The 55,747-nt window shown below is 65.0% G+C and carries 59 protein-coding genes (2 of these 59 running past the window's edge); 23 read left to right on the top strand and 36 right to left on the bottom strand.

Annotated features, from left to right (window positions below):
* The 17 genes from LE190_RS16385 to LE190_RS16305 form a co-directional block, all read left to right on the top strand.
* On the top strand, positions 1-243 hold the 3' end of the coding sequence (locus LE190_RS16385) for a DedA family protein/thiosulfate sulfurtransferase GlpE (RefSeq protein ID WP_225239707.1). The gene continues 702 nt to the left of window position 1, outside the view; 243 of the gene's 945 nt are visible here — the last part of the coding sequence; its start codon lies beyond the left edge, outside the window; it ends in the stop codon at positions 241-243.
* Positions 244-386: 143 nt separating this feature from the next.
* Positions 387-1,400: a glucokinase gene (locus LE190_RS16380; RefSeq protein WP_225239706.1), complete on the top strand. Its 1,014-nt coding sequence runs from the start codon at positions 387-389 to the stop codon at positions 1,398-1,400.
* Positions 1,401-1,785: 385 nt separating this feature from the next.
* Positions 1,786-2,544: an SMC-Scp complex subunit ScpB gene (scpB, locus tag LE190_RS16375; protein ID WP_225239705.1), complete on the top strand. Its 759-nt coding sequence runs from the start codon at positions 1,786-1,788 to the stop codon at positions 2,542-2,544.
* On the top strand, positions 2,531-4,471 hold the full coding sequence (gene rluB / locus LE190_RS16370; RefSeq protein ID WP_225239704.1) for a 23S rRNA pseudouridine(2605) synthase RluB: 1,941 nt from the start codon (positions 2,531-2,533) through the stop codon (positions 4,469-4,471). Before scpB ends, rluB begins: the two co-directional genes overlap by 14 nt.
* A 107-nt stretch (positions 4,472-4,578) precedes the next feature.
* Entirely contained in the window at positions 4,579-4,827 is a 249-nt protein-coding gene (locus tag LE190_RS16365) for a hypothetical protein (protein ID WP_224945056.1), read from the top strand.
* Positions 4,814-5,302, top strand: coding sequence for a ribosome maturation factor RimP (rimP, locus tag LE190_RS16360; protein ID WP_225239703.1), 489 nt, complete (start codon positions 4,814-4,816; stop codon positions 5,300-5,302). The genes LE190_RS16365 and rimP overlap by 14 nt, the downstream gene beginning before the upstream one ends.
* Complete coding sequence (gene nusA / locus LE190_RS16355) at positions 5,299-6,864, top strand: transcription termination factor NusA (RefSeq protein ID WP_225239702.1); 1,566 nt, start codon at positions 5,299-5,301, stop codon at positions 6,862-6,864. The genes rimP and nusA overlap by 4 nt, the downstream gene beginning before the upstream one ends.
* 46 nt (positions 6,865-6,910) lie before the next feature.
* Entirely contained in the window at positions 6,911-9,766 is a 2,856-nt protein-coding gene (gene infB, locus LE190_RS16350; RefSeq protein ID WP_225239701.1) for a translation initiation factor IF-2, read from the top strand.
* A 139-nt stretch (positions 9,767-9,905) separates the two neighbouring features.
* The gene (rbfA, locus tag LE190_RS16345) at positions 9,906-10,313 is read left to right on the top strand and encodes a 30S ribosome-binding factor RbfA (protein WP_225239700.1); all 408 of its coding nucleotides are present in this window, start codon (positions 9,906-9,908) and stop codon (positions 10,311-10,313) included.
* Positions 10,310-11,236 carry a tRNA pseudouridine(55) synthase TruB gene (gene truB / locus LE190_RS16340; RefSeq protein ID WP_225239699.1) on the top strand — a complete coding sequence of 309 codons (927 nt, stop codon included), beginning with the start codon at positions 10,310-10,312 and terminating at the stop codon, positions 11,234-11,236. The genes rbfA and truB overlap by 4 nt, the downstream gene beginning before the upstream one ends.
* Positions 11,237-11,391: 155 nt before the next feature.
* The gene (locus LE190_RS16335) at positions 11,392-12,417 is read left to right on the top strand and encodes a S41 family peptidase (RefSeq protein WP_225239698.1); all 1,026 of its coding nucleotides are present in this window, start codon (positions 11,392-11,394) and stop codon (positions 12,415-12,417) included.
* Between the two features lie 317 nt (positions 12,418-12,734).
* The gene (gene typA, locus LE190_RS16330) at positions 12,735-14,573 is read left to right on the top strand and encodes a translational GTPase TypA (protein WP_225239697.1); all 1,839 of its coding nucleotides are present in this window, start codon (positions 12,735-12,737) and stop codon (positions 14,571-14,573) included.
* A gap of 271 nt (positions 14,574-14,844) precedes the next feature.
* Positions 14,845-15,390: a porin family protein gene (locus LE190_RS16325; protein ID WP_224945044.1), complete on the top strand. Its 546-nt coding sequence runs from the start codon at positions 14,845-14,847 to the stop codon at positions 15,388-15,390.
* Between the two features lie 159 nt (positions 15,391-15,549).
* Positions 15,550-16,578, top strand: coding sequence for a tRNA dihydrouridine(20/20a) synthase DusA (gene dusA / locus LE190_RS16320; RefSeq protein WP_225239696.1), 1,029 nt, complete (start codon positions 15,550-15,552; stop codon positions 16,576-16,578).
* Positions 16,579-16,923: 345 nt separating this feature from the next.
* Entirely contained in the window at positions 16,924-18,714 is a 1,791-nt protein-coding gene (locus LE190_RS16315) for a methyl-accepting chemotaxis protein (protein ID WP_225239695.1), read from the top strand.
* Positions 18,715-18,792: 78 nt separating this feature from the next.
* Positions 18,793-19,137, top strand: a complete 345-nt coding sequence (locus LE190_RS16310) for an energy transducer TonB (RefSeq protein WP_225239694.1) — start codon at positions 18,793-18,795, stop codon at positions 19,135-19,137.
* A gap of 189 nt (positions 19,138-19,326) precedes the next feature.
* Positions 19,327-19,767, top strand: coding sequence for a thrombospondin type 3 repeat-containing protein (locus LE190_RS16305; protein ID WP_224945040.1), 441 nt, complete (start codon positions 19,327-19,329; stop codon positions 19,765-19,767).
* Between the two features lie 49 nt (positions 19,768-19,816).
* On the opposite strand, the gene LE190_RS16300 is transcribed toward LE190_RS16305, so the two are convergent.
* From LE190_RS16300 to LE190_RS16275, 6 genes are all read right to left on the bottom strand, one after another.
* A complete protein-coding gene (locus LE190_RS16300; protein ID WP_225239693.1) occupies positions 19,817-21,412 on the bottom strand; it encodes a sensor domain-containing diguanylate cyclase in 1,596 nt (531 codons plus the stop codon).
* Positions 21,413-21,566: 154 nt separating this feature from the next.
* Positions 21,567-22,271: an MBL fold metallo-hydrolase gene (locus tag LE190_RS16295; protein ID WP_307734716.1), complete on the bottom strand. Its 705-nt coding sequence runs from the start codon at positions 22,269-22,271 to the stop codon at positions 21,567-21,569.
* A 31-nt stretch (positions 22,272-22,302) separates the two neighbouring features.
* Entirely contained in the window at positions 22,303-23,106 is an 804-nt protein-coding gene (locus LE190_RS16290; protein WP_225239692.1) for a sulfite exporter TauE/SafE family protein, read from the bottom strand.
* A 3-nt stretch (positions 23,107-23,109) separates the two neighbouring features.
* Entirely contained in the window at positions 23,110-23,550 is a 441-nt protein-coding gene (locus LE190_RS16285; protein WP_225239691.1) for a YeeE/YedE family protein, read from the bottom strand.
* Positions 23,551-23,567: 17 nt separating this feature from the next.
* Positions 23,568-23,999, bottom strand: a complete 432-nt coding sequence (locus tag LE190_RS16280; protein ID WP_225239690.1) for a YeeE/YedE family protein — start codon at positions 23,997-23,999, stop codon at positions 23,568-23,570.
* A complete protein-coding gene (locus tag LE190_RS16275; RefSeq protein ID WP_225239689.1) occupies positions 23,996-24,328 on the bottom strand; it encodes an ArsR/SmtB family transcription factor in 333 nt (110 codons plus the stop codon). Before LE190_RS16275 ends, LE190_RS16280 begins: the two co-directional genes overlap by 4 nt.
* Positions 24,329-24,421: 93 nt before the next feature.
* On the opposite strand from LE190_RS16275, the gene LE190_RS16270 reads away from it, so the two are divergent.
* Entirely contained in the window at positions 24,422-24,763 is a 342-nt protein-coding gene (locus tag LE190_RS16270; RefSeq protein ID WP_225239688.1) for a protein tyrosine phosphatase family protein, read from the top strand.
* A 144-nt stretch (positions 24,764-24,907) separates the two neighbouring features.
* Positions 24,908-25,714, top strand: a complete 807-nt coding sequence (locus LE190_RS16265) for a TlpA disulfide reductase family protein (protein WP_225239687.1) — start codon at positions 24,908-24,910, stop codon at positions 25,712-25,714.
* Between the two features lie 299 nt (positions 25,715-26,013).
* Here LE190_RS16265 and LE190_RS16260 read toward each other — a convergent pair whose 3' ends face one another.
* On the bottom strand, positions 26,014-26,820 hold the full coding sequence (locus LE190_RS16260; RefSeq protein WP_225239784.1) for a TlpA family protein disulfide reductase: 807 nt from the start codon (positions 26,818-26,820) through the stop codon (positions 26,014-26,016).
* 382 nt (positions 26,821-27,202) lie between these two features.
* Between LE190_RS16260 and LE190_RS16255 the strand changes: the two genes are divergently transcribed.
* Positions 27,203-27,709: a hypothetical protein gene (locus tag LE190_RS16255; RefSeq protein WP_225239686.1), complete on the top strand. Its 507-nt coding sequence runs from the start codon at positions 27,203-27,205 to the stop codon at positions 27,707-27,709.
* Positions 27,706-27,867 (top strand): PEP-CTERM sorting domain-containing protein, encoded by a 162-nt coding sequence (locus LE190_RS22030; RefSeq protein WP_225239685.1) that lies wholly within the window; start codon positions 27,706-27,708, stop codon positions 27,865-27,867. Before LE190_RS16255 ends, LE190_RS22030 begins: the two co-directional genes overlap by 4 nt.
* A 265-nt stretch (positions 27,868-28,132) precedes the next feature.
* Here the strand turns inward: LE190_RS22030 and LE190_RS16245 are convergent, their stop codons facing one another.
* From LE190_RS16245 to LE190_RS16135, 23 genes are all read right to left on the bottom strand, one after another.
* Entirely contained in the window at positions 28,133-28,429 is a 297-nt protein-coding gene (locus LE190_RS16245; RefSeq protein ID WP_225239684.1) for a hypothetical protein, read from the bottom strand.
* 544 nt (positions 28,430-28,973) lie between these two features.
* Entirely contained in the window at positions 28,974-29,477 is a 504-nt protein-coding gene (locus tag LE190_RS16240) for a hypothetical protein (RefSeq protein ID WP_225239683.1), read from the bottom strand.
* Positions 29,474-29,950 (bottom strand): lysozyme, encoded by a 477-nt coding sequence (locus tag LE190_RS16235; RefSeq protein ID WP_225239682.1) that lies wholly within the window; start codon positions 29,948-29,950, stop codon positions 29,474-29,476. The genes LE190_RS16240 and LE190_RS16235 overlap by 4 nt, the downstream gene beginning before the upstream one ends.
* Complete coding sequence (locus tag LE190_RS16230; RefSeq protein WP_225239681.1) at positions 29,947-30,150, bottom strand: phage holin family protein; 204 nt, start codon at positions 30,148-30,150, stop codon at positions 29,947-29,949. The genes LE190_RS16235 and LE190_RS16230 overlap by 4 nt, the downstream gene beginning before the upstream one ends.
* A 66-nt stretch (positions 30,151-30,216) precedes the next feature.
* Positions 30,217-30,993, bottom strand: a complete 777-nt coding sequence (locus tag LE190_RS16225; RefSeq protein ID WP_225239680.1) for a hypothetical protein — start codon at positions 30,991-30,993, stop codon at positions 30,217-30,219.
* Between the two features lie 276 nt (positions 30,994-31,269).
* Positions 31,270-32,106, bottom strand: coding sequence for a hypothetical protein (locus tag LE190_RS16220; protein ID WP_225239679.1), 837 nt, complete (start codon positions 32,104-32,106; stop codon positions 31,270-31,272).
* Positions 32,107-34,251: a DUF4998 domain-containing protein gene (locus LE190_RS16215; protein ID WP_225239678.1), complete on the bottom strand. Its 2,145-nt coding sequence runs from the start codon at positions 34,249-34,251 to the stop codon at positions 32,107-32,109.
* Positions 34,248-35,717, bottom strand: a complete 1,470-nt coding sequence (locus LE190_RS16210) for a hypothetical protein (RefSeq protein WP_225239677.1) — start codon at positions 35,715-35,717, stop codon at positions 34,248-34,250. Before LE190_RS16210 ends, LE190_RS16215 begins: the two co-directional genes overlap by 4 nt.
* Positions 35,714-40,633: a phage tail length tape measure family protein gene (locus tag LE190_RS16205; RefSeq protein ID WP_225239676.1), complete on the bottom strand. Its 4,920-nt coding sequence runs from the start codon at positions 40,631-40,633 to the stop codon at positions 35,714-35,716. The genes LE190_RS16210 and LE190_RS16205 overlap by 4 nt, the downstream gene beginning before the upstream one ends.
* 62 nt (positions 40,634-40,695) lie before the next feature.
* Positions 40,696-40,983, bottom strand: coding sequence for a DUF1799 domain-containing protein (locus tag LE190_RS16200; protein ID WP_225239675.1), 288 nt, complete (start codon positions 40,981-40,983; stop codon positions 40,696-40,698).
* Positions 40,984-41,009: 26 nt separating this feature from the next.
* Positions 41,010-41,447 carry a phage tail assembly chaperone gene (locus LE190_RS16195; protein ID WP_225239674.1) on the bottom strand — a complete coding sequence of 146 codons (438 nt, stop codon included), beginning with the start codon at positions 41,445-41,447 and terminating at the stop codon, positions 41,010-41,012.
* Positions 41,448-41,537: 90 nt separating this feature from the next.
* Positions 41,538-42,185 (bottom strand): phage tail protein, encoded by a 648-nt coding sequence (locus LE190_RS16190; protein WP_225239673.1) that lies wholly within the window; start codon positions 42,183-42,185, stop codon positions 41,538-41,540.
* Between the two features lie 101 nt (positions 42,186-42,286).
* Positions 42,287-42,640 (bottom strand): DUF3168 domain-containing protein, encoded by a 354-nt coding sequence (locus tag LE190_RS16185; RefSeq protein WP_225239672.1) that lies wholly within the window; start codon positions 42,638-42,640, stop codon positions 42,287-42,289.
* Positions 42,630-43,151: an HK97-gp10 family putative phage morphogenesis protein gene (locus tag LE190_RS16180; protein ID WP_225239671.1), complete on the bottom strand. Its 522-nt coding sequence runs from the start codon at positions 43,149-43,151 to the stop codon at positions 42,630-42,632. The genes LE190_RS16185 and LE190_RS16180 overlap by 11 nt, the downstream gene beginning before the upstream one ends.
* Positions 43,148-43,453, bottom strand: a complete 306-nt coding sequence (locus LE190_RS16175; protein ID WP_225239670.1) for a phage head closure protein — start codon at positions 43,451-43,453, stop codon at positions 43,148-43,150. The genes LE190_RS16180 and LE190_RS16175 overlap by 4 nt, the downstream gene beginning before the upstream one ends.
* A complete protein-coding gene (locus LE190_RS16170) occupies positions 43,450-46,332 on the bottom strand; it encodes a sialate O-acetylesterase (RefSeq protein WP_225239669.1) in 2,883 nt (960 codons plus the stop codon). Before LE190_RS16170 ends, LE190_RS16175 begins: the two co-directional genes overlap by 4 nt.
* A gap of 33 nt (positions 46,333-46,365) precedes the next feature.
* The gene (locus LE190_RS16165; protein ID WP_225239668.1) at positions 46,366-46,863 is read right to left on the bottom strand and encodes a hypothetical protein; all 498 of its coding nucleotides are present in this window, start codon (positions 46,861-46,863) and stop codon (positions 46,366-46,368) included.
* An 18-nt stretch (positions 46,864-46,881) separates the two neighbouring features.
* Positions 46,882-47,085, bottom strand: coding sequence for a hypothetical protein (locus LE190_RS16160; protein WP_225239667.1), 204 nt, complete (start codon positions 47,083-47,085; stop codon positions 46,882-46,884).
* 57 nt (positions 47,086-47,142) lie between these two features.
* A complete protein-coding gene (locus LE190_RS16155) occupies positions 47,143-48,399 on the bottom strand; it encodes a phage major capsid protein (protein WP_225239666.1) in 1,257 nt (418 codons plus the stop codon).
* 4 nt (positions 48,400-48,403) lie between these two features.
* Positions 48,404-49,255: a head maturation protease, ClpP-related gene (locus tag LE190_RS16150; RefSeq protein ID WP_225239665.1), complete on the bottom strand. Its 852-nt coding sequence runs from the start codon at positions 49,253-49,255 to the stop codon at positions 48,404-48,406.
* Positions 49,233-50,486, bottom strand: coding sequence for a phage portal protein (locus LE190_RS16145; protein ID WP_225239664.1), 1,254 nt, complete (start codon positions 50,484-50,486; stop codon positions 49,233-49,235). The genes LE190_RS16150 and LE190_RS16145 overlap by 23 nt, the downstream gene beginning before the upstream one ends.
* Positions 50,487-50,494: 8 nt before the next feature.
* Positions 50,495-52,234: a terminase large subunit gene (locus LE190_RS16140; protein WP_225239663.1), complete on the bottom strand. Its 1,740-nt coding sequence runs from the start codon at positions 52,232-52,234 to the stop codon at positions 50,495-50,497.
* A complete protein-coding gene (locus LE190_RS16135; RefSeq protein WP_225239662.1) occupies positions 52,185-52,661 on the bottom strand; it encodes a phage terminase small subunit P27 family in 477 nt (158 codons plus the stop codon). The genes LE190_RS16140 and LE190_RS16135 overlap by 50 nt, the downstream gene beginning before the upstream one ends.
* Positions 52,662-52,838: 177 nt before the next feature.
* On the opposite strand from LE190_RS16135, the gene LE190_RS16130 reads away from it, so the two are divergent.
* A complete protein-coding gene (locus tag LE190_RS16130; protein WP_225239661.1) occupies positions 52,839-53,249 on the top strand; it encodes a hypothetical protein in 411 nt (136 codons plus the stop codon).
* A gap of 40 nt (positions 53,250-53,289) precedes the next feature.
* Here LE190_RS16130 and LE190_RS16125 read toward each other — a convergent pair whose 3' ends face one another.
* Complete coding sequence (locus tag LE190_RS16125) at positions 53,290-53,538, bottom strand: HNH endonuclease (protein WP_225239660.1); 249 nt, start codon at positions 53,536-53,538, stop codon at positions 53,290-53,292.
* A 183-nt stretch (positions 53,539-53,721) separates the two neighbouring features.
* Here LE190_RS16125 and LE190_RS16120 point away from each other — a divergent pair, with 183 nt between their 5' ends.
* Complete coding sequence (locus LE190_RS16120) at positions 53,722-54,048, top strand: hypothetical protein (protein WP_225239659.1); 327 nt, start codon at positions 53,722-53,724, stop codon at positions 54,046-54,048.
* 1 nt (position 54,049) lies between these two features.
* On the opposite strand, the gene LE190_RS16115 is transcribed toward LE190_RS16120, so the two are convergent.
* The 5 genes from LE190_RS16115 to LE190_RS16095 form a co-directional block, all read right to left on the bottom strand.
* Positions 54,050-54,358 (bottom strand): hypothetical protein, encoded by a 309-nt coding sequence (locus LE190_RS16115; RefSeq protein ID WP_225239658.1) that lies wholly within the window; start codon positions 54,356-54,358, stop codon positions 54,050-54,052.
* Positions 54,355-54,573, bottom strand: coding sequence for a hypothetical protein (locus LE190_RS16110; RefSeq protein ID WP_225239657.1), 219 nt, complete (start codon positions 54,571-54,573; stop codon positions 54,355-54,357). Before LE190_RS16110 ends, LE190_RS16115 begins: the two co-directional genes overlap by 4 nt.
* 81 nt (positions 54,574-54,654) lie before the next feature.
* On the bottom strand, positions 54,655-54,867 hold the full coding sequence (locus LE190_RS16105) for a hypothetical protein (protein ID WP_225239656.1): 213 nt from the start codon (positions 54,865-54,867) through the stop codon (positions 54,655-54,657).
* 306 nt (positions 54,868-55,173) lie between these two features.
* Positions 55,174-55,590: a hypothetical protein gene (locus LE190_RS16100; protein WP_225239655.1), complete on the bottom strand. Its 417-nt coding sequence runs from the start codon at positions 55,588-55,590 to the stop codon at positions 55,174-55,176.
* 46 nt (positions 55,591-55,636) lie between these two features.
* Positions 55,637-55,747 carry the end of a tyrosine-type recombinase/integrase gene (locus LE190_RS16095; protein WP_225239654.1) on the bottom strand. Its footprint extends 966 nt past the window's final position, so the window shows 111 of its 1,077 coding nt (coding positions 967-1,077); its start codon lies beyond the right edge, outside the window; it ends in the stop codon at positions 55,637-55,639.

Here is a 55,747-nt window from a genome sequence, read left to right as displayed (position 1 = left end):
GAAGCGGCGATTCCCGGTGCGCTGCTGTTCCATGCCTGCGAGCCGGGCCAGTTGATGGCGTCCATCGACCGCGACCGCCATGTCGTCATCTATTGCAGCTGCCCGAACGACGTGACGGCGGCCGAGCTGGCCAGGCGCTTTCTGGCCAAGGGCTTTCACCGCACCCGTCCGCTGCGCGGCGGCCTGGATGCCTGGAACGCGCAGCGCGATGTCGATCCGGAACTCACGCCGGTCAGCTGCTGAGGTAGTTCGACTACTTAATATCGTGTATGAAAGCGATACGGTGATAGCAGCACATATCTATAGATGTACCTAAACTACAGAATGTACTTGTAAGAGTACTACAAAGTTTAGTAAGCTTGGTCATCGCTCCTTAATTAGCTGCAATGACCGCCTTTTCTTCCAGCCCCGATCCTGTCTCCATTGCCCACGCCGGCGGCGCGCGCCTGCTTGCCGATATCGGCGGCACCAACGCCCGTTTTGCGCTGGAGAGCGGCCCTGGGTGCTTCGAAGCCATCGAGGTCCTGTCCTGCCAGCAGTACCCGACCCTGGCCGATGCCGTGCGCGCTTACCTGGCGCTGCCTTCGGTGGTCGGTGTGAGCAGTGGCATCCGCCACGCCGCGATCGCCATCGCCAATCCGGTGACCGGCGACCAGGTGCGGATGACCAATCACCACTGGGCCTTTTCGATCGAGGCGCTGCGCCAGGAGTGCGGTTTCGAGACCCTGCTGGTCGTCAACGATTTCTCGGCGCTGGCGCGTTCGCTGCCGCACCTGGGCGGCGACCGGCGCCAGGTCGGCGGTGGCGCGCCCGTGCCGGACGCTCCGCTCGGCCTGCTGGGCGCTGGCACCGGCCTGGGGGTATCGGGCCTGATTCCCTGTGGCGCCAGCTGGACCGCGCTGCGCAGCGAAGGCGGCCACGTCAGCTTCTCGCCGGTGGACGAGACCGAGGTCGCGATCCTGCAGTACGCCTGGCGCGAATTCGAGCATGTCTCGGCCGAGCGCCTGCTGTCCGGCGCCGGCGTGGAACTGATCTACCGCGCGCTCAGCGAACGGGCAGGGCGGCCCGACAGCCTGCCCGCGCCGGAAATCTCGCGCCGCGCGCTGGCCGGCGAGTGCGCCGTGTGCGACGCCGTGCTGGAAGCCTTCTGCGGCATGCTCGGCACCGCGGCCGGCAACCTCGCCATCACCCTGGGCGCCCAGGGCGGCGTCTACATCGGCGGCGGCATCGTGCCGCGCCTGGGCGAGCGTTTCGTGGCGTCGTCGTTCCGCCGCCGCTTCGAGCACAAGGGGCGCTTCAGCGCCTACCTGGCCCAGGTCCCGACTTACGTGATCACGGCCGAGTACCCGGCTTTCCTGGGTGTGTCGGCGATTCTGTCGGAAAAACTGGCCGCCGCTTGACCCGAAAGGGCAAAGTCTGCGCGGCAGGCGCCGTCAGCTTGTCCGTTTCCGTGTTTTATCGGTTACAATGGCCGTCAGTTGTCGGAAATGCCGCCGTCCGTTCGCCTGCCTGCGCCGCATCCCGGGAAGCCAGCCTTCCTGACGGGCAGTTCACCGGCGCCGCGTTTCGCCTGAAAGACCAACAGCTTGCACCCGCCTGGCACGCGGGCAGCCGTGATGGGCGCCAGTCCCGTCACCTTTGTCAGCCCGGCGCATTCCGGCCCGGGCCACGGATTCCAGAGTTTTGCGCGCAGCACCTTCGCACCGCGGCCGGTTTCGGCGCGTGCTGGCATCCGCCAACCGGTTAGAGATTGATGTGTGCATTCGAGTGTGACGACACCGCGATATGAATACTGACGAGGCCAAGCGCGTCCTCGAGACCGCCCTGCTGTGCGCGCGCGAGCCCTTGACGATCCACGGCATGAAGAAACTGTTCGCCGAAGTCGATGCCAACGGACGCCAGCTGAACGCCGGCGTCGGGAGCGACACGATCAAGATCTTGCTGGAAGAATTACGCCAGGACTGGCAGGGACGCGGCATCGAGATCGTCAGCCTCGCTTCAGGCTGGCGTTTCCAGAGCCGGCCCGAGATGAAGCCCTATCTCGAGCGCCTGGCGCCGGAGAAGCCGCCGAAGTATTCGCGGGCGACGCTGGAGACGCTGGCGATCATCGCCTACCGCCAGCCGGTGACGCGCGGCGATATCGAGGAGATCCGCGGCGTGGCCGTGAACTCGCAGACCATCAAGCTGCTCGAGGACCGCGGATGGATCGACGTGGTCGGTCACCGCGAGGTGGTGGGGCGGCCGGCGCTGCTGGGCACCACCAAGGCTTTCCTGGACGACCTCGGGCTGGCCTCGCTGTCGCAGCTGCCGCCACTGCAGGCGGCCGGCGACGGCCCGGACAGCCGCAGCCTGGAAGCGCTGGAAGCGGCATTGAACGAGAATTTTGACAGGGCGCCCGCGCTGGCGGACGCCGACGAGACAGATACGGAAACTGGCGCGACGCCGCCCGAGGTCCCGACTTTTGACCCCAATCTTGACCATGAGTCGGCGGCAGCCGCTGGGCCGGGTCAGCACAATAAAGATACGAACGATGAACCCAACTGAACCGAACGACAAGCCCGTCGACGCCGAAGGCGCTCCCGCCAAACCCAAGCGCAGCCGCAAGCCGGCAGCGTCCGCCGCCACTGCGGCCGAGCCGCAGGCCGTGAGCGTGCCGGAAGGCGCGCAGCCGGAAGCGGCCAAGCCGAAGCGCGCCCGCAAGGCTGCCGCGAAGGCTCCGGCCGATGCCGTTGCCACCGCCACCGCGGATAGCGCCGCGCCGGCCGCCGAATCCACGGACGCCGCTGCCGCCGCCAAGCCCCGCAAGAGCCGCGCCAAGGCCGCCGCCGAGCCCGCCACCGAGCCGGCCGCCGCCGTCGCCGAAGCGCCAGCCGCGGCCGCGGAAGGCGAGCAGCGCAAGCCGCGCGGTCCGCGCCAGATGCGCGAAAAACGCCAGGAGCGTGAGGCGCGCCAGCAGGAGCAGGCCGCCGCCGCGCCGGTGACGGCCGATGCGGCGCCGTCCGCTGTCCCGGCTGCGGACGCTTCCGGCGAAGCCGCCCCGGCGCAGCCCGAGGGCAGGCGCGAAGGACGCGGCCGCAACCAGCAGGGCAAGCGCGGCCAGCAGGGCGGGCAGCAGGCCCAGCCGGGACAGCAGAACGCCAGGGGCGGCAAGCCGGGCCAGTCGGGCAGGCAGGGCGGCAAGCACGACGGCAAGGATGGCAAACAGCGCGGCAAGGCCAACGATGCCGACGCCGTGTTCTCGTTCGTGACCTCGGACGCCTTCGACGCCAACGAGGGCGGCAGAGGCCAGGGCCAGAGCAAGCCCGCGCGCCGCGACCTGACCGCGGACGACGACGCGCCGAAGCTGCACAAGGTGCTGGCCGAGGCCGGCCTCGGCTCGCGCCGCGACATGGAAGAACTGATCATCGCCGGCCGCGTGTCGGTGAACGGCGAGCCCGCCCACATCGGCCAGCGCATCCTGCCGACCGACGCGGTGCGCATCAACGGCAAGCTGATCCAGCGCCGCGTCAACAACAGCAAGCCGCCACGCGTGCTGGTGTACCACAAGCCGGCCGGCGAGATCGTCAGCCACGACGATCCGGAAGGCCGTCCGTCCGTATTCGACCGTCTGCCGACCATGAAGACCGGCAAATGGCTGGCCGTGGGCCGCCTCGACTTCAATACCGAGGGCCTGCTGCTGTTTACGACCTCGGGCGACCTCGCCAACCGCCTGATGCACCCGCGTTACAACATCGACCGCGAATACGCGGTACGCACCCTGGGCGTGCTGGAAGAAGGCATGCGCCAGAAACTGCTGGCCGGTGTCGAACTCGACGACGGCCTGGCCTCGTTCTCGAAAGTCCAGGACGGCGGCGGCGAAGGCATCAACCGCTGGTACCGCGTGGTCATCGGCGAGGGCCGCAACCGCGAGGTGCGCCGCATGTTCGAGGCGGTCGGCCTGACCGTCTCGCGCCTGATCCGCACCCGCTACGGCGCCATGACCCTGCCGACCGGCCTCAAGCGTGGCCGCTGGGAGGAACTGCAGGAAAACGACGTGCGCGCCCTGATGGCCGCTTTCGGCGTCGAGAAGAAGGGCGGCGAGGCCAAGGGCAAGGCGGGCGGCAAGGGCCAGCGCGACGATGCGCGCCGCTCGGACGGCAACCGCATCGACCGCGCCGACGCCAACCGCAACGTGGACCCCTTCGGTCCGCCGGTGGTGCGTGCCGGTGTGCCGCGCCAGCAGGGCCTGGGCCAGCCGGGCTTCGGCGGCGGCGCGGGTCGCGGCCAGGGGCAGGGGCAGGGTGCCGGCAAGGGCAAGGGCCGCGGCGGCAACAATGCCAGCCCGTTCGGCGCCAAGACCAGCAACCGTCCCAAGCAGCCGGATCCGCTGCAGACCACCTTCGGTTTTGCCGGTACCGGCGGAGGGCGCCGTGGCGGCCAGGGCCCGCGCGGTTCCGAGCACGGTCTGCCGCGCCGCGGCCGGCGCGGCTGAGTGCCGGGGCGGACGGCATGCCGTTCGTCCGCTCAGTGACACCTGAATTACGGAGAAATTTCCGTCTCGCCGGGCACACGATGCTGCAATGCCGTAGAATGCAGCCCATGCCCGCTATGGTCATCCTGCCAACTGTTGCTTTTCTCGCCAGCGCCTGTCCCATTTTTGGCCTGGCGATTGCGAGCAGGGCGGGAACACTGTATAATTTGCAGCCTAATCAAAGTTCTTCCCAGTATTTTCTTGGTGCAAGTGCTTTCATCTGGTTGGGTTGTGAATACAAAAAGATGGGCAGATGCCCATTTTTTTTTTGTTATTTCGATTTACGAGTCGTGGAGAAGCGCCGTGCAGCAGTTTGAACTTATCGCCAAGACAGTCGGTGGCCTCGGCTACGAACTCGTGGATGTCGAACGGGGCGAACGCGGCATCCTGCGCGTGTACATCGACTTTCCCGCCGACGTCGTGGAAGAGAAGGGCCCGATCACGGTCGAGGACTGCGCCACGGTCAGTCATCAGTTGACGCACGTGTTCACCGTCGAAAATGTGGATTACGAACGGCTGGAAGTATCGTCGCCGGGCCTCGATCGCCCGGTGCGGACCCTGGCCGACTTTGCGCGTTTCGCCGGGCACGAATGCACGGTGAAACTGCGGGCCGCCATGCCGGGCAGCGCGAACCGGAAAACCTTCACCGGTATCCTGCGCGGCGTCGAGGGCGACAAGGTCGGTCTGGAATTTGATAATAAAGATGGCGCAGCGTTGTTGGAATTTACGCTGGCCGAATTGGACAAGGCACGCCTGGTGCCACAGGTGGATTTTAGGAGTCGCAAAGCATGAGTCGCGAAATTTTATTGCTGGTGGATGCGCTCGCGCGCGAAAAGAACGTCGATAAGGAAGTGGTTTTCGGAGCGCTCGAATTCGCGCTCGCGCAAGCCACGAAAAAACGCTACGAAGGCGAGGTCGACATTCGCGTGAGCATCGATCGCGACACCGGCGAATTCGAGACCTTCCGCCGCTGGCACGTCGTTCCCGACGACGCCGGCCTGCAGCTGCCCGACCAGGAAATCCTGCACTTCGAAGCCGTGGAACAGATCCCGGACATCGAAGTGGACGAATACATCGAAGACCCGATCGAGTCGGTGGAATTCGGCCGCCGCTTCGCCCAGGACACCAAGCAGGTCGTGCTGCAGCGCGTGCGCGATGCCGAGCGCGAGCAGATCCTGCAGGACTTCCTCGAGCGCGGCGATTCGCTGGTTACCGGCACCATCAAGCGCATGGAGCGCGGCGATGCGATCGTGGAATCGGGCAAGATCGAAGCGCGCCTGCCGCGCGACCAGATGATCCCGAAAGAGAACCTGCGTATCGGCGACCGCGTCCGCGCCTACATCCTGCGCGTGGACCGCAACATGCGCGGCCCGCAGGTGATCCTGTCGCGCACCGCGCCGGAATTCATCATGAAGCTGTTCGAGCTGGAAGTGCCGGAGATCGAGCAGGGCCTCCTGCAGATCAAGTCGGCCGCCCGTGACGCCGGCGTGCGCGCCAAGATCGCGGTGTTCACCGCCGACAAGCGCATCGACCCGATCGGCACCTGCGTCGGCATGCGCGGTTCGCGCGTGCAGGCCGTGACTGGCGAGCTGGGCGGCGAGCGCGTGGATATCGTGCTGTGGTCGGACGATCCGGCCCAGTTCGTCATCGGCGCGCTGGCGCCGGCCAATGTCTCGTCGATCATGGTCGACGAAGACAAGCACGCCATGGACGTGGTGGTCGACGAAGAAAACCTGGCAATCGCCATCGGCCGTTCGGGCCAGAACGTGCGCCTGGCCTCGGAACTGACCGGCTGGAAGATCAACATCATGACGGCCGAGGAATCGGCGAATAAGGTGGCCCAGGAAACCGCTGCGATCCGCACCCTGTTCATGGAAAAACTGGACGTCGACCAGGAAGTGGCCGACATCCTGGTCGACGAAGGTTTCTCGAGCCTTGAAGAAATCGCGTATGTCCCGATTTCCGAAATGCTGGAAATCGAGTCCTTCGACGAGGACACCGTCAACGAGCTGCGCACCCGCGCCCGTGACGCGCTGGTGACCGAAGCGATCGCTTCCGAAGAAGGCCTCGAAGGGATGGAAGAAGCCCTCGTGAACCTGGAAGGCATGGACCGCAGCACCGCCGGCAAGCTCGGCCTGGCCGGGATCAAGACGGTCGAAGCCTTTGCGGCACTCGCCTATGACGAATTCGGCGCCATCCTGGCGCTGTCGTCGGACCGTGCCCGCGACCTGATCAAGAATGAATTTAACGATGTGACCGACGAAGAGATGAAGCTGGTCGACAGCAAATACGATGACCGCGCCAAGGCGCTGCAGGCGAAAGCCTGGAGCCTGGCAGAAACGGCCAAGGCGTAATTTGCAAATCTTTATCATCTCAGCGACACATAGAAAAGAGGACTGAATGGCGAGTAACAACGTAGCCCAATTTGCCACCGAACTGAAGATGCCCGCAGACCTGCTGCTGACACAGCTGCGCTCGGCCGGCGTCGAAAAAAGTTCGACGTCAGATCCCTTGTCGAAAGATGATAAGGACAAGCTGCTGAATCACCTGCGCCGTACCCACGGCGCCGCCGACACCGGTGAAAAGAAGAAGATCACGGTGACCCGCAAGGAAACCACCGAGATCAAGCAGGCTGACGCCAGCGGAAAGTCGCGCACCATCCAGGTCGAAGTGCGCAAGAAGCGCACCTTCGTGCAGCGCGACGACCTGGTCACCACCCCGAAGGCGGAAGCCGCCCCGGTGATCGATGCCGCCGAGCAGGCGCGCCGCGAAGAAGAAGCGCGCCGCCAGTCCGAGCTGATCGCCCGCCAGGAAGCGGACCTGCGTGAAAAGCAGGAACGCCTGGCCAAGCTGGAAGCGGAAGAAGCCGCCAACGCCAAGGCGGCCGCGGAAGAAGCCAAGCGCGAAGCGGCCGAGAAGGCCAAGCGCGAAGCCGCGGAAGCCGCCGCAGCCGCCAAGGCCGCCTCGAGCGCCTCGGCACCGGCTGCGCCGGTGTCGGCGGCCGCCGAGGAAGCGGCCCAGGCCGCTGCCGCGGAAGCCAAGAAGCGCTCCGAGGAAGCTGCCAAGGAAGCCGCCGAACGCGCAGCCGCCACCGAGCGCGCGCGCAAGGCCGTGGCTGACGAAGTGGCCCAGATCAAGCTCATGATGAGCCAGCCGCGCCGCGTCATCAAGGCGCCGGAACCGGTCGCCAAGCCGGCCGCGCCGGCCGCGGCCGCGGGCACCCTGCGCAAGCCGGCGGCATCGGCTGACAAGAAGCCGGGCGAAGCCAAGCCGGGCGACAAGAAGCCGGGCGACAAGAAATCGATCAAGTCGGCGAACGTTTCCTCGACCTGGTCCGACGACGCCAAGAAGCGCGGCGCGCCGAGCGGCCCGAAAGGCCGTGGCGGCCCGGGCACCGGCGGCGGCCGCGACGGCTGGCGTGCGGGTGGCCGCAGCGGTGGCCGCCGTTCCTCGCACAACGAGGACCGCGAATCGAACTTCCAGGCGCCGACCGAAGCCATCGTGCGTGAAGTCCACGTGCCGGAAACCATCACCGTGGCCGAACTGGCGCACAAGATGTCGGTCAAGGCCTCGGAAGTCATCAAGCAGCTGATGAAGCTGGGCCAGATGTGCACCATCAACCAGGTGCTGGACCAGGAAACCGCGATGATCCTGGTGGAAGAGATGGGCCACAAGGCCTTCCCGGCCGCCGTGGACGATCCGGAAGCACTGCTGGCCGACCAGGGCGAACACGCCGAGTTCGAAGCCAAGCCGCGCGCACCGGTCGTGACCGTCATGGGCCACGTCGACCACGGCAAGACCTCGCTGCTGGACTACATCCGCCGCGCCAAGGTCGCTGCGGGCGAAGCCGGCGGCATTACCCAGCACATCGGTGCGTACCACGTGGACACCCCGCGCGGCATGGTCACCTTCCTGGATACCCCGGGCCACGAAGCCTTCACGGCGATGCGTGCCCGCGGTGCGAAAGCGACCGACATCGTCATCCTGGTGGTGGCGGCGGACGACGGCGTGATGCCGCAGACCAAGGAAGCGATCGCCCACGCGAAAGCCGCCGGCGTGCCGCTGGTGGTGGCGATCAACAAGATCGACAAGCCGGGCGCCAACACCGACCGCGTCACCCAGGAACTGGTGGCCGAAGGCGTGGTGCCGGAAGAATACGGTGGCGATTCGCCGTTCGTGCCGGTGTCGGCCAAGATCGGTACCGGTATCGACGACCTGCTGGAACAGGTGCTGCTGCAGGCCGAGGTGCTGGAACTGACCGCGCCGAGCGACGCTCCGGCCCGCGGCCTGGTGGTCGAAGCCCGTCTGGACAAGGGCCGCGGCCCGGTCGCGACGATCCTGGTGCAGTCGGGTACCCTGAAGCGCGGCGACGTCGTGCTGGCCGGTTCCTCGTTCGGCCGCGTCCGTGCGATGCTCGACGAGAACGGCAAGCCGGTGAGCGAAGCCGGTCCGTCGATCCCGGTCGAGATCCAGGGCCTGACCGAAGTGCCAAGTGCCGGTGAGGAAGCGATGGTGATGGCCGACGAGCGCAAGGCGCGCGAAATCGCCCTGTTCCGTCAAGGCAAGTTCCGCGACGTCAAACTGGCGAAGCAGCAGGCCGCCAAGCTGGAGAACATGTTCGACCAGATGGCCGAAGGCGAAGTCAAGAACCTGCCGCTCATCGTCAAGACCGATGTGCAGGGTTCGCAGGAAGCGCTGGTCGGTTCGCTGCAGAAGCTGTCAACCTCGGAAGTGCGGGTCCAGATCGTCCACGCGGCGGTCGGCGGCATCACCGAGTCGGACGTCAACCTGGCGACCGCCTCGAAAGCGGTCATCATCGGCTTCAATGCCCGTGCCGATGCGTCGGCGCGCAAGGTGGCCGAGGCGAATGGCGTCGACATCCGTTACTACAGCATCATTTACGATGCGATCGACGAGATCAAGACGGCACTGTCGGGCATGCTGGCGCCGGAGAAGCGCGAGACCGTCACTGGCCAGGTGGAAATCCGCCAGGTCATCATGGTGTCGAAGGTCGGCGCGATCGCGGGCTGCCTGGTCACCGATGGCGTGGTCAAGCGGTCTTCGTCGGTCCGCCTGCTGCGCAACAACATCGTTGTCTGGACCGGCGAGATCGACTCGCTCAAGCGCTTCAAGGACGATGCCAAGGAAGTGCGCGCCGGCCTCGAGTGCGGCCTGTCGCTGAAGAACATGAACGAAATCCAGGTCGGCGACGTCCTGGAGGTGTTCGAAGTCACCGAAGTGGCGCGTACGCTGTAATTTCGACATTGGGCGTAGCATGAGGGCCAGGACGCTTCGCGGCGAATGCCGCGGAGGGCCTGGCCCTTGTTTTTGGCCCTTGTCTTTGGCCCTTGTCTTTGGCCATTTCCCCCCTCACAAGAACAACATTCGCAACATCATGGCAAAACACAGCAAAAGCATTCCCCAGCGCGGCCTGCGCGTGGCCGACCAGATCCAGAAAGACCTGTCGGAACTGATCGCCTTCGAACTGAAGGATCCGCGGGTCGGCATGGTGACCATCAGCGAAGTCAAGCTGACGCCGGACTATGCCCACGCCAAGGTCTATTTCACCCTGCTCAAGGACAGCGCGGAGGAAGTGAAGCAGACCCTGGAAGGCTTGACCAAGGCTTCCGGCTACCTGCGCAACCTGCTCGGCAAGCGGCTCCACATCCACACCCTGCCGCAGCTGCATTTCGTGCACGACACCTCGACCACGCGCGGCCTGGCGATGTCGGCCCTGATCGACCAGGCGAACGCCGTCCGTGCGGCCGACTTCGGCCAGGACGAAGATTCGGACAGCGAGTGAATTCCCGCCCCATCAAGAAGCCGCGCGACCTTGTGGACGGCGTACTGCTGCTGGACAAGCCGGTCGGCCTGTCCTCCAACGACGCGCTGATCAAGGCCAAGCGCGTGCTCAACGCGAAGAAGGCCGGCCATACCGGCACCTTGGACCCGTTCGCCACCGGCCTGCTGCCGCTGTGCTTCGGCGAAGCGACCAAGTTCTCGCAGGACCTGCTGGAAGCGGACAAGACTTACGAGGCGACCGTCCACCTGGGCATCATGACCACCACCGGCGACACCGAGGGCGAGACCATCGAGCAGCGCGAGGTGGATGTCACGCGCGAGGAGATCGAAGCGGTGCTGGCGCGCTTTCGCGGTCCGATCTTCCAGGTGCCGCCGATGTATTCGGCACTCAAGCGCGACGGCAAGGCGCTGTACGAGTACGCGCGCGAAGGCATCACGCTGGAACGCGAGGCGCGGCCGGTGACCATCCACGGCCTGTCGCTGGTCGAGTACAACGCCCCTTTCCTGAAGATCCTGGTTACCTGCAGCAAGGGCACCTATGTGCGCGTGCTGGGCGAGGACATCGGCGCCGCGCTCGGCTGCGGCGCGCACCTGAACGCGCTGCGCCGGGTGCAGGTGGGAGCGCTGACGGTTGAGCGCATGATCAGCCTGGAAGACCTGCAGGCGCATCCGGACCCGCTCTCGCTGCTGGCCCCGGTCGACGCGCTGCTGTCGAGCTTTCCGGCAGTCGTGCTCACGCCCGAACTGGCCAGGCGTTTCCTGAACGGCCAGCGCCTGGCGCTCGGCAAGGAAGACGTCAGCCTGCCGGCCGGACTGGGCCGTGTACGGGTCTACCTGGACAGCAAGCTGCTGGGCACGGCCAAGCTGCAGGAGTACGGGATCCTGGCCCCGGAGCGGCTGATCGCGGTACAGCCGGCGGATTAGCGGGGCATATCCGGCGCATATCCGGCGCACGTCCGCCGCAAGGGCGCCGGACACCCAGGGCTTGTCCGCGGACGGCCCGGCGCGGCCTGCTCGCTGGGGAGCACCCCTGGCACGGCGTTTGCAATGGAAAGTTGACCAAACTACGGGAGACTTTCATGCAACGCTATTTTCCACGCGCGGTCCTGCTGGCCGCATCCCTGCTGAGCTGCTCCATCCTGCACGCTGCCGCCCCGGCCGAACGCGATCGCGTGGTCGACGAGGTACTGGCGCGCATCAAGGACGAATATGTCCATCCCGACCGCTATCCGGCGATCGAAGCCAATGTGCGCAAGCACCAGCAGCAGGGCGCGTATACGGCCGCGCCGGCGGACGAGGATTTCGCCAAACTGCTCACCGGCCACCTGCAGGAGATCACGCATGACAAGCACATGAGCATCCGCTACCAGCCGAACGTGCGCGCCCTGCGCCCCACGGCGAACGCCAGCACGGCCGCCAAGCGCGAGCAGGAGCGGCGCGAGAACTACGGCTTGCGCAAGGTGGAGATCCTGCCAGGGAACGTCGGCTACCTGGAGATCCATCATTTCCATGACGATGCCGACCTGGTGGAAGGGAGTTATGCGGCCGCGATGGCCTTCCTGGCCCATACCGACGCCCTGATCATCGACCTGCGCGCAAACCGCGGCGGCGGGGAAGCCATGCTGCTGCTGGCGAGTTATTTTTTCGATCGTGAGCTGGCCTTGATGGAACTGCGCTACCGCGGCAGGCCACCGATGCAGGCATCGACCCGGGCCACCGTCGCCGGCCCGCGCTACCTCGGCAAGCCCGTGTTTGTGCTGACCTCGAACCGCACCTTTTCAGCCGGCGAAGCCTTTTCCTATGCGATGTGCAGCCTGAAGCGCGCGACCCTGGTCGGCGCCACCACCCGTGGCGGCGGCAATCCGGTCACGCTGCAGCCCTTGCAGGACAACTACCTGCTGTCGGTGCCCATCGGCGAATCCGTCAGCCCGGTCGATGGCGGCGGCTGGGAAGGCAAGGGCGTTACACCCGACCTGGCCGTGGCGGAGGGCGAGACGCTGGAAGTCGCCCACCGGCAAGCGCTGGAGCGCTTGCGCGAGGCAGCCAGGGACGAGGGATTGCGCGCCAGCCTCGCCAGGCAGATCGAGGCGCTCTCCAAGAGCTGAACGCCGCACAGGCCACCGCCAGCGGCGCGCCTTGAAAAGCGCGCCAGCATCCCCACCTGGAGTCCTGTCCCGGAATGGGCGGCAGCACGCCGCCCGGCGGCGTCCGGACCTGTCTCCCGCATCGCCACCGCGCCGCCCCCAATCGCGCTACCGTTTTATCCTGTTTCGATTCGACACGCATGCGTCGAAAAAAAACGCTTGTTTTCCGCTGCAACGCAGCAAGCTCCGATAAGCATGCTATAGTAGCGGGCTACGGTAAACGGTAATGATCATCGCCGCCTCCGACCATCACGCAACATTCACTGTTGAAAACACACATGTCAGACACCAAACGCGCGATTCGTAATATCGCAATCATCGCCCACGTTGACCACGGCAAGACCACCCTGGTGGACCAGCTGCTGCGCCAATCCGGCACTTTCCGTGAAAACCAGGCGGTCGACACCCGCGTGATGGACTCCGGCGACATCGAAAAAGAACGCGGTATCACGATTCTGTCGAAGAACTGCGCGGTCGAGTACGAAGGCACCCATATCAACATCGTCGACACCCCGGGCCACGCCGACTTCGGCGGCGAGGTCGAGCGCGTGCTGTCGATGGTCGACTCGGTGCTGCTGCTGGTCGATGCCCAGGAAGGCCCGATGCCGCAGACCCGCTTCGTGACCCGCAAGGCGCTGGCCCTGGGCCTCAAGCCCATCGTCGTGGTCAACAAGGTCGACCGTCCGGGCGCACGTCCGGACTGGGCGATCAACCAGACCTTCGAACTGTTCGACAAGCTCGGCGCGACCGACGAGCAGCTGGACTTCCCGATCGTCTACGCCTCGGGCCTGAACGGCTACGCCGGCCTGGACGAGAGCGTGCGCAGCGGCGACATGAAGCCGCTGTTCGACGCCATCCTGAAGTACGTCCCGGTGCGTGATGACAATCCGGACGGCCCGCTGCAGATGCAGATCACCTCGCTGGACTACTCCTCGTACGTCGGCAAGATCGGCATCGGCCGCATCAACCGCGGCCGCATCAAGCCCGGCATGGACGTGCTGGTGCTGAACGGCCAGGACGACAAGAACCCGGTCAAGGGCCGTATCAACCAGGTGCTGAACTTCAAGGGCCTGGAGCGCGTGCAGGTGGAAGAAGCCGTCGCCGGCGACATCGTGCTGATCAACGGTATCGAAGACATCGGCATCGGCGTGACCGTGACCGCCGTGGATACCCCGGAAGCGCTGCCGATGCTGACCGTCGACGAGCCGACCCTGACCATGAACTTCATGGTCAACACCTCGCCGCTGGCCGGCCGCGAAGGCAAGTTCGTCACCAGCCGCCAGCTGCGCGACCGCCTCGAGCGCGAACTGAAGTCGAACGTGGCGCTGCGCGTGCTGCCGACCGACGACGACACCATCTTCGAAGTCTCGGGCCGTGGCGAACTGCACCTGACCATTCTGCTGGAAAACATGCGCCGTGAAGGCTTCGAGCTGGCCGTGTCGCGTCCGCGCGTGGTCTTCAAGGAAATCGACGGCGTCAAGTGCGAGCCGTTCGAGAACCTGACCGTCGACGTGGAAGAAGTGAACCAGGGCGGCGTGATGGAAGAGCTGGGCCGCCGTCGTGGCGACCTGCAGAACATGGAATCGGACGGCAAGGGCCGTGTCCGCCTGGAATACCTGATCCCAGCCCGTGGCCTGATCGGCTTCCAGGGTGAGTTCATGACCCTGACCCGCGGTACCGGCCTGATGAGCCACGTATTCCACGAATACGCACCGGTCGATACCAGCAAGGGCGACCTGGCCGGCCGTCGCAACGGCGTGCTGATCTCGCAGGATGACGGCGCCGCCGTCGCCTACGCGATCTGGAAGCTGCAGGACCGCGGCCGCATGTTCGTCGAGCACAACACCCCGGTTTACGAAGGGATGATCATCGGCATCCACTCGCGCGACAACGACCTGGTCGTCAACCCGATCAAGGGCAAGCAGCTGACCAACGTGCGTTCGTCGGGTACCGACGAAGCCGTACGCCTGGTACCGCCGATCCAGATGTCGCTGGAATATGCCGTCGAGTTCATCGAAGACGACGAACTGGTCGAGATCACGCCGAAGTCGATCCGCCTGCGCAAGCGTTTCCTGAAGGAACACGAGCGCAAGAAGGCCAGCCGCGAAGGCGCATAACCGGATTTTCATGTTCCGCAAAAACCCGCTGCTTGCAGCGGGTTTTTTATTATCGACGCCGACATACGGTGGGCCGGGACGTATGTGCTATGCATTTTTGCCTATCGTCGGTGAACTGGCGAACATAAGTGTGGATATGGTCTTCATTTTGCATCTTGTTACAGTTCTTACCGCTTGTTCCCTTGGGCTTAAGCGCAATCCTTGTTATTGTGATCACAACGCGATTCACTGGGAATTGCGACACAGTTAGAGATGATTGAAGGGAGTTAGTATGAAAAAGCTGATGATTGCCATGATCGCCACCGCTTCGGTTGCCACCGCCTTTGCCGGTAGCGCCCAAGCCCAGACCAACGCCGGCCGCGGCTATGTCGGCGCCGCCGCGGTGAGCGCCAAGAACACCACCCTGGATGCGCACAAGGCGGACGGCAAGCTGTTCGGTGGCTACCAGTTCGACGAGCGCCTTGGCGTGGAAGCGGGCTGGACCAACCATCACAAGACCGACTTCGCCGGCGCCAATGGCCTGCGCGGTAGCACCGAAGGCTACGGCACCTACGTCGCGGCCAAATACACCGTGCCGGTCAACGAACAGGTATCGGCTTACGGCAAGCTGGGCATTTCGCACAGCGAGCGCAAGCTCAGCAACAACCTGGGACAGCGTTTCAAGGACGATGACACCGGCGGCTACGGCGGCGTGGGCGTCGAATACAAGCTGAACCAGAACGTGGCCCTCATGGCCGAGTACGAGCGTTATGGCAAGAGCAAGGCGTATGGCGCCAAGCCTGATGTCTGGAGCGTGGGCCTGAAGTACGGCTTCTAAGCCAGACCCGCTGTTCAACGAGAAGCTCCTGTGTGCCCCGGCGCGCAGGAGCTTTTTTCATGCAAGGACACGGCGGCGCGCGCTGGAAAGCGGCAAGGCGGGCGGGATTCGCTTATGATGTCGGGCTTTCCGGCAGCCGCCGGTGTTTCTTCGCCACCCATGAGTTCCCAGAATCCCGCCGCCGTCCTTCCTGCAACTTCGCTGCCGAGCCGCCGCCTGTCCGTGGCCCCGATGATGGACTGGACCGATCGCCACTGCCGCATGTTCCATCGCCAGATCACCCGCCACACCTGGTTGTATACGGAGATGGTCACCACCGGCGCCCTGGTCTATGGCGACGTCGAGCGCCACCTGCGCTACGACGGCGCCGAGCATCCGGTGGCCCTGCAGCTCGGCGGCAGCGATCCGGCCGACCTGGCCAAGAGTGCGAAGCTGGGCGAGCAGTGGGGCTACGACGAGATCAACCTCAACTGCGGCTGCCCGTCGGAACGGGTACAGAAGGGCGCCTTCGGCGCCTGCCTGATGGGCGAGCCGCAATTGGTGGCCGATTGCGTCAAGGCGATGCGCGATGCGGTGTCGGTCGACGTCACCGTCAAGCACCGCATCGGCATCGACTACAACGAGGAATACGGCTTCGTGCGCGATTTCGTCGGCACCATCGCCGATGCCGGCTGCCGTACCTTCATCGTGCATGCCCGTAACGCCGTGCTGAAGGGCCTGTCGCCCAAGGAAAACCGCGAGATCCCGCCGCTGCGCTACGAGGTGGCCTACCAGCTCAAACGGGAGTTCCCCGCGCTCGAAATCCTCATCAATGGCGGCATCAGGACGGACGAGGAGATCGCCCTGCACCTGCAGCACGTCGATGGCGTGATGCTGGGCCGCGAGGCCTATCACAACCCCTGGGTGATGGCAGACTGGGATCGCCGCTTCTACGGCGACCTGGACGCGCCGGTGAAGACCCGCCTGCAGGTGCTGGAAGCGATGCTGCCCTATATCGCCGAGCAGCTGCGCCTGTATGGCCAGCATGGCCTGAAACTCAACAGTATCACGCGCCACATGCTCGGCATCATGACCGGCTTGCCGGGCGCACGCGCGTTCCGCCAGGTGCTGTCCGATTCGAAAAAGCTCGCCACTGGCGACCCGGCATTGCTGCTGGAGGCCGCCGCCCGCATGCCTGCCGCTGCTTGACCCTCCCCCCGGTTTCTCTCTCGGAAGGCGTACTTGCGTACGCCTTTTTTCATTTCCTGTCGGCAAATTGACACATTTCGTTGCGGGAATTGTAACGAGAACAGTCAATAAGCTTGCCGTAAGGAAAGTATGAACGCATAATTTCTCTCGTTCCTAAGATATTGATCTGGATCAATGTCGTTGTTGAGCTGAAACAAGTTCGGAGACTGCAGTCGATTTCGACTTTCCGGGCAGAATTTTTGATTTATCCTGTCGGAAATAACCGTAGCTACCCAACAGCATACGGACGCGTCGCACGGCGCACGCACCGCGCGAATTCGATCACTATATACAGGGAAGAACTGAATGGCTTTTTTGAATAACTTGAAGGTCGGTACCCGCCTGGTACTCGGCTTCGCGCTGGTCGTCATGCTGCTGATCGTCGTGACCGTGGTCGGTATCATGCGCATGGCCCAGATCCAGGATCGCCTGGACCAGGTTGTGAGCGTGAACAACGTCTCGACCGGCCTGGTGATCGACATGCGTAACAACGTGAGCGAGCGTGTCGCTTCGCTGCGCGTGCTGACCCTCATGACCGACCCGGCAGACATGGAGCCGGAAATGGTCAAGTTCAAGGAGCAGACCCGCAAGTACGACGACGCCCAGAAGAAGCTGTCGGCCATCTTCGCCAGCCACGCCTCCGACAAGGAAAAGGCGCTGCTGGCCCAGATCAAGCAGTTCGAGGGTGAAGCCATGCCGGCCATCCAGAAGGCTTCGGATCTTTACCTGGCGAACAACGCGATGGATGCCACCCGCGTCATGATCCGCGAAGTGCGTCCGGTGCAGAAGAAGTGGACCGAAGCGCTCGACCAGCTGGCTGCCCTGGAAGACAAGCAGAATGCCCAGAGCAAGGCCGACGCCGAGTCGGAGTTCGTCAACGCCCGTAACTTCATGATTGGCATGCTGCTGACCGCCGTCGCCATGGGCGTGGCGGCAGCCTGGATGATCGCCCGCAGCCTGCGCAAGCAGCTCGGCGGCGAACCGGCCTACACCGCCCAGATCGCCGGCAGCATCGCCCACGGCGACCTGTCGATCGCGATCGAGACCGATGAGTCGGACCGCGGCAGCCTGCTGGTGGAAATGAAGGAAATGCGCAACAGCCTGGTCGGCATCGTCGAACAGGTGCGCCGCGGCACCGAAACCATTGGCACCGCATCGCGTGAAATCGCGGCCGGCAACATCGACCTGTCCTCGCGTACTGAACTGCAGGCCAGCTCGCTGGAAAAGACCGCGTCGGCCATGGAAGAACTGACCTCGACCGTCAAGCAGAACGCCGACAACGCCCGCCAGGCGAATGCCCTGGCCGCGACTGCCTCGGACGTGGCGCGCAAGGGCGGCGAAGTGGTGTCGCAGGTGGTGGGCACCATGGGCGAGATCAACAGCTCGGCCAGCAAGATCTCGGACATCATCGGCGTCATCGATGGCATCGCCTTCCAGACCAACATCCTGGCGCTGAACGCCGCGGTGGAAGCCGCCCGTGCCGGCGAACAGGGCCGCGGCTTCGCCGTGGTGGCTTCGGAAGTGCGCAACCTGGCCCAGCGTTCGGCCGCGGCGGCGAAAGAGATCAAGACCCTGATCGGCGACTCCGTCGAGAAGGTCGAGCGCGGCAGCAAGCTGGTCGGCCAGGCCGGCGTGACGATGGACGAAGTGGTGACGAGCGTGAAGCGCGTGACCGACATCATGAGCGAGATCGCCAATGCCAGCGCCGAGCAGAGCGCCGGCATCGAACAGGTCAACCTGTCGATCATCGAGATGGACAGCATGACCCAGCAGAACGCCGCCCTGGTGGAAGAGGCCGCCGCCGCCGCGCAGAGCCTGCAGGACCAGGCGGACGAACTGACCCGCGTCGTCAGCATCTTCAAGCTGACCGAGGGCGAGAAGTATCAGGCCGAGGCGCCGGTTGCCGCGGCGCCGGTCGCCAGCACCGCCGTGGCGGTGCGTCCGGCAGCCGCCAAGCGTCCGGCACCGGCACTGAAGAAGCCGGCGGCCAGGAAGCCGGCCGCTGCCGCGGCCGACCCGGCCGATGCGCCGGCCGCGCCAGCCGCCAAGGCCAAGAAGGCCGCCACCGTCGCCAGCGACGAGTGGGAAGAATTTTGAGAGAGAAGGCGCCGGCCTGCGGGCCGGCAAGCAGCAACGAAGACTGCCAAACCTGAACAACAACTTATTGGGGAAATCATGAAAAACCTGAGCACCAAACTGATCGCAGCAACCATCCTCGCCGGCGCCGCCGGCGCCAGCTTCGCCGCCGAAGTGCCGGCATCGTTCGATCCGAAGAAGTGCGCGGTCGAGTATCCGAAGGCGTCGCTGATGAACGAAGAGCAGGGCACCACCTCGGCCTCGTTCCTGGTCAGCGCCGACGGCACCGTGACCGAATCGAAGCTGGAAAAGTCGAGCGGCTTCAAGAACCTGGACAAGGCAGCACTGAAAGGCCTGTCCTCGTGCAAGTTCAAGCCGGGCACCAAGGATGGCGCACCGGCGGCGACCTGGACCAAGATCGACTACGCCTGGAAACTGGACTGATCCGGTTTCAACAGCAAGAGCGAAGACAGCCGGCATTGCCGGCTGTTTTGTTTTCAGCGCTGCCGTGATTGCCCTGCGCCGTTACATTTTCATCGCAGCATGTTTCGATTGTAAGAACTTTTTTCATTTCTCCCGTGTGCACTTGGGCTTGGCTATAGTGGTTCCAACACAACCGAAAGGAGAAGTACCATGAAAAGCATTCTTGCCGCTACCGCAGCTGTCCTGATCAGTGCCGCAGCCTTTGCGCCGGCCCAGGCGCAGGCCCAGGGCCGCACCGAAGTGATCGTGGTCCACAAGGCTCCGCCGCCGCCGCGCCATGAGGCCATCCCCATGGCCCGTCGTGGCTACGAATGGGTGCCCGGCTACTGGAACTGGAACGGCCGCCGCTATGAATGGGAACGCGGCCACTACGAGCGGGTCCGCAGCGGCTATGTCTACCAACAGCCGGTGTGGCGCCAGGACCGCAGGGGCTGGTATCTCGACCGCGGCGGCTGGGTCCGTGACGACCATCGCATGGCGCGCCGCGACCGCGACGGCGACGGCGTCCCCAACCGCATGGACCGCGACCGTGACGGCGACGGCGTCCCGAACCGCCACGACAACCGCCCGAACAACCCGACCCGCTACTAAACTGCCGGGTTGAGAACACTGAACCGCCTGCATCGCAGGCGGTTTTTTTTTATATCGCGAGCGACGGCTGGGCGGGCAGGCTGGAACTGTCGAGGTCGCTACAGATGCGGTTGCGGCCATTCGCCTTGGCGCGGTAGAGCAGGGCGTCGGCGCGCCGCACGAAGGTGTCGGGATCGATCTCTTCGCCATGGGTGCCATGATAGGTGCAGGCGCCGCCACTGAGGGTGGCCACCCCGTCCGGATTGTCGGCGTGAACGATGCCCAGATCCATCAGCGCCAGGCGCAGGCGCTCGGCCACGTAGCGCGCCCCGACCTGCCCGGTAGCGGGCAGGATCACGGCGAATTCCTCGCCGCCGTAGCGGGCCGCCAGGTCGGTAGGGCGGACCAGCTTGGCCTGCAGGGTGGCCGCGACCTGGCGCAGGCAATCGTCGCCGGCGACGTGGCCGTAGCGGTCGTTGTACTTCTTGAAGAAATCCACATCGAACAGGAGCAGCGACAACGCTACCCCGGTGCGCCGTGCCCGCTTGAGCTCAAGCCGCAGCGTGTCCTCGAAATGGCGGCGGTTGGCGATGCCGGTGAGACCGTCATTGGTCGCCAGCACCGTCAACTCGCGATTGCGCTCCTGCAGGTCGGCCTTGGCGATGCGCAGCTCGGCATCGAGCTCGTCGCGGATCATGATCTGGCGCACGAGGCGCGTGCCCACGCCAACCAGCAGCACCACCACCACCAGCGTCACGCCCGACATCAGGAGCGTGGACTGCTGCCATTCCTCAAGGATGTCCTGCTTGGACTGGGCGGTGGCCACGATCAGGGGCAGCTTGTCCAGATGGCGGTAGCTGTACAGGCGCACCACGCCGTCGATCTTCGAGCGCAGCATCGCAGTGCCTACCGAGCCCGACCTGCGGACCATCTGGAATACCGGGCCGTCGCGCACGTCGGTGCCGACCAGGCTGTCCGTGAAGGGGCGGCGGTAGAGCAGGATGCCATCGTCGCGTGCCAGGAAGATCACGCCATCCTTGCCGACGTCGAAGCTGCCGTACAGGTCGGCGAAGAAAGCGATCCGGATGGTGCCAAGGGCCACGCCGCCGAAGCTGCCATCGGGCCGGTCCACCCGGCGCGATACGGGCAGTACCCAGACCCCGCTGGAGCGGCTGCGAACCGGCTTGCCGATATGGACCCCGCGCCCTGGATTGTTCCGGTGATACTGGAAATATTCACGGTCGGCGTTGTTGCCGGCGACCGGGCGCTCGAGCGAGGTAACCAGCCAGCTGCCGTCGGCGCCATAGACGAACAAGCCATGCAACTGCTTGACCTCCTTGACCATGTTGCGCACATGGCTGTGCAGCCGGTCGGCGGCAGCAGGCGTCATGCCGTCATGTTCGATACGCTCGACCACGCCCGCCAGCACGGTGTCCACGATGCGCACCGTGCTTTCCGCCTGGGAGGCGAGGGCGCCGGCCATGTTCGAGGTGGCGACCGCGTGCTCGGCCAGCCTGCTCTGGCGCGCGCTCCATGCGCTCCAGGCCTGGGCGCCGACCAGCAGGACACCGAACAGCACCAGGAGCCAGATCGCGTAGGTTACCGCTGGACGCTTCTCGGCCGTCAAGCGCAGGATCGGGGTCAGGGGAGACTGGCTATTCGGCATCAGGGGGGGCCGCAGGGAAGCGGCAGGTATGCAGGTGCCTCGAGCATAGCGATCCCGCCTGTAAAAGTCGAGCGCCGGGCCTGGACGGCTCGAAAAGGTGCCGAAACACAGCAAGGGCGTCCGATGCCGGGAGCTACACGGACGCGGCGCCGGTTCATGCGCCATGCCGGGGCAGGCCCAGGTTCTGGTTGGCCGGCACCGCCACGTCGATCAGCTTTGGCTTGGGCAGATTGAGCCCGGCCATGAGCTGGACGAAGTCGGCGCGGCTGCGGTTGGCCAGGCGCGCATTGTTGCGCTTCTCCCAGCCTATCGTCGACACCGCCTGGCCCTTGTAGTCGTGGCCCGGCCACATCAGGGTGTCGTCGGGCAGCGCAAACAGCTTGTCGTTGACGCTGTCATACAGGGCATCCGCACTGCCGCTCTGGAAGTCGGTACGCCCGCAGCCATCGATCAGCAGGGTGTCCCCCGTGAAGACATTGCCACGCCATACATAGCTCATGCTGCCGGCGGTATGGCCGGGTGTATGCAGGACGCGGATTTCCTCGCCCTTGCCGAAGCCGATCACGTCACCATCCCCGAGCTGCATGCCGGCGCCGGCGATACCGCAGCCACCCGGCACCGCGGCGACGGCGCCGGTGAGCTCGCACAACCTGCCGGCCGAGGTGACATGGTCCGCGTGGGCGTGCGTCTCGAGCACGTAGCGCAGTTTCAGGCCCAGGCGCTGGAGATGCTGGAGGTCGCGTTCCCGGTGGCGTTCCACCGGGTCGATGATGACCGCGTCATTGTCGCCCGGCGCCACCAGGATGTAGGTGAAGGTGGAAGATTCGGTATCGAACAGCTGGATCGGGTTCAGGTGCATCTCGTTCTCCAAAAAATACGAGGGAATGCGATCAAGAAAGCAGCGCCTTCGCCACCATGCCCAGCGCCACCAGGGCCGACACGAGGGCGAAAGCACGTTGCAGCGCGGGCCCGGCGACTCTGGCTGCCAGCGAGCGGCCGCCCAGCATCCCGGCCAGGGCGCCGGCCGCGAACGGCGCCGCCGTGGCCCAGTCGATGCCGCCCTGCGCCGCCGAGGTGGCGACCCCGGCCGCCGAAATGACGGCGATGACGGCAAGGGAGGTGGCCACCGCCGACTTCATCGTCAGGTCGGTCAGGCGCTGCAGGGCCGGCACCATCACGAAGCCGCCGCCCACGCCCAGCAAGCCGGACAGGAAGCCGGCAAGCGCGCCCGACAGGCCGAGCGCGCGCATGCATGGCCGGGTCCAGACGAAGCGGCCGGTCTGTCCGCCGCGCACGCACACCCGTTTGCCGCTCGCCTGCGCCGTCACCGCGCCGCCTGCCTGGCGCCAGGTCCTGGCCGCCACGTAGAGCAGGGTCATGGCGAACAGCACGCCCAGCCAGCGTCCGTCGACCTGGCGCGCCGCCCACAGCCCGGCGGGCGACAGCAGCATGCCGGCCGCCGCGACCAGCAGCGCGGCGCGGTAGCGCACCAGCCCGTCGCGCAGGCCCAGCAGCGCGCCCAGCGCGGCCGCCATGCCGACCGCCAGCAGGCCGATCGGCCCGGCCTTGGCGACATCCATGCCGGCACCGAACACCAGCAGGGGCACGGCCAGGATGCCGCCGCCGGCGCCGGTCAGCGCCAGGATCAGGCCAACGACGAGGCCGAGCACGGCGGCCGGCGGCAACGCATCCATGGTTCAGGCCTTCGCGGCGTGGATGCCGCGCGTCCTGGCGCGCTCGAACAGTTCGAACAGGGCCATCCCCGCCAGCATGGCCAGCGCGAAGATCCACGGCCTGGCGCCGCCGGTCGCCAGCGAGGCCAGGGCCGGACCAGGGCAGTAGCCCGCCAGGCCCCAGCCGACGCCGAAGACCAGCGAGCCGAGTACCAGGCGGCGGTCGATCAGGGTGGCGGTGGGCAGGCGCATCGCTTCGCCGAGCAGCGAGCGTTCGCGCTGGCCGGCAAAGCGGAATGCGACCAGTCCGACCAGGATCGCCCCGCCCATGACGAAGGCGAGCGAGGGGTCCCAGTTGCCGGCCAGGTCGAGAAAGCCGGTGACCTTGGCGGGATCGGTCATGCCGGACACGACCAGCCCGATGCCGAACACCAGCCCGACGATTCCTGCAATCAGAATGTTCATTTCAATCTCCTTGTCGATCACGCGAACAGGTGGCGCATCGCGAACACGGTGGCGAAGCCGGCCAGCATGAAGGCGATGGTTGCCGCCAGCGAGCGGGGTGAAAGCCGCGACAGGCCGCAGACCCCGTGTCCGCTGGTGCAGCCGGCGCCGTAGCGGGTGCCGAGGCCAACCAGCAATCCGGCGGCGGCCAAGGTCGGCGTGCCGGCGTCCACCGTGACCTCGGGAAGGGAGGCGAACACTGCATAGGCGAGCGGGGCGCCGATGAGGCCGAGCAGGAAGGCCACGCGCCAGCCGATGTCGCCGCGGCTCGGACGCAGCAGGCCGCCAACGATGCCGCTGATGCCGGCGATACGGCCGTTGAGCAGCACGAAGGCGGCGGCGGCCGCGCCGATGGTCAAGCCGCCCGCGAGCGAGCTCCAGGGAGTGAAGTGGGTCCAGTCGATATTCACGCTGCGACTCCTTCGATGGGTAGGCAGAACTGCTGGTACAAGACGTGCATGACCGCCAGCGCTTCGCTGCTGTCGATCCGGTAGAAGATTTGCTTGCCTTCGCGGCGCGTGCTGACCAGCTTTTCCTCGCGCAGCACGCCGAGCTGCTGGGACAGCGTCGGCTGGGTGATGCCGAGCAGGGTCTCCAAGTCGCTGACGCAGTATTCGCCCTGCGTCAGCTGGCACAGCAGCATGAGCCGGTCGGGATTTCCCAATACTTTTAACAGCGCGCAAGCCTGCGACGCGGCGGAACGCATCTCGTGCAAATTGAGTGCTTGTGTGTCTGGCATGGCATACCTCAGTTAATCTACTGCGATACATTATATCGACACACAGTATATTTTTCAATATAATGTTCCTTTCGACCGATCCAGGAGCACAGCATGAACATCCGTTATCTCAGCAAGGATTACGCGGTAGGGCCGCAGATCACGCCGGCAGACGTCGGCTGGTTGAAGGCGCAAGGTTTCGCCACGCTGGTATGCAACCGGCCGGACGGGGAAGGGGGCGACCAGCCCGCGTTCGCGGAGATCGCCGCCGAAGCCAACAGGCATGGCATGCAGGCCCTGCATCTCCCGGTCGTGCCGGGCCGGATCACGCCGGCCGACCGCGATGCCTTTGCCGCGCTGTATGCGGCGGCGCCGAAGCCGATGCTTGGCTTTTGCCGAACTGGCCTGCGCGCCGAGACCCTGTGGACCGATACCCAGGGCCGCGCCCGGAGCTAGACCCGCTCAGGCCAGGACGGCTACTGGTCGCTGTTGAGCAGCACCTCGAGCAGGATGAAGGATTAGCATGGCAGCATGCGCCAAGCGCAGCCGCACGTTCCGGTTCACGGCCGCGCGGCCGGCAAGTTCAGAAAGGACGGCAGCATGACCATCACCCTCGGCCCATTCACCCTGCCGGCACAGCTGCTGCTGGCCTTCCTCGCGATCATCCTCGGTTCCGCCGCCGGCAGGCGGGTGGCCGGCACACGCGTCGTGAACGCCGACGGCACGCTCTGGCTGGTGATCGCCGGCGCGGTGCTGGTGGGGCGCATCGCCTTCGTGGCGCGCTACTGGGCGGAATATGCGGAAGAACCCTGGCGCCTGCCCGACCTGCGCGACGGCGGGATGGACGCCATGGCCGGATGGGTGGCGGCGGCCGTCATCGGCGGGCTCCTGGCCTGGCGCAGGAGGGCGCAGCGCAGGGCGATCGCCGGCGCCCTCTGTGCGAGCCTGTGCATCTGGGTAGCGGGCAATGGACTGCTGCGCATGGCCGATACGCGCCTGTCCCTGCCCAGGGTGACGCTGACCGACCTTGACGGGCGCACCGTATCGCTCCCGGCGTTTGCCGGCAAGCCCGTGGTGCTCAACCTGTGGGCCAGCTGGTGTCCGCCCTGCAGGCGCGAAATGCCGGCGCTGGGCAAGGCGCAACAGGGCGCCGCCGACCTGCACTTCGTGTTCGTCAACCAGGGCGAGGACGCGGCGGCGGTGCGGGCCTACCTGCAATCCGAACGCCTGCCGCTGCGCAATGTCGTACTCGACCCTGGCGGCGCGCTGGCCACGGCGGCGAGCGCTCCCGGCCTGCCGACCACGCTGTTCTTCGATGCGCAAGGCATGCTGGTCGGCAAGCGGATGGGCGAGCTTTCGTCGGCGACGCTGGCCGAACACCTGGGCGCGCTGCGCGCCAGGCAATGAATCTGAGCGACCGGGAAATTTTTAGGAAACAGTTTCCTTTCGTCGGCGCGCGAGACCGAAGCCGCGCACGGGGCTTCCCGGATCCGACCAGCACCATTTTTTACTGCAGTTCAGAGAGCGTCAGCGTAAGGATTGCAAGGAGGGGAAGAGACGACGTAGCGAGATGGCCGTGTGCATGGCCATTGTCCTTGTGCTGCTCACAGTGGTCCTGGCGTGGCGATGTCGGAGTGCGCGGCGCCAGGCGCTGACGGCGGCAGGCCCGGCGCAGCGGACGGGGGTGAAGGGCCTGCGGGCCGTGGTCAGCGCTGGCCCGCGCTTCCTGTCATGAGCTTCTCCAGCCGGCGGTCCAGCCCGTCGCGGTCGAGTTCCCCCATATGACGCAGGACCAGGCGTCCGTCCTTGTCGTAGAACAGCGTGGTCGGCATCGCAAACGATCCAGTGCGGCGGCCCGCCTGCCGCGCCCGATCGGTGAACACGTTCGCCATTCCCAGTTGTTGCTGCGCCATGAAGGCCTGGATCGTTGCCGCGTCTTCCCCCTGGTTGATGAACAAGAAGCGGATGCCGGGGTAGCGCCGCTGGGCCTCTTCCAGCGCAGGCATCTCGCGCCGGCAGGGCGGGCACCACGTCGCCCACAGGTTCACGACCATCGGCTTGCCGGCGAGGTCATGCAAGCGCACCGGTGTGCCGTCCAGGCGTTTCAGTGCCACCAGCGGTAGCGGCGTACTGCGTGGTCCGAGGCTGGCGGTGGCAATGGCGCCGCCTGTCCAGGCTACGGCGCCGGCCAGGAAGGCGGCCAGGACCGGGCGGCGCGGCGTGCCGCTGCGCGCAGTCAGGTGCAAGCCCAGGGCCAGCGCGGTCAGGATGCCGGCGGCGTCCGAGAATCCGCCGTCGCCGAGGTCCGCGATCGACAGCGGCGCGGCCAGGTAGTCCCCTGCGTTCTGCAGCACGAAGGTGATGCGCGCCGCTACCAGGCTGCCGAGGACCGTCTTCCAAATCACTGGCCAGCTACGCCAGCCGCGGCTGTGCTGGTACCACCAGCTGACCATGGCAAGGGCGCACAATGCGAGCGCCGGTGCTGCCCATCCACTCCAGTCCAACGCATCCACCAAGCCGCTCCTCACGCTCAAGCTGCATTACAGTCGTCCATGGCCGCAACATCCGCATGGCCTCCGGGACGCATCATACGGGCACAGGATGAACGGCGCGTTAGCGTCCGGGACGAAGGCGATGGCGCGCGCCCGGCTTCGCGGCGGCCCCCTATACTGCGTGCGAAAGGGGGGCGCATGCCTGCGCCCCGGAGGAGACAAGGCATGATCTTGTGCCAGCTGTTCGAACCCTTGTCCAGCATCTACAGCTACCTGATGCCGGCAGATGACGGATAGTCCGCAAGGATAAAACTCGTCGGCAATATTTACACGCAGGTTACGACAAGCTTATGCGACAGGAATAGTCGCCGTGGATTCAAGGCCTTACGAAAAGAAAATTTCCATGGCATCAGTTTTGCATCAGGTATGCCCAGCACAACAATACGGGGAAACCATGAAATGCTTATCGACCTTGGCCTGCGCTATGTTGTTGAGCGCTTCGCCGCTCGCCACTGCCGGCGTCTGGTACAAGTGGCACGCGACAAATGACATTGCGCCGCGAGGCATTTCACTGCTGCTTGAGTTCGACAGGGCAGTTGTGCGATCCGGCACCTTCCAGATGCGCATCGATGTGGACGACAACGCTTTCCGGGACACGGTGTTTCCGCAATCCGGCCTGCTCAGTTTCTATTACGGCACCGGCACGGAAGGCGAAATCACATGGAAGCCACGCAAGGGCATTACCGACCCCGGTCCGCTCATCCTGGACATGGACATCCGTTTCGGCCCGGGCCGGCACCTGACAGGTGGCATCTATGCCCACAACTACAATAGCCAGTTCGGCATGTCGACGGGCTTCATGGGTGGGCCGAATTCACCATCTACGAGGCTGAAAGCGATGCGGGCATGAAAGGCTGCGGGTGGGCGAGCGAGGAGGGCAGGCCCTGCTTCGGTGCGACCGGGCAGATCCGGCAGATTCCCGAGCCGGCGTCGATCGCACTGATTGGCCTTGGCGTGCTTGGGGCAGCGCTCTCGCGTCGCCGCAATAGGAGGAAAGCGGTTCGCTGAGCGCCTGGCGCTGGTCGCTTCGCGCTACAGGCAGGACAATGCAGGCACAGCAAAAAGCAAAAAGCCCAGTCCGAAGACTGGGCTTTTTGCTTGAATTCTTGGGGTGGCTGATGGGACTCGAACCCACGACAACAGGAATCACAATCCGGTGCGCAAAACTGGCTAAGCAATTGATTTTGTGGGGATTCATGATGAATTCGTTGGAATACTAGGGCCGCTGAAACCCGCATAAATGGCGGGTCTATTTCGGCATCTTCCAACGTTTTCAGGGGCGTTCAACCATCACCGACCACTCCTGAACGTAGCTCGGCCCCGCATCGCCCTGCGGCCTTTCCTCGCCGTACAGCAGCATGCCGTGGCCATGCATCGTGATCAGGCGTGCGTGGTAGAGGTCCGGCAGCAGCGACGCGCCCACCTGGCTATCCGCGTTGGTGACACTGGCCATGATCACACCGGCCATGCCATAGACGCGCACCTCGCCCTGGACGAAGTCCGACCGGCCGATATCGAGGTCCGAGAGGCGCTTGCCCGCGTTGCGCAGGCGTTTCACTTTTCCGAACATGCGCCGAGTGTAGCATTTAGTCGATTTTCCAATTCCGGACAGCCTAAGCATGCTACTGTACTTACATGCGCATCAGAACCGATAGTTTGACCGCCCTTCATGTAGACATGGCAATTAGACTTGCGGACTCGTCAGGCATTGCTGCCGGCGCCGCGGAGCTGTTCCGGTTGGGCATGCCGATCGTAGACGCTCGCCGGATACTCCTTCGGGTCGGTCAACGGCGGCGAGATTACGGGGATCAGAAGAGTTCACCTTCCGGCCAGCTTCAGACTGCCTAGGCGACTGCCATATCGACCGAATCAAGCTCGCCGCCACCGACAAGGACAATGTGGACTGTTGAGCTAGATCAAACCCGAGCGCTGGCGGCCTGCCATTCTTGCTGAATGAACAATCGACCTGACCGCCTGACCGCCGTATATATTGATCTCGCGCTAAACTTGGTCGAGTCGCACGGCATTGCCGCCGCCGCTCGGGCGCTATTCGATGTCGGCGTGCCCATCGAGTTGGCGCGCCGCGTGCTGCTGAGGCCGACCGAGCGGCGCCGCTACTTGGCGTTCACCGCCCTGCAGGCCTCGAACCGCTCGACGACGCGCTGGTAGTTCCGCAAGATTCGTCCAACGTCTGCTGCGTCGCCGAGAATCTCTGCAGCCACCTCCGGCACAATTGCCGGTCCTTCTCCGTCAGCTGCAGGTCCGGAGGCAGCGGGTCGATTACCGGCCGGGGCGCCGGCTGGTACTGGCCTTGCGGGGCAGCGCAGGCGGTCAGTGCCAGCACGCACGCGGCGCTGAGCAGCTTCAAGGTTCGTTGCATATTCCTGTTCCTTTCGATGGGCTTGTTCGTCCTTGGTGCGCAGCTGGTCGCGCAGGGCGGTCTCGCGCTCGCGCGCCAGTGCTGCTTCGTGGTCGCGCTGCTCCCGGCCGAGAGCAACGGCGGCGTCGTAGCCGGCCCGGTACCGGGCGGCGCTGTAGTGGCGCAGGCCGAGCCCGGCGCCGATGATCAGCAGGATCACCGCCAGAACGGTGCACAGCAGTCGGTGGAGCGCTGTCATGCTAGCCCCCGCAGGCACAGTTCGCGCTCAGCCTGGCGTCGACGCGTCAGGCCGCGCACCTGCCGACCATCCACCTTGTCCCACATCAGCAGTGCATCGCACGCGCCGCGCATGTCGCCAGCCCGTGCCCGGCGTGCCATGCTGGATCCGCAGAAGGCCGAGACGCCGATGTTGTAGGCCGCATCGACGAAAGCCACGCGCTGGCCGTCCGTCAGGCGGTCCATTGGGATGCAGCTGGCAATCCCGGCCGCGTGCCGCTCGAGGTCGCGGTCGAGCTGGGCGCGGCACTGCTCCTGCGTGTACGTCCGCCCCCAGGCCGCATTCTCGGTGGCGCCAGTACAGTAGGTCAGCACGCCGCCCAGGTCGCGGTAGGTGGTCAGCTTCGTGCCTTCCCATGCTGGCGTGAACGCGAGCAGCGTTGCGGCGACAACGGCGCCGACGATACCCGCCAGCCCTGCGGCGCGCCGGTTCATTTACCGACTCCAAGCCGCGCGTCGGTCTCGCGCTGCTCGCGGCGGTCCCTGCGGTACGTGTAGATCGCGTTGATGGCGAATGTCAGCAGGGCGGTGATGATGCCGACGATGACGCCGATCTCGGTCAGCGTCAGGGATGCGCCGATGGCAGTGGCGCCGCCGGCGTAGCTGCCCAGCTCGGGCGCGCTCAGTTTGCTCATGGAGGATACTTTCGGAAGGTCGAAAAAAAGCCCGCTTCTGCGGGCTGGATCGAGAGGTAGGGCTGCTTAGACGGGCTTCACCCTCACGTTCGCCCGGCCATCGGGCAGCAGGTTCTGCACGACGCCGACGGCGCGGCGGTACTGCGCGAACGTGATCGCATCGTCGTCCACCAGCTGCGCACCGATGCCGTCCCCGTCCTGCACTGGCACCACGTACTGGCCCGGCGCCGCGCCCAGCACGTTCACCGGCACCTGGCCGCAGTAAGCGATGCGGTCGACGCGCTGGCGAGCCTGCTCGAGCAGCGCTTCGAAGTCGGCCATCTCTGCCTGGTAGCCTGGCATGGTGATGGTGTCGAAGGTGGCGCGCGCGGCGGCCACCAGCTGCGCATGGGCGGCCTGGTCGGCTTCGTACACGGCCAGCGCGGCCTCGTCGGCATCCTCGCCCGGGTGAGCAGCACCGGCATACTCTGGCGGGACGAAGACGGGTTCGACCTGGCGCGCGCGGCCCAGCGCTTCCTCGCTGCCCCAGGTGTCGCCGCCCACGTAAGACGGGTCGGTCGACTTGATGAGGAAGCTGACGGCATCGGCCCAGGTATCCACCAGCAGACCGTCCGCATCCACGCCGACAATCTGGCCCTTGGCCAGCGTGCCGCAGCCTGGCGCCTTGGTCATATACTCGGCATAGTCGGCACCTGTCGCGTTGAGGGTGCCGGCGGCATTGATCGAGCGCCCAGTCGTGGTGTTCTTGTAGAGAAGAACCGCAGTTCCTGCCGTGTTGACCCCGACCCCCTGCGCCCCGTAGAAATAGGAACCACCGGTATTGTTGTCGATCGCCGCGACCATGCTGCCCTCAACAACGGGTTTCCGTAACGTATGGCAGGTCCCGCTTGTCACACCCACCAGTAAATTGCCGCTGGTATCGATGCGTGCCTTTTCCGTATCCAGTTCGGCTAGCGCCGCCTGCACGTTCGTGGACTGGATATTGCCTGTCGGCGTAAATGCAATAACTGATGCTGCATTGCCAGCGCCCACAACGGCTTGCTCGATGTCGTCGGAAAGCTTGTTAAGTTCTGCGATGGCCTGGACGGGCGGCATGCCAAATTGAAAACGGCTTGACATCTAGATTTCCTTGAATTTGATGGTGGTGGCGTAGTGCTGGAAATGCGGCGTGCTGACGGTGGCCGGCTCATCCAGGCGGCAGTACAGCTGGTGCGCCTGCTCCAGCCTGGCGTCGGCGCCGTTCGGATACAGGCTGAACAACATCGGCTTGGCCAGTCCGTTTCGGTTGACGATGTCCCAGAGGGCGGCCCGGTCATGCGCCGGCATCAGCGACAGGTCGATGCTCTGCACCCGGCGGCGCGTGCCGATGTCCGGCATCAGGTCGCCGGCGGCGGTTTCCACCAGCGTGGTGCCGTCAGCCATGGTGAGCGGCGCGCCGTAGCTGGCGTTGTACTGTGGCTCCCAGTACGCACCGCAGACCAGGCGCGCGGCCTCGATGTAGCCGGCCGAGTTCGTCGGGTCGCTGATGTCGATGACCAGCTTTCGGACGGCGCCCGGTACCGGAACCCACACGCGGCCGTACGTGCCGCCGCCGTACGCGAAAGCGTTGGACCCGAGCGGCGCGGCGCCCCATCCCCACAGGCCCAACACCGGACCGGGGCAGGCGTCCACGGCGCCGGTATCGAACAGCGGTACGGCGTCGCCCACGGCGCTGTAGCCGCGCACGCGGATCGTCGCCAGCGGCGTCAGGTTGCAGAACGGCAGGACCACGCCGCCGATGGTCTCCAGCGCAGACCAGGTCGCGGTGAGCGTGGCGGTCGCGCCGGTGCTGCGCCACACGTGCGTCTTGATGTCAGTGCGCAGGTTAGACACGGCCATGTCCGCGCTGGCCTGGCTCGATGCCGTCAGCGTGGCGCGGTCTATGGCGTTGTCCGAAATGATGCGAAGGTTGGGCATCTAGCCTCCCAGGTAAATGCAAGGAATGACGGCCACCTCGTCCGCCGCCAGGTCGATGACCCCGCCGGCGGCCACGCGAGCCTTCGCCACTGTGTAGCCGCGCACCAGGTCGTCGTTCTGTCGCATGGCTACGCCCGGGATGCTCGACGTCACCAGCAGATCGTCGGCGCCGATTGGACCGCCTTCGCCGCAGACCTTGATCTGGCCTTCGCCGACGGAGTTGACGGCGACCAAAGTGTGCGTGCCGGCCAGCTCGTAGTAGGAGCCGCACATCAGATCCATCTCTGGCGTGCGAGCGTCCACCATTGCCGCCGGCGCGTGGTCGGCCAGCGGGCCCATGATGCCGGCCACTGGACCGCGCACGCCTCGCTGGTATGGCGCGCTGCTGCGCTCCATCGTGAACAGGGTGTTGCTGTAGCCGCGCTCGGCCACGCACGCCACGTCGACGACCAGGTCGCCCAGCTGCACGTCGGCATCGTTCGGCACCAGGCCATCGTGGGCGCCGGTGAACGGACCGTAGTTGGTCCCGGTCCCGTCGGCGTAAAAGTCATACGAATTCCCGCCGCCGATGTAGCCGGACGCGCCGGTGCGGTTGTTCCTGCCGACGATGCCATGCGACGAATTGGACGTGTTACCGGCGGGGACGAAACCAACGATGGCAGATTGACCCGCTACCGTGCCGGACGCCTGCAAAGCGGAGCCGGCATAGCCCAGGTTGTCGAAGTTGCCGATCCTGCAAAAGAGGTTATCCGCCCACACCACACCATTGGCCTGGATCTCGAAAGCCTTTCCGCTTGGGCTGTAGCCCGTCCCGAAGCGCACGACCACGCCATCCAGCACGCCAAAACGGATTTTGTCCGCCGACAGCGTGCCGTCAACCAGCATGTTGCCGTTGACGTAGGCGGCCATGGTCAGCCAGCCGTCGTAGGTGTCGAAAAAGCGCTCCTCCGATGTCACGCCGTTGTGCAGCGTCATGCGGTCGCGGTCGATCGGCTGGAAGCCAGTTGCCGCCGTGAAGATGCTGTTGGCCGTGCTGGTGGCCATGGCGGTGCCGTTGCTGTTCTTGAAGCCTGCATAGCCGCTCACCGCAACGGCGATCGTGCCGCGCCGGCCAGTCGCGCCTGCTGATCCCTGCGGCCCCTGTGGGCCTTGCGGCCCCTGCGGCCCTTGGGGGCCTTGCGCCCCTTGCGAGCCGGTCTTGGACTTCGACAGCGAGAACAGCTTCTGGATCGAGGAATAGCCGACACGTGACGCGGTGATCGTGATGACCGCGCTGTCGACGCCGGGGGCAATGCCCTGCACAGTCAGCGTGCGCCCGGACAGCGTGTACTGGACGCCAGTCCCGCTCGACGCCGGCGATGCCGAATACGACCACGATGCGGACAGGTCGTTGATGCCTTCGTACACGGTCATCTCGGTCGACGCCCCGACCAGCGACAGGACATTACCGGCCGTGTCCGCCGGAACCGTGTGCGCCTCGTTCGATAGCAGGAAGTTGATCGCGGAGCGGCCGTCCAGGCCTTCACGCAGCTTGGCGATGGTGACCTCGTCAAAGAGGCCGTCCTGCTCCACGCGCACGCGCACAGTGTCGGCGCTCATGTTCGCGAAGTTCAGCACCTTCTGCCAAGCGTCCGCGCCGGCGGACAAGGTGGCGGCCCCGGGCGGGGTCGTCCAGTTCGGCGTGCCGGTCAGCCCGTTTGCGGTCGCCGTCAGCGTAATGCTGCTGGGGGACGGGACATTGGACTTGTTGACCTGGAACACTTGCGAGCTGGCAGCCAGGACAAGGCCTTTGAAAGCGCCGTCAGCCACCCGCGCGACCGTTTGCTTTGCCGTGTAGGTGATGCCGTCCTTCGTGATCGAAGCGGTCACCTCGACCGTCTGCCCGGCGATGTCGGCGGCGGCCAGGGTAGCGGTGTTGCCGCTCACGCTCAAGGGCGTCACCGGCGACGTGGTGAAGGTCGTGCTCCCGCTCATGTTCAGCAGGGTCGCCACCAGCGTGATCGTCGCCGGCGAGGGCGAGCCGGACGACGGCACCTTGACCAGGTTGGCCGACGCGGCCAGCAGCAGCGCGCGGTCGGTGGCGGGCGTGGTGCGCTGGCCAGCGGCCTGCAGCAGCACGTCTCGGTCATTTACGATGTCGCTCATACGATGAATTCCACTTTCACACGGCGGGTCAACCAGTCGGGAGCCAGGGCGACGACCTGGCCGGTCACGCCGGCCTCCATGCCGAAGCGCGGGCTGTAGACGGTGATGGCCTGGCCCAGCTCAAGCTGCAGCAGTTCGGGAAAGCCCTCGAACTCGTAGACGGTGCGCGGCGTTTTCCAGAGATTCAGGCGGCGCTGCGCCTCGGCCTCAGCATCGACCTTGCGCAGTAGCATCGTGTCCTGCTGTACTGGCTCGCCGCTCAGGCGGTAGGCGCTCTGCACCGCCGCGTCGCTCTTCGTCACGCTCAGCCACTCGGTGGCGTACAGGTCGCGGTGCTCGGTCGGGATGTTCGTCACCAGCCCTTCCTGCACCGTCCAGTTGCGGCAGTAGCCGAGCTTCACAGCTCCGACCACATCGGTGCGGCTGATCGGCTGCAGGGTGCGGTCGACCATGTGCTCAGGGCGGACGGCGAACGGCACGCCCGCCGGCGGCAACGCGATCTTCAGCAGGCGCAGTTTGCCCAAGCGCGACATCGAGAGCTGGGCGCCGACGCTGCTGGCGAGCTGGCGGCACGCCTCCAGCACGTTCAGGCGCTCCGCAGCGTGGTTGCCCAGCGGCTGCGGATGGGCAGCACCGAAGGCGGCCAGGCTCGCAGCGTCCAGGTCGTCGGCGGTGAAGCGGTCGCTGGCCTTGCCGTAGCCGGTCACCAGGCGCTGCACTAACGGCACGACGGTGTTTGCGTACGCACCGGCCTTGTCACCCTGCACAGAAGCGGTGACGGCGCCGGCCGACTGGTTGGCCAGCGTGAAAGTGCCGGCAGCCAGATTCGCGGTGGCCGCCACCGGCACGCCGTTGTCGCGCACCTCGATCAGGCGCTCGACCTGTCCGCCATGCACTTGGTACGTGAGCGTGGCCGGGTCGACCAGCAGCGGCGTCACGTTGTGGCACTCGCCGAGCGTCACCGGCACCAGCTCGCCCGCGTTCGGTGTCGAGCCGCCCAGCTGCTGCTCGCTCACCGGCGCGTTCAGGCGCTGCAGCTTGTCGCGCAGGCGCAGGGCCAAGGCCCCACGGCCGCGCGGCGCGATGTCGGCCACGATGCCGTCAAAGATCAGGCGGAAGTCCGACCGGGCCCAGCGCACGTCGCCGACGTATGCCCTGATCGGGCGGTTCGTCCAGACGTAGCTGAGCCAGGCATCCCGCTCGCCGGTCGTGTTCTCGATCTCGATGTCGCCGGCGGACAGCATGCCGTCACCGTCCAGCGACAGCCGCTCGGTGAAGAGCGTGCCGACGCGGGCGATGGGGCGGTAGTGCGCGTTCGGCGGCGTGTCGCCCGGGCCGGTATTGAACCCCTTGGTCGCCATGCGGATCGTCGTTTCAACGCCACCGATCAGGGCGGTCGCCTCGATCAGCACGACGCCGATCGCAGCGGGGTCCTTCAGCCAGGCCAGGAACTGGTCATCGGTCATACAGGTGCTACCCTCGAAGGTTCACGCTGTCCAACAGCCCGCACCACATCGGTGAGGGCTGCGGTCAGCTTGTTGGTGGAACGATCACTGATGTCGGCCTCTGCCTGGATCTGGTCGCCAGTCTGCTTGCGCAGGTCGTCTCGCAGCCCTTTCAGCTCCGCACGCATCGAGCCGTTTTCCTCACGCAGGCTCTTGATCTCGGCGACCAGTGCCGTTGAGGCGCCGGTACCGTAGTCCTGCGCCCGGATCGGCGCCTGCTGCATCAGGTACTCGTCACTGCGCTTGAAGGCCTCGGTGATGTCGCGGATCGAGATACCGGCCTGCAGCTGCTTGGTCCAGAACTCCATGCCAGCAGGATCAGCCTGGCGACCCAGCATCGACTTGTAGATCGACTCGATCGCGTTACCCTGGCCGCCAGTCGGAACCGGCTGGCCTGCAGCGATCAGGAGCGCGCTGAGGTTGTTCACCGCATCGCGCACCGTCAGCACCGCGCCCTGGACATCCAGAAGCCCGGCAACCTGGGCCTTCAGCGCTTCCAGGCTGGCCTGGCCGACATCGACCTGCATCTCGGCCCACTTCGCGGCCTCTTCGGTCGCGGCCTGGGCAAAGGCGAAGTCGGCTTGGTACTGCGCGCCGCTGGCGTTGACCAGCTGCGACGCTTCCAGGAAAGCTCTGTAGGCGTCCGCGTACCGGCCCTGAGCTGCCTCATCACCACCGCGAGCAGCTGCCACCGTGCGCTCGTACTGCGCGCGCGCTTCCTGATACTTCTGCATCGGCGTGAGCGGCGACAGGTTGCCCAGCAGCGTGCTGTCACGCAGGCCGCGCAGCGTCTTGGCGAAGTTCACCATGCGGTCGGTCGTGGCCTTGATGGCGTCGGACTCGGCCTGGTAGGCGCTCGTCAGGGCGGTGCGGGCGCCGGTGAGGGCTTCGGCTGCATTGACCTGGTCGAATAGCGCGCGGTTGCTTTCGTTGACCGCAGCGCGCTGCTTCTCCAGCAGCTGAGCGGGCGACAGCGTCAGCTCGTCCAGGCGGCCCTGCAGGCTGGTCCTTTCGGCCAGCACCGCAGCAGCCTTCTGCGCGATCTGCACCTGGTCGAAGAGAGCGCGGTTGCTCTCATCCAGAGCGTTGCGTTGCTTTTCCAGCAGCTGGGTCGAGGTCAGCGTGAGCGAATCCAGCTGCTCTTGCACCGACTTGCGCTCTTCCAGCACCGCCTGGGCGCGGGTCGCCGCCTGCACCTGGTCGAACAGCGACCGGTTGCTTGCGTCCAGCGCCGCGCGCTGCTTGTCCAGCAGTTCGACGGAGCTGAGCGTGAGGGCGTCGAGCTGGTCCTGCAGCTCGATCCGCTCATCGGCCACAGCCTGGGCGCGCGCCGCAGTCTCATCCAGCGCTGCCACTTCCGCCCGCAGTGCCGCCAGGCGGTCGTACAGGGCGACGGTCGAGGCGTCCATGCCCTGGATTTCCGCAGCGCGGCGGTCGTCCGGCGACATGCGGCCGCGCAGGATCTCGTCGATCTGATCCTGGTAGCCCTTGTTCACCTCGGCCAGCTTGGCTGCGGCGTTGCCAGCCGACTCCGCGACAGCCTCGATCACCGGGTACACCTGGGCGAAGGCGGCCTGCAGCTGCATCAGGGCGCCGTATTGCTTGGCGCCGGCCTCGGTGGTCAGGTCCAGACCCAGCACGACGGACTTGAACTCGTCGCGGGTGTCCACGCTGGCCAGGCCCATCGCGGCCAGCTGCTCAGTCACATACTTCTGCACCGGCGCCAGGCGCTCGGCTTCCGTGAGGAAGTTCTGCGCGAAGCCTTGGGCGTTCGCTGCGAACGCTTCCACGCCGCCGGCCGCCTCGATGAGCCGCTCGCGCGCACCCAGCGAGGACAAGCCAACAGCGCCCATCGTCATGCCGATCGACTGCAGCACCGCGTCGACGGCTGCGTAGTCGGTCGCCAGGCGCTGCAGGGTGGCCGCGGCGCTTTCGCCCTTCTGCTGGAAATGCACCAGGCTGGGCACCAGGTCCTTGGCCATGGTGTCGGCCAGGCCCTCGAAGTAGGCCGCCAGGTTCTTCTGCGTCTCCTCCTCGGTCTTACCGATCGCCACGTTGATGGCGTCGGTGCGGGTCGCGATGCTGGACGCGTCAGCGCCCAAGGCCTCGGCGAAGGCCTTGGTCGTGGCGCGCAGGTCCGCATAGGTGTCAGACAGGAACTCGTAGACCTCGGTGGTGACCGGGGTGTACGCGGTGCCTTCCTTGTCGCTGCGGAATACGCCGCCCTTGGCCTCCCAGTGGTCGCGCTGCGCGCCCTGGAAGCCAGTCGACGAAGTGAGATTGCCCCACAGGTCGCTGGACTTCACCTCCGGGTTCTTGCGGCCGAACAGGGCGGTGGCGATGCTCGCGCCAGACAAAAGGTTCGCCGTCTTGCTCGACATTCCCAGAGCCTGGAAGACCTTGTTGAACAGCAGGGATTCGCCGACCAGCGGGTGCAACATGTCCTTTTTCTGGATCGTGCTGGGGTCGGTAAAGCCGTTCTTGTACAGGCCGTCAGCGATCGCCATGCCAACCGCGACCCAACCACCGTACGTGGCGGCCCCGCCGAGTGCACTTGTTGCGCCCTTGCCAATCGACGTATTGCCGAACAGGGACGCCAGCGAGCCTAACCCCCCGACGCCGTTTCCAGCGCTTCCGCCGCCCTGCATGAGGGCTGTGATCTGGCTCGACATCGGCTGCACTGCCGCCTGGATCACCGGGCGCAATACCAGCGTGCTGAACATGTTTTTCAGCGTGTCGATCAGGTTTTTCCCAAACGACTTGCCCGATTCGAAGCCGCGGAGCAGGGCATCAGTCAGCGACTGCTCGATCGAGTCGGCCGCGCGCTTCCACTCTTCGGCCGCCTTCTTGGCGGAATCCACTGCGATCTGCTTGCGGGCGCCTTCGCGCTTCGCATCAGCGAGGTCGCGCAGCGCTGCAGCCTGTTCGCGGTACAGCTGTGCAACTTGGCTGCCTGGCTCCTTGAAATCGAGTGCTGCCGCTGTTTCTTCTTTCAGGGCGGCGGAATCGAGCAGACGCTGAGCTTGCAAGTCAGCCACGGCGTCAACAGACAGGCCGATTACCTCATTGTTCTGACGCTGGGCAGTCAGCTGCTCAAGCAGGGAATCGCGGTATTGCGTTGCCGTGCGAATACCCTGCTCGTACAGCTTGTCCGACTCTGCTTGGGCCTTGAGTTGGTCGTCGTTCGCCTTCTTGATGCCCGGCTGCTTGGCGAGAAGATCGGCCTGCGCCTTCGTCAGCTGCTCGAGCGACAGCGCGCCTTTCGCGTAGGCCTTGCCCAGCCTATCCCAGTTTTCAGCAAAGTCTGGAGTCAAGCCGGCCAACTCGGCCAGCAGGGCGGCTTCCTTCTTCAGCTGTTCGGCCGCCGCCTTGGCGGCCGCCTCGCGCTTCTTCTGCGCCGCCTCTTCAACGTCGGCATATTCCTTGGCTGTGATCGCCAGGAGGTTCTTGGTCTCTACCTCATTCAGGCCGTTTTCCGCTGCCTTTACGCGCGCGGCTGCGAGGGCGCGAGTGCGTAATTCTTCACGGCTGAGCAGCTTGTCCATGCCGTTCGTGATTTCGATACGCAGCTGCTCCGCGCGCGCGCTCCGCGCATCGGCTTCGGCCTGCTTCTGCGACAGGTCGAGCTTCTTCTGCATGGCCGCGATTTCGGCGTTGACAGCATCAAGCAGGACCTGCTGCTTCCTGGCTCCCCAGGTGTCCTTTCGCGCATTCGCGTCGTTGATATTCTGCTGGATTTTTGCTGCGCTGGCCGTCAGATCGGCGAGGGTATCCTCGCGCCCGATGCTCAGGAACCAGTCCTTGACGGAGCCTGCCGCTTCGGTAACGCCGTTCTTGATGCCCCTCCAGGCCGCTTCGATGTAGCCCAGGTTCTCCACCACGCGCTGGGTTTGGCCCTCAATGCCTTCGGCGTGCGCCTTCTGAGCCAGGGTGACGGCTTCAACAGTTCGGCCTTCGTCTTGCAGGGCCTTCACCTGGGCATAGGTCGCGGCGGTGACGTGGTGATACTTACTGGCCAGGTCGGCGAGGGCCTTGACCGGATCCTTGCCCAGCGAGGCGAACTCCTCAACTGTCGTGCCCACCTCGCGCCCAAGGTCGCGCTGCGCCTTGATGGCCGTCACGCTCAGATCGACCATGGCAGCGCCCGAGATCTGGCCGGTTGCAACCATCGAGGCGAGCACTTCGGCGGCGTTGCTCTGCGAGCCGATGAAGTCGGCGGTCTGAGCTGCCGCCTCAGCCATCAGAGCCGCGGAGGTGCCGGCTGCGTTCCCGGTTTGCGCGATCGCCAGGTTGTAGGCTCGCGCCTCTTTGCTGCCGGCGTAATAGGCGTAGCCCAGGCCGGCTACGGCTGCAGTCGCGAGAGTGATCGGGTTGAGCAGTCCAAGGACCCGGGCGCCGACGTTGCGGATTGCGCTACCAACGCCGCCGAACGAGTCAACTACCTGGCCGCCCTGTTGCATCAGCACCGTCAGGGGTGAGCTACCACCCTGCAGGCTGGTTAGCACGTCGGTCAGCTGCGCCGGAAGCTGGCGCATCGCGTTCGTGGTCTGCGCTGCCGACTGTCCCGCGCGCTGCTGCGCCTGCTCGACAGCACGCAACTGACGCAGGTACGGCTCGAGGGCCGCAGGATCGACGCCGCGCTGGCGGGCGAGGATCTCGTAGTAGCGCGCGCCAGTGCGTCCGCCAGACTCCATCTGCGCGGTTGTTCGCTGAATGGCCTGGACGAGGTTCTGCTGCGAGCGCGCGGAATTGTTTGCGCCGGTCGTGAGCGTGCGCTCGGCACGGTTCGCCGCCGTCGTGGCCTGTTGCAGACCAGCCTCGACGCCGCTGGCGTCCGCCACGATCCTGATTTCTGCAGTGCTGGTCGTATCCGACATGCTTGCCTCAATAATGAAAGTGGCCCGCCGAAGCGAGCCTTGTTTGCCGGGCGGACTCGGCGCTATTCCGCGCGCATGGACAGCAGCGCCTGCTGCTCCATTACCCTGATGTCGACGAATAGCTGCTGCCAGTCCGCGCGCGGCGCGCCTTGCAGTCGCAGCACGACCGGCAGGGCGTTGTAATCCAGGCCCGTCGCGCCGCTCATACCGACCCGCCACTGCGTGGACATACCGCAAAAGGCGTCGTAGGCCGGCAGGTTCTCCGGCCATATTTCGACCGGCTCCCCGGCCTCGACGTCATCCGGCGAAAACCCGGCAGCGAGGAGCTCACCCATTTGCTTCTCGGACATGGCGGGTTCGTACATCGCCGCGGCGACTAGACGGAGTTTCCCAGGCGGCCTTCGGTGATCGCCTCGCGGTACGCGGTCAGAATTGCGGCGACGGCGGCCGGCAGTTCGTCGACCAACTGCTCGACGGCTTCTCGGTCGAATGGAATGTCCAGGTTCCAGCCTTTGACGGCGCCCATGATCGTGTCGACGTTGGCCTCGACCTGATAGCTCACCACGTCCGACTGCTTGAGCATTGGGAGGTCTTCGCCGGCATCGGCCAGCGCCTTGTAGCGCTCGGATTCAGACTTCGCCTTGGCCTCGATGCCCGCCTGGATGCTGTCGATGAAGGCCGCGTGCTCCTTGCGGGTGCGATAGAGGTAGTCGATACGGATGCAGCCGGTCGAGCCGTCCAGCATCGGGAACGAGACTTCCTTGGAAAAGGTCTCCGGACGCTTGCCGAGAACGATCTTGTTTGCTTTTGCCATGATGTTGTGCTTTCGAAGGGAAGAAAAAGACCGCGAGGGGCGACCTCGCGGCAGGAAAGCCAGCCCCGGAGGGCCGGCTGGCAAAACGGATTACGATGCGTAGCGGACCGGCTTGCCCTGCAGCGCGTAACCAGCGCGGACGGTCATGATCTGGCCCTTCGACATGGTCGGGGTCTCGTCGTACGACCAGATGCCGTTGTAATAGATCACCGAGCCGGACGGCAGCAGGCCGCGCGCGGCGGTGATCGCGCGGCTGGCGGCAGCCGCCTTCAGCGCGTTGTGGTGCGGCAGCGACGGGTCGTCGCCGATCTCGAAGTCCAGCGACTGCGCCGAGGTGCCGGATGGGATCTGGGTTTCGCTGTCGCTCTCCAGGAACGAATAGGTCGTGTACTGGGTCTCGCCGCCCGAGCTGGTCGCGTTGACCACCTGGGTAATCGGGGTCCAGGTCATGACCTTGCGCACCGAGCCCGCGCCTGCGCCGACGGGGAACAGGGTTGTCGACGTGGTGTCAAAGCCCTCCAGGGTCACGCTGGTGGCCGTCGCGGTCTTCACGCGGAATACGCGGTTCGTGGCGCGCGTCCAGCCGCTGGTGAACTCGACGATGTCGCCGACGGCGTAGGTGTTGTTAGCGGTGGTCAGGACCGCCTCGGTTGCATTGCTTGCAGCGCTGACGCTGATCGCGGCGGCATAGCTGGCGGCGAGCGCCCAGGTAATGCCGTTCGGGAGTTGGACTGCCATGGATTGCCTTTCTTGCCCTCATCGGGCACTAGTAGAGTCCGTAGCGGACAAGAAAAAAGCCGCCCGGATTTCTCGGGGCGGCTCGGATGGAAATGGGGCGGTCAGCAGAACAGGTAGAAGTCCTGCCTGGTGCCGCGGTATTCGGTTTCTTCGTCGTAGGTGGCGATGCGGCCAGTCGCAACCTCGGGCTGCAGCGCGGTCGCGGCGCGGATGGCTTCCTCAACCTGCCGGCCCAGTTCGGACGCGACCAGGCGAGATTCGCCAGCCCACACGCTGATTTGCATGCGGACCTTCTGCTTGTCGGGCTGCTCGCCGCTGATGAAGTTCAGTGGCTCGCCGCCCACTGCTTGGTAGACGATGAAGGGCAGGGCAGTGCCTTCCGGCGCGAAGTCCGGCAGCACCCGGCCGCCGGCCAGATGCTTCAGGGCGTCGTAGATCAGGGCTTCAGCGGTCACGTGAGTTCCTTGCGAGTTGTTCAGCCAGCGTGCGGGTCATGGCGTCGGTCGCGTGTCGCTTCTTGCTTTCGTACGCGGGTCGCATGAAAGGGTAGGCCGGGGCGCTGGCTGTGCCGTACTCGAGCTCGGCGGCGCGGCGGTGCGCGGCCCATCCGGTCTTGCGGCCGGTGCGTGCGTTGATCCTGGTGTTCCGCGGGACGAACTTGTGCCCGTACTCGACGAAGCGCCAGTAATAGGCGTCGCCGCCGCCGTAGTCGCCCTTGCGGACGGTGACCAGGTAGACCTGCTTGCTGCCGCCATCCGACTCGCCTTCCAGGCGCTTGATGATGATGTTGCGGTAGATCGTCCCGGTCTGGACGTGCGCCTGGGCGTTTTGCTTGGCCTCGTCGCGGAAAACGGCGGCGCCGGCCACGCCGACCTTGCGCAGCGTGGACTCGTCGACTGAGTCGCGGATGCCCTGCACTGTGCTGGCGACGATCTCGGCAAGGTCTGTTCCCTCGATGCGGATCATTTCGCAGCCTCGCAGACCAGGAACATGAAGCGGCGGTCCTTGGCATTTGGCAGTACAGCCTTGATGTCGTAGCCGATGCCTTTATGGACAATCCGCATCGTGTTATCGATGTCGCTGCGCGCGCGGACCATCACGGAGATACGGACGGTCGACACCGGGAGGCCTCCGCGCAGCACTTCGGCGCCGGTCTGGAAGCGAACGTCCGCCCATACATCGGGCGTCACGCTCTCCCAGCCGCCAACAATCTGGCCGATCGCATCCCGGCCGGCCGGGGGCGTCTGAAGTGTGATTTTCTCGTTCATCCATACACCCTGTACGCGTCGAGAAGGCCTTCGAGATACGCGGCCGTGCGACCCTCCGCCGGCAAATGCTGCGCCTGAAGCCGCCCCAGAATGTAGCTCTGGATCGGCGCCGGCACCGCCGTGTGGTCAGGACCATAGCCACAGCGATACCGGACCTCGACGGCATTCGCGCGATCGGCCGTGGTCGGCCAGCTGCGGCCCGGCGCCGGCATGACGTACCCCGGCTCGCTGACCGAATCGACCAGGTAATCCTGCGGGTCGAGCGTCTGCTGCACGCCGTCCACGTCGACATACTTGACGCTCTCGACGGTCAGCAGCGGTGGCATGGCCAGCTTGATCGCATCAGGGAAGCGGTCCAGCGTCACGCACCTGGTCTGCTCGACCAGGGCGCGCTGCAGCTGGTGTTCGACTTCGCCGGCAATGCCGCGCACGTCCAGCTCGATCTCAGCGTCCATGCCGGCGCCGTCGGCGCGCGCCTTGGCGATGGCGGAAGCCAGCAGCACAGGCAGGCCGGCAGAAATCCCGACTTGGCGATTCGTCGACCGTACATCGGCCCAGCCTGTCATGGATCGGGTGCTGCCGAGTGGCGCGCGGGTGTATGCGCCCCCGGCAGCAGCCAGGATGGAATAGCTGATCATGTAGTCGCACGACACCAGCGTCACGCTGGGCTCGATCACGTAAGAGATTGATAAATCCGCCGCCACAGTGGTGACGGTGGGCTCGATGATGTACGTGAGCGAATAGTCCGCGGCCACCAGCGTCGCCAGCGACTCGACGGCATAAGCGATCGCATAGTCCGCCGAGACCAGGGCCACGTTCGGCTCGATCGCATAGGCGAGCTGGTAGTCGCTCGACACGTAGCTGACGACCGATGCTGCCAGGTCCGTCTCCGCCGCCATCGGCAGCGCAGTTGCCCCGTTGTCGAAAACTGGAGTTCCGACCGCAGGCGCGCCACCGGCCAGGTACTGGACGGTAAGCGGCGCGACGATTTCCCGATTGGCCGTCAGCGTGATCGTGGTCGCGTTGGCGCGTACGACAGGCGACAGCGTCAGCGCGCCCGAGGCATCGCTGGCCGTGAAGCCGGTAATGCCAGATGCCGGCGTGAAGTCGGTTCCGCCGCGGTGCGCGAGGGTCGCCGTGATCGTCGTGCCCTGGGCGTTGATTGCCGCGAGCTTCGGGCCCCGACGGTAGCTGCCACTGTAGATTGCGGCGCCCAGCACGTACGCCGCCCGCGCCGCGCTGGCCGGAAAGCCCGCGCCAGCCGATGACAGGTGGATGCCGTCGCCGCTCAGTAGTAGGTCGAGCGTCTGGACGTGATACACGCTGGCGTCGTCGCCCAGGTCGTTCTCGGCCATGCGCAGGTAGTTGGCCTGCGTGGCGTAGGTGGCGGCCCCCACGGTGTAGGATGTGCGCCGGTTCATGCCCGACAGTAGGATCGGAAGCGAAGCCTGGCCCACGTAGGTGCGCAGGTTGGCGACGAGCTGCCGCAGGTTATCGCGGTGCGAGGCGCGCGAACTGATCGTGCTCGTGGCCGCGTCGTTCGACCCGACCGTGAGGTAGGCCGCTGCGAGCTTGCCGCCCACGGCCGTGATGCCGTTCTTCAGCGCAGTGAACTGGGCGCCGCTGGTGTTGAGCCAGTCGGCCAGCAGCGTGCCGCCCTCGCCATAGTCGAGCAGGCCGACAGGCACGCCCGCCTGCGATGCCAGAGAGTTGGCGAAGGGGATCGCGCAGCCATCGGTGCCGAAGGTGGCCCAGGCGCCGTCGAACTTGCGTACGTTGGCGGCCGGCGTGAAGCCGGTGCCCGAGCTGGACAGGAACATGCGTTCCGCGCTGCTCGACCCGAAGCAGGCAATCAGGTCACCCACGCCGAACAGGTTTGCCTTGACTGCCGACACGGCGCCACCGCTCCTGCGGTACGCGATGCGGTACATGCCGCCCTGGGGGATCGCCACGGAGCCGGACCAGGTGCCGCTGCCAATAGTCGCGCCCGTTACAGCAGCCCAGGTGTGTAGCACCGTCACGCCGTCTGCCGCGTACAGCTGGTATTCGACCGCCGTCGGGGCGGTGCCAGCATAGGTGCCGGACAGGGCAATCGTTGCTGCGCCGCCGCTGCGCTGGTAGATCCGCTCCGCTGGCAGCTCGTTGCCATCGATCGCGTCGGTTACGCCAGCAGGGACATAGCCGTAGGCCGGCTGCGTGCTGCTGGTCGCCGGGCTGCCCGATTTGGTGAACGTGAGGCCGTTCTGGCCGCGGTCGGACAAGTCCGAAACATCGTCCATGCGGACGTACCAGGCGGGAGTCTTGCCCAGGCTGGTGATTTCCTCGCCGTAGGCCAGGCGCGCAATCTCCAGGTCGGTCAGCGTGCCGGCCATCGCAAACACGCGCCCGATGGACTGGTCGCACAGGCGATCCGCAGGCAGATCCTGACGGTTGCCAATGGACAGGCCAGCGCCGTCAAGCGCGGTCGTCGGCCCTGTCGCGCTTGCAGACAGGACGGAAGAACCATCGGATGGCGCGGCACCAAGGATGGGGCACTGCTTGATGCTCAGGTTGCTGCCGCTGCGCTGGACGATGACCTGGTGCGCGCCCGACGTAATCGCGGCCGGCCCTTGGAGGCGCACCGTCGCAGTGGTACCGAAGTAGACGACGATCCGGCCAGGGTTGGACGAACTCGCCCCTGTGCGGTATGCGATCTGGAGCGATCCGGAAACGGAGAAGCCAGCGTTCGAGACGATGTATTCGGCGTTGATGTTCGACTGGTCGCCGTCGAGCTGCAGGACAAAGCCTACCGTCCAATCGCCGTTCGGCAGGGTGAGGGCGGCGTTGTCTGCCACGGTCAGCCACTGGTTCCCGGCGCTCTTGCTGAATTTGATCGTCATCTTTTGCGCCTCGTCTCTACGGCTTCAAACTTTCTACGTACTGGATTCGCACTCGACGCGCAGGGTGGCGCCGTCACTGCCCGCCGACGGCGCGCCGGCCGCGACGCTGCGACGCACCCACACGGCGCGGTGCTGACCGACCGGGATGGTGCCCAGAGCGATGCCGGCGGCCTTGCTCGCGGCAGCGGAGAACGTGATACCAGGCGGCGCGGAACTCTCATCGGCGACGCTCGACTCGGTTCCGTTGACGGCGCTGGCTCCCAGGCCAACGGCGATGTCCGTCGAGGCGCTCGGTGTGTTTGCAGCCAGCCACAGCACTGCGTTGGTTAGCGGGTCCGTCGTGCTCGCGTTGTGCACGTAGATGCAGCGGTACTCGATGTCGCCGGCGGCGGCCTCCGCTCCCGACACGGAGTCGAAGAGTGATGCGGGCGCCGGCTGGCTCGATTTCGCACCGCCGAGCGATGCGGCTGCGACGGTGTTCGATGCACCGCCTGACAGGCGGTACTGAATGTCAGACGATGCGACTGGCATGGGTATGCTCCTGGTGAGTTATTTCTTCTTGCGACCGGCTTGCGGTGCCGCGGCGGGGCTTTCGGTCGGGTCGACGGCGGGCGTAGCGCCCGCCGGCGCGTCAGCGGCGCCCAGGACGACGGCAGCGGCCTGCAGTTCAGGCGGGCACTCGTCGCCGGGCTGGTACTGGTGCGGGTAGATTTCGCCATCCGGCACGCCGAGGAATGGTTTCGTCAGTTTCATGTGCACTCCAAATGAAAAGGCCCGACATCAGCCAGGCCTTCCTGGGTCAAGCAGCGATTAAGCTGCGGCGATCTTCATGAACTTCATGCACTCCGGATTTTCCAGGCCGCCGCCAACGCGCTTCGTGGTGTAGAACATCACGTAAGGCTTCTTGGTGTACGGGTCGCGCAGCACGCGCACGCCGACGCGGTCCAGGATCTTGTAGGCGCGCTTGAAGTCGCCAAACGCGATCGACAGGGCATTCGCAGCGACGCCCGGCATGTCCGGGATGTCCGCGATCGCGTAGCCGGCCAGGGTGGAAGGCTGGCCAGCTTGCAGCGACGGCTGCCACAGGTAGTTGCCGTCCGAGTCCTTCAGCTTGCGGATGCGCAGCATGGTGTTGCGGTTCATCGCGAACTTCGCGTTGCCGGTGAAGGTTTCGGGCAGGGCATACACCAGGTCGAGGATCGAATCGCCGGTAATGGCGCCGACCGCGCCCGAGCCGATGACTTCGATGCCACCCAGCGGGTGCAGGTTTGCGCCGCCAGCGGCGTAGGTCAGCAGGCCGCGCGGCTTCTTGGTGCCGTCACCCGAGACGAATGCTTTGCCTTCCTGGTACGCGAATTCGACGTCGACTTCACCCGCGAGCCATTGCTCGAGGTTGATTTCGCTGTCGTCCAGCATCTGCTGGGTTGCCGACGGGTTGGCGTAGATTTCGCCCCAGCCGTAGGCCTGCTCTCCCAGCTTCGGAGTGTTGGTCTCGTCGCGAGCATCCGTTTCGCCGACCCAGCCGGAGGTGGTGCCGCGCAGGTTGACCAACTTTTTGTAGCCGGTGCCGCCGACAGACTGCACCGAGCACAGGGCGCGCATCGGCGAAACGATCACCAGCTTGTCGGTGATGGTGCGATCCCACTCGATCGGCGAGGTGTAGCCGCCGTCGTCGGCAGCACCCTTGCTCAGGGCCGCCTGGGCGTCGCCGCGGCGCATGTGTGCCTGGAAGGCCTCGCTGTATTCCCGGTCCTTCAGCGGACGTGCGCCGCCGGCGCCCATTTCCATGGCGGCCATCTTGGTGTTGTGGGCGTCGATTGCGGCTTGCAGGTTGGCGATGTCCGCATTGATCTTTTCGACCTTGCTCGCCTGCAGCGGGTCGTTGATGCCGGCCTTCAGCTCGGTGAGCTGGCGGGTGTGCTCGTCCTTGAAGGTGGCGAACGCCTGCTGCAGCTGTTGGACGAGCTGAGTGGCGTTGCTGCCGTCGGCGCGCACGCCGCTGACGATGCCGCGCGGGGCGGATGCTGCGATTGCGATGGCGCCAATCATGACACGATTCGATTTCATAAAATTAACCTTTCAGGGTATTCAGGAGGTTTTGAAGCGAGGCTTCAACTTCGGTGTCGTTGCCAGCGCCCGGCATGGCATCGGGATTCACGGCAGCGCCCGGCTTGCCGTTGAACAGTGCGTTGAGCGTCTCGCGGCGCGCGGCCCGGCTCAGGCCGGACTTCGCCAGCGAGGACTCGACGGTGGCCAGCACCTTCATGTGCTGCGCGGCCTTGGCGTCTTTCTTGATGGCGTCGCGGTCGAGCTTGCCGGTGGCGAAGCCCTTCTCGACAGCGTCGGACGCCCCGATGAAGGTCTCGTCGTCCATCATCTTGGCGATCACCTTGGCGTCCAGCCCGGTGCGCTCGGCGTACAGGTCGCGCATCGCGTTGTCGAACGGTTCCAGGTAGGCCGCAGCCTCGGCCATGTCATGCCGGTTGCCGGCGGCGACAACCCAGGCGTTGTGGATCATCAGGTGCGAACCTTCGCCCATGTTGATTTCGTCGCCGGCCATGGCGATCACCGACGCAGCCGAAGCGGCAATGCCCATGACGTTGACGGTCACCTTGGCCGAGTGCATGCGCAGCAAGTTGTAGATCGCCACGCCTTCGAAGAAATCGCCGCCAGGCGAATTCAGGTTGACGGTGACATCGTGGTCGCCGATGGCGCGCAGGGCGGCGCCGATGCGGCGCGCGGTCACACCTTCGCCGTCCCAGGTCTGCCCGATCGGCGCGTACATGCTGATGGTTTTTGCGTCACCGTCGGCCGCGGCGCGGACGCCAGGCTCCCACGTGTCGAGCGCGTCCTGGCGCAGATCGAACTGCGCGGTGGCGATGCGGGCGTCCGCCCGGATTTCAGGTAGCTTGATCAGGGACATTCGCTTTCCTTGTGAGGGTACTTTGAAGCGACTCGGCAGCCGGGTCGGTCGATTTCGGGAGGTCCAGGCGGTCGCGGACCTCATTTGCCTTCATAAACGGCTGGCTGCCGCCCGAACCCAGGGCCTTGGCGAAGAAGTCGGCCTGGTCCTTCAGCGTGCCGCGCAGCAGCGCGTGCTCGTTGAACTTGGCGTAGTAGAGATCGCGCTCCTTCTCGCTCAGAAGCTTGAGCGCGACCTCGTCCTCCCAGATGTTGAACCAGTGCTGCAGGCCGTATTGCACGAAGAAGATGCCCAGTTGCTCGATGCCAGAGCCCCAGGACGTGTCGTCCATCATGAGGAGCGGACGCGGCACACCGAAGGCGCGGGCGATCTCCTCGATCTGATGGTCGCGGCTCTCGCCGAGCTCCGAATCCCGGGCCGAGTTGGCCCACTTTTCAGCGGTGATGCCATCTTCCAGGACCATCCACTTGTGCGCGTTCTCCGTTCCCGCGTATCGGGCTTCCAGGCTCTCGCGAATGTTCTTGATCTGCTGGTCGTCCAGCTTGCGCGGGTAGGACAGCGCGCCGCCGGCCATGACGCCGTTCTTGAACACGCGCGCGGCGGCTTTCTGAGCCTGTAAGGCCAGGCCGATCGCTTCGCGCGCCTTCTTCACGCGAGACAGGCCGATCAAGCCATGCTCGTCGTCGGCCAGGTCGGCCAGATGCAGGACTTCGCGGGCAGCCAGGGTTACGATGCCACCATCCGGGCGCCGGTACTCGTAGCAAACGGTGAAATCGTCGTTCAGCTTCGGCGTGACCTTGTTCGAGTCCAGCGGGATCAGCCGGACAGGCGTATTTCCACGCCAGATGATGCGCGCGTAGGCGTTCCCATGGAGCAGGGCGCGCAGTTGCATCGTGCTCTTGAATTTGTAGGGGCCCTGGTATTCGTTCGGCCTGTTTTTGCAGAGGCGATGGGCTGCGTGCTCGGTGGCGTACGCCTTGTCGTCACCGCGTGCCATCAGGCCCAAGGGGAGCATGCCGATCGACTCCGAGATCAGGCTGACGCTGCGCAGGATCGCCATGTTCTCCAGGGCCTTCGACGGCGTGACGTACTCGCCGCTGGCAGTTTCACCCCCGCGCATGAATGCCGGCAGGTCGGCGCTGGTCAGCGCAGCAAACACTTGGGGTTCGGGCAACTGCGACAGCGCCGGCCGCCAGTGCGCTGTGGCGGATAGAGCGTCGAAAAGTTCCATGGGGTTCCTTAAAACATGAGAATGCCGCGATCCGAGTAGGCAGATTCTTCCGGCGTCTGGAGGGTATTCACCAGGCCTGCGGCCATAACCGCCGCGATAATCAAGTCAATGCGGCCGGTTGCAATTTCCTTGTCCAGCTTTCGATTGCCCGCCGCGTCTTGGGTTGTGACGGCGTTACCGGCGCACATCGTCAGCACCTTGTGCCCGTTGTGCGCCAGTTCGCCGTTGAGCAGCATCGTCTCGAACTGCTCGATTGCCGGACTCATGTCCTTGTATCCTTGACCGAAGGGCGTCATCTCCGGCAGGCTGATACCGTCGTCCGCGGCCATCTGCTGCAAATCCTCGATCCGCCAGCGGTCGTAGGCACAGCCGATGATCTCGAAGAAGTCGCACATGGCGGACAGCTTCTGCAGGATGATCCGCTTACTGATCGCACGACCAGGGGTCGTGTCCAGCAGCCCTTCAGCCTTCCATTGCACATACGGCACGCGATCCTGATCCGACCGGCGCTGCAAGTCCGCGTCTGGCAGGTAGGGGAAGGCAGCCAGCTTCCAAGGCTCGCCGGTCTCGACCGGCTCCACCAGGAAGACGAGCGCCGTAAGGTCGGTCGTGCTAGACAGGTCGAGCGCGGCAATCGCGCGGCGCCCGCGCAGCTCCTCGACGTCGTAGTCGAGCTTCGCCGCCTTCCAGATTTCGTGGCTAATCCAGGGTGACTCCGCGTCCGTCCACTGGCAGAAGTTCAGCCGGCGCACCAGCGATTCCTTCGATGGCATGCCTCGGGCTTCCGTCACCTGCTCGCGGATGTACTTGTAGCCGGGCAGGTTCGCATCCTGAAGGCTGGGATTCGCCTTCGGCCAGCAATCCTCGCTCTCGAACGGGTCGTCGCCCTCGTCGAGCGCGCAGATGTACGGGAAGAAGGCGTCGTCAATCAACTCGCCGGACGCGACCTTGGCAGCGTATTCATGCGAGTTCCAGCACGGAGACTTTCGGCTCGCGCCAGCGTTCGTGATGATGAAGATCAGTGCCTGGCGTCGACTTTTCGTACCCGCGCGCAGCATCTCGAGCACGGTCGCCGTCTTGTGTTCGTGATATTCGTCGACTAGCGCGACGTGCGGGCGCGGGCCCGACTGTCCATCATCGCTACTGATTGGCCGGAAGAACGAGCCGGTCTGCAGGTACGCGAGGTTCCAGGCCTTCTCACCGGTGCCGCTCTTGGTCAGGCGCTTCGACAGCTCGGGCGACTGGTCATGCATCGCGACCGCGTCGCGAAACAAGATCATTGCCTGATCCTTCTTCGTCGCCGCAGAGTAAATCTCGGCGCGCGCTTCGCCGTCTGCCACCAGCCCCTTCATGCCGAAACCGGCTGCCAGCGGAGACTTGCCACTGCCTTTCGCGGTTTCCACGTAGGCCACGCGGAAGCGCCGGTAGCCGTCCGAACCCTTCCAGCCGAAGATGCTGCCCACGACGAACTTTTGCCACGGCAGCAGGATAAACGGCTTGCCCTCGAAGTCGCCGCCGTTCAGCTTCAGTACGTCCTGATAGAAGCCGATCGCCTTCAGCGCCGCAGGAAGATCCCACACCAGGCCACGCTTACCGCCTTCAACCAGGTCGGCGAGGTGGCGCGCGCATTGTGCGCGTACATGCGGGCCAGCGATCCGGGTGCCGTCGACTACTTCCTGAGCGTATTGAGTGACTGGGTCAGCCGAAGTACTCCCCGATCGGGTCTTTCTTGTCTTTGTCGTCGTCATCGGGGTCTTTCGCATTCACCTTCGTGCGCGCCGCAGGCGTGAGGCCGAACTCGACCAGGTAGCTCTTGAATTGAGCGTCGGCCGCTCGCAGCTGGTTCACGGCCGGGTTCGTCTTGATCAGGGTGCCGCCCTCGGATTGGGTCGTGTAGGTGCGGCCGTCGCGCTCGACCAGCTCCCGGCACGCCAGGATGTCGGCATAGCAGTCGCACAGGCGCTCAAGGGCAAAGCTATCGGCCTCGGTCAGCACGCCCATGCGGTCAAGCAGGACGACTAGGCGCCCCCATGCCACCTTCGCCTCATCAGCCAGGTGTGCAGGGCAGGACGGAATCTGGCGCGCCGGCTTGGGCTCCTTCTTGTTGGTCGCGCGCTTGCCGGGATTGCCCTTGACCAGCTTCAGCGCGGTCGGTGTAGGGCGGCGTCCAGCCATGATTTCGGTCCTAGAAAAAAAGTTTCAATTCGCGGTTGTGCGAACGGAGGGGAGCAGGCGGTCCCTTCTTGATGCCGCGCTAGACTTTCTCCGCCCCCCCCCGGCACTCATGCTGAAACAGCACTCGTAATTTCCATATGTGCAATACTTCCAATGTTCAATTAACTTAGGACAGAAATGGACAAAAACTCGATTCCTCAATCTCTAGTCGAACAAGGTGAGGTAAATGCCTCTGATCTCAGCAATGAACTGCTTGACCTCCTTCTTACAAATTCAGCCTCGTTCGTAGTTCGTGCAGTTCCTGATATTTCAGTAGTCGTACAGCGAGTTGAAAAACGCATTGAAGAACTCGGCATGAAATGCCGCGTTTATAGCGAAAACCGTGCGGCGGTCGCGGGCGCAGCAGTGTTTACTGGCGTTGGTCTGGCCGGGATTGCTGCAATTGCTGCGCACAATCTTGCTACCTATGATCCGGACTACGAAATCGGCAAGAATAAGCTGAGCAACACTGTTTCCGTCTCATGCAAGAAGCCGAAGCAGCAAGCCGGCTCCGACACAATGTTCAAAGGCATTGTTAAGCGCTGGTGATAATTCTGAGCTAGTGACCGGGTTAGTTTGAATGTAGTTTTCAGGTCGGCCAGCCATCAGCCCCAGGAGCCTTGCGGGCGCGCTTGCGCTTCCCTTGTTCGGCTTCAGTCTTGACGGAGTGACAGGAATCGCAAGTCGCCTCGAGGTTCGACGGGTCGTCCATCTGCTCGCGGGTCCAGCCCAGCTCTTTGGCCTTGGCCTTGCTGATGATGTGGTCGACCGCGTGTGCGCCCACTCCCAGGCGCCCAGCCCTCTGGCATGGCTGGCAGCGGCCGGCGTCGCGCTTCATGATCTCTTCCCGGCGTTTCGTCCAGGCATAGTCGTACCCGCGTTCGTGGCGGCTCTTCGTTCCCCAGGGCATACCTCTTCCTTAATGGAGAGCTAAATTCATCTGTTGCCGATATTGAAATAGCCCTGCTCATCCATATTTGCGTTTACCCGCGAGCCCGCGACTAACCTGAACGAGACGACAATGAACCTGAGCCAGAATCCGACCAAAGAACAACTCCATTCCATCATCGCTGGCGCGAACGACGAAGCCGGCCATAACATCCTCTGGGTGGATAACACCGGTGAGGTGCGCGTGACCTTGCTGCCCGATGACATCACCCCTGCAGGATGGGAAGATAAGTTCCCGTCGACGAGTCTGCGTTACGAGACGTTCGTGCAAGGGAATGGCTATGTTGGAGAAGAGGCAGCCGCCGATCCGGCGCACATTGACCGCCTCTACAACAGCCTTATCAGGGAATGGGCGCAACGCAGCAACCGCACTGGCGCCGAGTACATCGACCTGTTCTAACCTACGGCAGGCAGCTGGTACGTGCCATGTACTTGCAATGCGCGTCCTCGTTGCGCTGTGCCAGCCAGGCTTGGTATCCCATGACCTCTGCCGGGTGCCGCACGGCCTTGGCGCGGTCGTTAGCAGGGGTCAGGTGGTACTGCGCGAGAGCTACAGTGAAGTCGCCAACGCACACCTGATCGTCCGGCACGTACTCACACTCGATCGTTACTAGTTCGCCTACGCGGGCGCGCAAGGTGAAGCCAATCGTGTACTTGGGCAGACTCAGCGCGTCGCATAACTCCTTGCCGATGTGTTGTCCGAGAATCATGTGGCTTCCTTCTCCAGCAGCAGGGCCACCGCATCATCGATCGGCAGCCGGTTCAGTCCGTGCGCCTTCAGCAGCTCGGCCACGCGCCACGCGCGCGCCAGGTGGTCGCAGATACCGGCCAGCGCGGTCGCATCGTGCTCGGTGTGCGTTGCACCTGGTCGACCTGCTACTGCGCGGATGATGGCGCGGCGGTAGATTTCGCTCTCGGGGCTCATGGTGCAGCCGCGATAATCTCGCGCTCGCGGTAGATCTGGACCAGGATGCGCAGCCAAAGCACTTCCGCTTCGACGCTCATGTCACTTCTCGCCGAACCCAGGCACGTCTTTGAACTCGGTATGGCGGAGCCCGTAGATGAAGCCAACCACGAGGGCAGCAACCAGAGTCCAGAAGACGCCAAATGCCCAGCCTGGCGCGGCAAGGCGGTCGAGCAACAGCCAGCCCGACGTAGTGAAGGTGACAGGCAGCCGCACAGGCAGCGACGAAGTTTTGATAACGATTCTCTTTTTCATCGCAGACCTCAGAATAAAAAAGGCCCAGCCTGTGACAGCTGGGCCGAATCGCCCTTCCCGGAGCGAGGAGACAGTGGTTGTGGCGGCCGGGAGCTCCCAACCCTACGCACGAATGCGCTTGACCACACGGATGGCTACTTGGTAGATGCCATTCGTGCGGTGCCGGTGCTGTTCCCGGCTGTCAAACCATTGCGTCAAAACGAAAAAGCCCGCTGACCTTTCGGAGCGGGCTTTGTCTGGACGTGCAGGGGGCTGCCACCGGCAGCCGCCCTACAGTTCAAATTGTTGAGTTGAATTCTATGCCTGTCAGAAATTTATTCCAAGACATTGTTGACTGTTGGAATTTTGGTACGCACTGAACAGTGCATGCTCAACCGCGGCCTGGGCCTCCAGCATTCGCCGGTCGAACTCGGCTGGCTGGAAGCGGAGGAACGCGGCGATATACCGATCCGTCTTGCCATCGACATAATGCAGGCCCAGCATTCGGCGATGGCCTAGTGTGATGCGTACCATTGCACGGCTGATCAGCACTGCGTCGGCGCTGTCGATCGAGCGCATGATGTAGTCGCCGGTCTTCGGTAAGGGCGCTCCCTGCTTCGCCTTCTGCATAGCGTCACAGATCACGCCGGTCATGCATGCCGCGACACGCGGCCCATCGCTGGCGTTGGCCCAGCGCCCCCAGTTCTCCAGGCGGGATTCTATGCCGCGACGTTCGTGTGTCAAGGCTCCTCCCTGGCGGCCCCCGGGGCCAATTTCCGATGACTGTTAATCATTGGGACATCTCCATTTCACTAGGGTTGCTTTGTTGTTGTTCGCCACTTTCGCGCCACGACAATCCGATTTTCTGTGCGATTCGGTTCTGCGCCTGGGCTGCGGTGTC

The sequence above is a fragment of the Massilia hydrophila genome, assembly GCF_020208145.1.
Lineage (GTDB): Bacteria > Pseudomonadota > Gammaproteobacteria > Burkholderiales > Burkholderiaceae_D > Telluria > Telluria hydrophila.
This window is presented reverse-complemented; position numbering and strand designations above follow the sequence as displayed.

Bases quoted from the DNA above. Each gene is read 5' to 3' on its own strand.
- LE190_RS16380 (WP_225239706.1), top strand. From the start codon at position 387: ATGACCGCCTTTTCTTCCAGCCCCGATCCTGTCTCCATTGCCCACGCC.
- scpB (WP_225239705.1), top strand. From the start codon at position 1,786: ATGAATACTGACGAGGCCAAGCGCGTCCTCGAGACCGCCCTGCTGTGC.
- rluB (WP_225239704.1), top strand. From the start codon at position 2,531: ATGAACCCAACTGAACCGAACGACAAGCCCGTCGACGCCGAAGGCGCT.
- LE190_RS16365 (WP_224945056.1), top strand. From the start codon at position 4,579: ATGCCCGCTATGGTCATCCTGCCAACTGTTGCTTTTCTCGCCAGCGCC.
- nusA (WP_225239702.1), top strand. From the start codon at position 5,299: ATGAGTCGCGAAATTTTATTGCTGGTGGATGCGCTCGCGCGCGAAAAG.
- infB (WP_225239701.1), top strand. From the start codon at position 6,911: ATGGCGAGTAACAACGTAGCCCAATTTGCCACCGAACTGAAGATGCCC.
- rbfA (WP_225239700.1), top strand. From the start codon at position 9,906: ATGGCAAAACACAGCAAAAGCATTCCCCAGCGCGGCCTGCGCGTGGCC.
- LE190_RS16335 (WP_225239698.1), top strand. From the start codon at position 11,392: ATGCAACGCTATTTTCCACGCGCGGTCCTGCTGGCCGCATCCCTGCTG.
- typA (WP_225239697.1), top strand. From the start codon at position 12,735: ATGTCAGACACCAAACGCGCGATTCGTAATATCGCAATCATCGCCCAC.
- LE190_RS16325 (WP_224945044.1), top strand. From the start codon at position 14,845: ATGAAAAAGCTGATGATTGCCATGATCGCCACCGCTTCGGTTGCCACC.
- dusA (WP_225239696.1), top strand. From the start codon at position 15,550: ATGAGTTCCCAGAATCCCGCCGCCGTCCTTCCTGCAACTTCGCTGCCG.
- LE190_RS16315 (WP_225239695.1), top strand. From the start codon at position 16,924: ATGGCTTTTTTGAATAACTTGAAGGTCGGTACCCGCCTGGTACTCGGC.
- LE190_RS16310 (WP_225239694.1), top strand. From the start codon at position 18,793: ATGAAAAACCTGAGCACCAAACTGATCGCAGCAACCATCCTCGCCGGC.
- LE190_RS16305 (WP_224945040.1), top strand. From the start codon at position 19,327: ATGAAAAGCATTCTTGCCGCTACCGCAGCTGTCCTGATCAGTGCCGCA.
- LE190_RS16300 (WP_225239693.1), bottom strand. From the start codon at position 21,412: ATGCCGAATAGCCAGTCTCCCCTGACCCCGATCCTGCGCTTGACGGCC.
- LE190_RS16295 (WP_307734716.1), bottom strand. From the start codon at position 22,271: ATGCACCTGAACCCGATCCAGCTGTTCGATACCGAATCTTCCACCTTC.
- LE190_RS16290 (WP_225239692.1), bottom strand. From the start codon at position 23,106: ATGGATGCGTTGCCGCCGGCCGCCGTGCTCGGCCTCGTCGTTGGCCTG.
- LE190_RS16285 (WP_225239691.1), bottom strand. From the start codon at position 23,550: ATGAACATTCTGATTGCAGGAATCGTCGGGCTGGTGTTCGGCATCGGG.
- LE190_RS16275 (WP_225239689.1), bottom strand. From the start codon at position 24,328: ATGCCAGACACACAAGCACTCAATTTGCACGAGATGCGTTCCGCCGCG.
- LE190_RS16270 (WP_225239688.1), top strand. From the start codon at position 24,422: ATGAACATCCGTTATCTCAGCAAGGATTACGCGGTAGGGCCGCAGATC.
- LE190_RS16265 (WP_225239687.1), top strand. From the start codon at position 24,908: ATGACCATCACCCTCGGCCCATTCACCCTGCCGGCACAGCTGCTGCTG.
- LE190_RS16255 (WP_225239686.1), top strand. From the start codon at position 27,203: ATGGCATCAGTTTTGCATCAGGTATGCCCAGCACAACAATACGGGGAA.
- LE190_RS22030 (WP_225239685.1), top strand. From the start codon at position 27,706: ATGAAAGGCTGCGGGTGGGCGAGCGAGGAGGGCAGGCCCTGCTTCGGT.
- LE190_RS16245 (WP_225239684.1), bottom strand. From the start codon at position 28,429: ATGTTCGGAAAAGTGAAACGCCTGCGCAACGCGGGCAAGCGCCTCTCG.
- LE190_RS16240 (WP_225239683.1), bottom strand. From the start codon at position 29,477: ATGACAGCGCTCCACCGACTGCTGTGCACCGTTCTGGCGGTGATCCTG.
- LE190_RS16235 (WP_225239682.1), bottom strand. From the start codon at position 29,950: ATGAACCGGCGCGCCGCAGGGCTGGCGGGTATCGTCGGCGCCGTTGTC.
- LE190_RS16230 (WP_225239681.1), bottom strand. From the start codon at position 30,150: ATGAGCAAACTGAGCGCGCCCGAGCTGGGCAGCTACGCCGGCGGCGCC.
- LE190_RS16225 (WP_225239680.1), bottom strand. From the start codon at position 30,993: ATGGTCGCGGCGATCGACAACAATACCGGTGGTTCCTATTTCTACGGG.
- LE190_RS16220 (WP_225239679.1), bottom strand. From the start codon at position 32,106: ATGCCCAACCTTCGCATCATTTCGGACAACGCCATAGACCGCGCCACG.
- LE190_RS16215 (WP_225239678.1), bottom strand. From the start codon at position 34,251: ATGAGCGACATCGTAAATGACCGAGACGTGCTGCTGCAGGCCGCTGGC.
- LE190_RS16210 (WP_225239677.1), bottom strand. From the start codon at position 35,717: ATGACCGATGACCAGTTCCTGGCCTGGCTGAAGGACCCCGCTGCGATC.
- LE190_RS16205 (WP_225239676.1), bottom strand. From the start codon at position 40,633: ATGTCGGATACGACCAGCACTGCAGAAATCAGGATCGTGGCGGACGCC.
- LE190_RS16200 (WP_225239675.1), bottom strand. From the start codon at position 40,983: ATGTCCGAGAAGCAAATGGGTGAGCTCCTCGCTGCCGGGTTTTCGCCG.
- LE190_RS16195 (WP_225239674.1), bottom strand. From the start codon at position 41,447: ATGGCAAAAGCAAACAAGATCGTTCTCGGCAAGCGTCCGGAGACCTTT.
- LE190_RS16190 (WP_225239673.1), bottom strand. From the start codon at position 42,185: ATGGCAGTCCAACTCCCGAACGGCATTACCTGGGCGCTCGCCGCCAGC.
- LE190_RS16180 (WP_225239671.1), bottom strand. From the start codon at position 43,151: ATGATCCGCATCGAGGGAACAGACCTTGCCGAGATCGTCGCCAGCACA.
- LE190_RS16175 (WP_225239670.1), bottom strand. From the start codon at position 43,453: ATGAACGAGAAAATCACACTTCAGACGCCCCCGGCCGGCCGGGATGCG.
- LE190_RS16170 (WP_225239669.1), bottom strand. From the start codon at position 46,332: ATGACGATCAAATTCAGCAAGAGCGCCGGGAACCAGTGGCTGACCGTG.
- LE190_RS16165 (WP_225239668.1), bottom strand. From the start codon at position 46,863: ATGCCAGTCGCATCGTCTGACATTCAGTACCGCCTGTCAGGCGGTGCA.
- LE190_RS16160 (WP_225239667.1), bottom strand. From the start codon at position 47,085: ATGAAACTGACGAAACCATTCCTCGGCGTGCCGGATGGCGAAATCTAC.
- LE190_RS16155 (WP_225239666.1), bottom strand. From the start codon at position 48,399: ATGAAATCGAATCGTGTCATGATTGGCGCCATCGCAATCGCAGCATCC.
- LE190_RS16150 (WP_225239665.1), bottom strand. From the start codon at position 49,255: ATGTCCCTGATCAAGCTACCTGAAATCCGGGCGGACGCCCGCATCGCC.
- LE190_RS16145 (WP_225239664.1), bottom strand. From the start codon at position 50,486: ATGGAACTTTTCGACGCTCTATCCGCCACAGCGCACTGGCGGCCGGCG.
- LE190_RS16140 (WP_225239663.1), bottom strand. From the start codon at position 52,234: ATGACGACGACAAAGACAAGAAAGACCCGATCGGGGAGTACTTCGGCT.
- LE190_RS16135 (WP_225239662.1), bottom strand. From the start codon at position 52,661: ATGGCTGGACGCCGCCCTACACCGACCGCGCTGAAGCTGGTCAAGGGC.
- LE190_RS16130 (WP_225239661.1), top strand. From the start codon at position 52,839: ATGGACAAAAACTCGATTCCTCAATCTCTAGTCGAACAAGGTGAGGTA.
- LE190_RS16125 (WP_225239660.1), bottom strand. From the start codon at position 53,538: ATGAAGCGCGACGCCGGCCGCTGCCAGCCATGCCAGAGGGCTGGGCGC.
- LE190_RS16120 (WP_225239659.1), top strand. From the start codon at position 53,722: ATGAACCTGAGCCAGAATCCGACCAAAGAACAACTCCATTCCATCATC.
- LE190_RS16115 (WP_225239658.1), bottom strand. From the start codon at position 54,358: ATGATTCTCGGACAACACATCGGCAAGGAGTTATGCGACGCGCTGAGT.
- LE190_RS16110 (WP_225239657.1), bottom strand. From the start codon at position 54,573: ATGAGCCCCGAGAGCGAAATCTACCGCCGCGCCATCATCCGCGCAGTA.
- LE190_RS16105 (WP_225239656.1), bottom strand. From the start codon at position 54,867: ATGAAAAAGAGAATCGTTATCAAAACTTCGTCGCTGCCTGTGCGGCTG.